Raw genomic sequence first — 57,671 nt, 5'->3', positions numbered from 1 at the left:
ATGCTGCCCATCGAGACCAGCAATGCGAGGGAAAATGTGGCGCCGACGGCTACTCCGAGAATGCTGCGCATGGCTTCATTTATCACTTTGACACCACGCATGGGCACGCCAAGCAATGCGGCGATCAAACAGGCAAAGATTGGCCCCAAAAGCCAAGGCAACGGCAGCTGCAACAGTTTAAAGGCCAGGACCCCAAGACCTGCACATAAAAAGGCATAGATATGCGCTCTCATCGGTCCAGCCCTTTGAGCCTGTGGCGCAAAGAGGTTTGCAAATGGGCCTCCGCCGCATCGCCGGCTGCGGTTTGATCGCCTGCGCGGATGGCCTCGATGATGTGAGCATGTTGCGCGCTCACCGTTTTTATCCGCGCTTCATCGTCCAGTGTCGTGGGCCCCAGCAACATGAGCGCATTGTTGAGACCCCGGGCCGAGGCCAATAAAAAGCGGTTCCGGCTGGCAAGATAAATACGGTGATGGAAATCTTGATTTAAGGCCGCGGCCTGTTGCGTCTCATCACCGAGCGCTGCGATTTGATCATTTATGTCGTTGAGCAGATCAATCTCAGCTGCATTGGCGTGTTTTGCAGCCATCTGTGCTGCCGTGCGCTCAAGAACAAGCCGCATTTCGTAAAGTTCAACAACTTCGGAAGGGGTCAATGTGCGGATTACGGCGCCCAATCGGGGCCGATGTTCAACGATGCCGTCATTTTCCAGCTTGCGCAGGGCCTCACGCACAGGCGTGCGAGATAGGGTCAACCGTTCTGCCACGTCAATTTCGCGCAACCTGTCGCCGGGTCGGAAATCGCCTGCGCGTATCGCCTCGTAGAGTCGATGATATGCCGCCTCGCCTTGGGACATGACTTGCAATTCTGTTTCGCTCATTTTAGAGAGACCAATTGTATCCGCTTGGATACAATACTTCAATAAAATGGGAAAGCCAATGTCAAAATCTGTCGTCATAGTCGGAACTGGAAATGCCGCCCTATGTGCAGCGCTCGCCGCTTTGGAAAACGGGGCCAAGGTTACGTTGCTCGAAAAGGCCGATAAATCTCTGTCGGGAGGCAATACAAAATACACCGCTGGGGCGATGCGTTTTGCCTATGATGGCGCTGATGATCTGATGCCCCTGCTGCGCAACCCGGATGATCCACGGGTGAAGAATGCTGATTTCGGCAGCTATACGACTGAAAAATTTACCCAAGACCTGTTGGGATTCAACGACGGGCGCCCTTTGTCTGAGGAGCAGGAGGCGCTGGTCCATCAGTCCGGGGCGACCATGCGCTGGCTGGCCTCGCATGGGGTCAAATTTGAACCCATCTATAGCCGCCAGAGTTTTGAAAAAGCGGGCCGGCATGTCTTTTGGGGCGGCTTGACATTGGCGGCAGAGAATGAGGGCGTTGGCCTGTTTGATATGGAATTGGCGGCTGTTGAGCGGCTCGGGGGAACGGTGCGTTACAACAGTGCGGTGACCGGTTTGATCACTGAGGCGGGCCACGTTCGGGGTGTGCAAATGGGCGAGGAGCATCTGCTGGCGGATGCCGTCATCCTGGCTTGCGGTGGCTTTGAGGCCAATGATGCGCTGCGCGTTAAGCATATGGGCGAAAATTGGGCCGCGGCGAAAGTGCGCGGGACCCCGCATAACACGGGTGATGGTCTGCTTATGGCGCTGGAACTTGGCGCTGCGGATTATGGGCTTTACGCGGGGTGCCACGCGACGCCGATGGATCTGCATATGGCCGATTTTGGGAATCTTGACTTGCCGCCGGGCGAGCGCAAGAATTATCGCAAGATCTCCTACTTTCTTGGAGTCATGCTCAATGCCGATGGGGCGCGTTTTGTGGACGAGGGCGCCAATTTCCGCAATTACACCTATGCGCAATATGGCGCGGCCATCCTAGAACAGCCCGGCCAATTTGCTTGGCAGGTTTTTGACAGCAAAACCTACGATCTGCTCTATGATGAGTACCGTTTTGAAGACGCGCATTTTGTCAAAGCCGATCGGCTGGATGATCTGATAGAGCAGATGAGCGGTGTGGATGCGGCGGCCGCAAGCGAAACCATTGCGCGCTATAACGCGGCCGTGGATCAAACGACGGTTTTTGATCCGACAGCTTTGGATGGCAAGGCCACGATTGGCCTTGATCTTCCGAAATCCAATTGGGCACAAACCTTGGATCAAGGACCTTTCTATGCGTATCCGGTCACAGGCGGCATCACCTTCACCTATGGCGGATTGAAGGTGGATTCGGAGGGCAGGGTGCTGACAGATGGCGGAGAGGACATTAAAGGATTGTTTGCCTGCGGTGAAATTGTTGGTGGTGTTTTCTATGCCGGCTATCCCGGCGGCTCAGGTTTGACGTCTGGTGCCGTATTTGGCCGCCGCGCTGGCCAGGGCGCCGCGAAATCATAGAGCGAGGTTCAGGCAACATAGCGCCTTTGTCTTGTACGCGTGGGGTGGAGCCTGGACTCTATCGCTCATAAGATTTGCATGCCGGGCTACAAAACTCACTTAAATGCAAGCTGCGCGCTTTTGCGCGTGAATGGCGCACTAAGACGCTGGACATTTTGGCCAATGCAATCGCATCCTTGCCGCCAAAGCGGTCCGCCCGCATATCACTCCAAGGGACAAAAAGGGTTCAACATGAAGACAGTTTCAAATTTCGATAGAATCGGTGAAGAAAATGCGTTTGCCGTTTTGGGCCGCGCTGGGGTTTTGGCGGCTGGTGGCATGGATGTGATCAACCTCGGGATCGGTCAGCCGGATTTCCCGACGCCTGAGAATATCGTTGAGGCGGCGGTCAAAGCTCTGCGCGATGGGCATCATGGCTACACCGACGCCACTGGAATTTTGCCGCTGCGCGAAGCGGTCAGTGCCGATCTTCATCGCCGATATCACACAGAAGTGAGCCCGGCCAATGTGCTTATCGTGCCGGGCGGTAAAGTGACGATGTTCACCGCGATCTTGATGTTCGGTGAAACAGGCGGAGAGATATTATATCCTGATCCGGGCTTCCCGATTTATCGTTCAATGATTGAATACACTGGCGCCACGCCTATTGCCATTCCGATCCGCGAGGAAAATGGGTTTGCGTTCTCTGCGGAGGAGACATTGAAGCTGATTGGCCCCAACACACGGTTGATTATCCTCAACTCCCCAGCCAACCCCTGCGGTGGCATTACGCCCAAGGCAGAAATCGACAAATTGGTGGCCGGTCTTTCAGACTATCCCGATGTTGCGATCCTGTCCGACGAAATTTATGACCAAATGCTCTATGATGGGGAGCAACATGTTAGCCTGTTGAGCTATCCCGAAATTCGCGACCGGTTGATTGTCCTCAATGGCTGGTCAAAAACATACGCGATGACGGGCTGGCGGCTGGGCTATTCGATTTGGCCGGATAGATTGTATAATATGGCCCGAAAATTGGCCGTCAACGCTTGGTCTTGCGTCAATGCGCCGGCGCAATATGCAGCATTGGAGGCTTTAATGGGTCCGCAGTCCGCAGTGGGCGAAATGGTGGCGCAGTTCGATGCAAGGCGCAAAATGGTGGTCACTCAGCTCAATGAAATCCCCGGGGTCTCTTGCATCACGCCGAAGGGTGCCTTTTACGCCTTTCCCAATGTGTCACAAACCGGATGGAAAGCGAAGGCCTTGGCCAGTGAACTGCTTGAGCAAACCGGTGTGGCGACGATTGGCGGGCCGGATTTTGGTACGCTTGGGGAGGGGTACATTCGTATCTCCTATGCCAACAGCCAAGAAAACATCTCCCGTGCCCTGAAGCGCATGAAAGACTTTTTGGCACAAAACCCAGGCTGATCTCTGCCGATAGGCGCATTGATTTTATCTCAGGTGTCGCGCGCGGCTCGTGGTGGCTTTGGTCTGGCCATGACCATGGATTGCAATGGACCGGAGGTTGTGGCCCCAGATCTGGCCCGAGGGCAGCTCAGAGCGCTTTTTCGATACGCATATTGGAGATGCGTGCCTCAATCTTTGTGTTGGTGTCATCACTGTCGGCAGAAACGGCAATGCCGATGAGGCGTGTTGGCTCTGTACCAAAGGCGCGTTGGAAATCGGTTGTTAGGTTGACCCGCTCGCGTGCCTGTCCGGTGCTGGCGGGTCGCAAAATCAGGCTTCTGCCGAGCTCATTTAAATATGGTGTCGGCAATATTTCTCCGCGCCTGTGATCGCCACCCCAAATATACATCAACACGCGCGCGCGGTCATTGCCCAATAAATCTGTGAGTTTTGCCTGTGGCTTTGGGAGAGAGGTTTCCGGCATGAACACAAAGTAAACTGATACATTGCGATCATCACCACCTTTAACTGTGAGGTCTGTGGGCGGCACGGAGGATATGACCTCCCAATCCCAAACGGCCTGATTGCTGTCCCATAGCGCTGGAGGCAGGCGGCTCCAGAACATGGAGACGGTCCCATCCGAACGGATATGCAAGGTTTCGCCGCTTGGCTCAAATTCATTACTGGAAAATAAAGAAAAGCGCTGTTCACTCCAACCCTTAGAAAAATCAATCTGATCGGCACAGACAGAGGTCCAGGCCGATAGGAGTATCAGCAGTGAGATCAGTTTCGTCTTAATCATTGGGCTAAAGTGATCTATCAATTTTCAAGATACAAGGGCGGTGTTCAATCACTGCGCAAACACTGGCTTGCTTTTACAAACAGTGCAAAAATTTTATGGCGCCACAGGATGCCATCTGATGTGAGTTCCTATTAGCCTGACAGACCTGCCGGTAAAAAGCCAAGGTAAAAACGTAATAAATAAACCATTTTCAAACGCTTACATTATTTCACTCTTCGAGCGACAATTCGGCCAGCAATGCCGCCCAAGAGGCGCCGTGCATGTCGGGATCACGGGTTGAACCTTGCACATGGGGGCGGGGCAGGCTGAATTTCACCACATGTAAGTCAGCAATGTCAAAACGCTTGATGTCTTGGGTATTCATACCAAAGGCTTTGGCGACAGCAGCGCTCGGCAGCTTTGTAACTACATGCGCATAGGCATGCGCTGTGCCGCAGAAGATATCGACTGTTAACCAAAATGGGCCTGCATTTTTGGATCGTATTTTTTGTACTATGTCACCAAGTTTAGCCAATTTCTATCTGCTCCAGTCGAAAGGTGCTCATTGGATCATCCAGCGTCAGCACGTGATTGAGGCAAAACTCATAGGTTTGGCCACGGGAAATTTCGGCCGGTGAAAATGGAAAGGCGAAGGTGGGCTGTTCCTCAGCCTGGGTCAGGGGATGGTGCAGCAAATAGGGGTTCAAGAATTGGCCGATTTCCATGGCCAATGCGTTGGAGTTTGCAGTAACAATCGCCAACACGCCTATTTCATGGGGTTGTGCCGCGTGGGTTTCCAGTGTGCCAAAGCTGGCGTTCTGGCCCATCAGGCGTAGCTCTATTTCAAATTCCTCTGGGGCCAAGCCAAGCCGCTTGATCACCTTGCTGCGGCATTTTCTGATGATGTCATCGGCCCAAATATGCGCATTTTTTACATAATGTGCATCGCGCAACAGGCACATCAACACGCATTGAAACCCCGCAGGTCGTGCGCCCTCTAGTTTGACGGTGTAACGATCTGACGGCACCCATTTTGAACCTGTGACGCGCACGCGCGTATCGTCAATCGCAGCATAGATCGCGTCTGTTACATCCAGATGCCCGCCCGGTTCATACAGGATAAACGGATCAGAATTTTCATAAAGCATATGTGCGGAAACCGTATGGGGCGTGGCATGCGCGCCATCGGCCAGCGGGATCACGGTAAAACCGTCATTGTCAAATTCTATCATAACGACGCCTGATTGCGGGTTGGAGGCGCAGAGCGCGCCGCATTCGCCGATTTTAGCCCCATGCCAAGCGGCCCCTGCATCATCACCTCGCATTATGGGCAAGGCGGCAATAATGGCAGTATCTGTGGTGCGACCAGCGATGATGATGTCGGCGCCAGTTTCGAGTGCTGCGGCGATTTGCTCAGCACCAGCTAATGCTACGATATTGGTGCAGCTGGTAAAATCGCGCGCGGCTACTTTTGGCGCGGCGGGCAGGGGGGTGATGTGACCATCGCAAAAGGCTGCGCTCATGACCGCCGAATCTTGGGAACAGCGCAGCACTGCGATTTTCAAACTTTGCTGCAGATCGGCGGCGATTTCGCGCGTAATATCCAGCATCCAATCGACCGCATCGTCGGCCCCACAAGTGCCAGATGTGCCTATAACCAATGGCACACCCGCCATTGCGCGTGCTTCCATCAAGCCGCGCCATTCGATCTTTGTGGATGCGCGTGAATATTTTGACACACCGCGTCCCAGATAGGCGGGGCCACTGTCGGTTGATCCCCCGTCGATCGCAATGATGTCAGGTTTCATCGCGATGCCACGGTCCAGCGCCACTTGGTCATAGTTCAGGCCAAGGGCACCAGAGGGGATCAAAACACGTGTTGTCATATTAATCCTTTACAGCTTGGGGTTTTGTCAGAATTTTACGCAAAAACATCGGTGCAACAAAGCCTGAAATTGCCGCGATCCAAAAACCAATCGCAATCGGCGAACTGAACAAATACATGACATCCCCATCGGACAATGTCATTGCACGACGTAGAGCGTTTTCCATATGACCACCAAGAAGAATGCCTAGGATCACTGGCACTGTCGGGATATCCAGCTTGCGCAAGATGTATCCCAGCATACCAAATCCCACCATCATCAGCAGATCGAAGTAACTGCCCGACAGTGAATAAATACCTACGAATGACACCATGGTTACGCCGGGTAACAGAACCCATGCGGGAACTGTCAGGATTTTGACGAAAATTTTGACCATGGGCACGTTCATCAACAGCAAGACAAAGTTAGCGATCAACAATGATGCAATTAGGCCCCAAACAACCTCGGGCCGTTCGGTAAACAACGTCGGTCCAGGCGTAATATTTAACGTCATCAATAGTGCCAACAAAACTGCGGTAGTGCCTGAACCTGGCACACCCAACGTCAGCATTGGCACTAAGGCACCACCAGCCGCGGCATTGTTTCCGGCCTCTGGTGCGGCGATGCCTTTGGGCACGCCAGTGCCAAAGCGACCTTTTTCACCGGCTATGGATTTTTCTGTCATATAGGCTAAGAACGATCCAAGTGAGGCACCCGCGCCGGGCAGGATGCCGGCAATGAAGCCAACGCCAGAAGCGCGCAGCATCGTCCATTTCGTGGAAAAAATATCAGCCCAAGGGATGCGCACTTTGTCCAGTATGATACCTATGGACGACCCTTTTCCGTGGCTTTCGATGAAAACGAACACCTCAGAAATTGCAAACAAGCCGACGATGGCGACAAGAAAATCAACACCGTCATAAAGGTGCAAATTGCCACCGGTAAGGCGCGGCAAACCGGATGAGGCATCGACACCGATCATCGCGATGCCTAGGCCCAAACAAGCAGCAATTGCTGATTTGGCCTGATTGTTTGAAGCCATGCCGCCAAGGGTGCAGAAGGCCAATAAGTAAAGCGCGAAATATTCAGCGGGGCCGAATAAAAAAGCGACACGCGCTAGAGACGGGGCCAAAAGCATCAGCCCGATTGTGGCCAGGAGCGCCCCTACAAATGAGGCAACGCCGGATAATACCAATGCGTCCCCTGCGCGACCCGCTTTGGCCATGGGATACCCATCAAGTGTTGTCATCAAGGCCGGTTCATCACCCGGGATGTTCAACAAAATCGATGAAATTCGCCCTCCATACATGGCGCCGTAATAAACAGAGGTCATCAAAACCAGGGCACTTGTAGCATCAAGGCCGAGGGTAAAGGTGATTGGAATAAGGATCGCCACGCCATTAGATGGGCCAAGGCCCGGCAATGCACCGATGACCGTACCAAGAAAACAGCCACAGACGGCCAACATCAGCGTGTAAGGTGACAATGCAACGCTAAAACCAAGCGCAAGATCAGCAAGAATATCCACGTTAGTGCCCCACAAATGGAATTAGAGTTGAAATTGCTTCCCGCAGTTTTGCGGCGGTTGGAATGCGGTATGCTACGATGTTGCCAAGGCCCAAGAGGAACTTGAATAAGACGAATAATCCTAGCGACAAGCCCACACCGGAACATAGGGCGGATAACTTGCGCGGGAAAATTTGATAGCTGATGATGCCTGCCGCAAATGCCGTTGGTAGAATGAAACCAAGCGGTTTCAGAAAAACGGAATAGAGCGCGAGGACGACAACAGCTATGGCCATATTTATCCAAGCGCTGGTTGCCGGCCATTCAGGTTCTGGGTCTGGTTTAAAAATCATCACCAGTGAGGCAATCGCCGCCACGGTGCCAATCATGATAGGAAAAAGTTTAGGCAAGTACTGGCCTGAGAAAAAGTTTGTTTGAATCTGAGTGGCGGCCGCTATGTAGGCGACCGCCGTGATCAGAGTGACCAAACCAAAAATTCGGTCAGAGGCCATTACTGGATAACTCCCAGTTCTTTTGACATGGCGTTGATATCGGCCACCAGGCCGTCAACATAACCTTGGAAGTTGCCACCAACTTTGGTGAATGGCGCTAAACCATTTGCGGCCATAGCTTCTTTCCACTCCGCGCTGTCTGCAACCATTTGCAATTTGTCAGCCCACGAATTGAATGTATCGTCTGAAACGCCCTTTGGCACGTAAAGACCACGCCAGTTCACAGCCACAACCGGGTAACCTTGTTCAGTTGCTGTTGGGATGTCTTCAAAACCTGGTACGCGCTTGTCTGTGAGGACCGCGATGACACGTATGTCACCATTGGCCAAGAACGATACAACTTCTGACATGTCGCCAGTCATCGCTTGGGTAAAGCCTCCAACTGTTTGTGTGATCGCATCTGCACCACCATCGACACCGATATATTTAACTTTGGTGATGTCGGTGAAACCGGCTTCTTTTAGAACCATCAATGGCTTCAAGTGATCAAATCCACCAACCGCAGAACCGCCAGCAAAGGCAACAGAGCTCGGATCAGCAAGGATTGCGTCCACCAGATCTGTCAACGAATTATAGGGGCTGTCAGCCGCAACTGCGATGATGCCGGGATCCGCACCGATGGCACCCACAAAGCGAACCTCGCCAGCCGTGCGACCAGCATAAGCATTTTGTGCCAGACGTGTTGTTGTCGCGGAGGATGCCGCGATTATGAGATCGGCGTCGTCGCCGCGTTCGTTTACAACTGTGTTGAAGGCCAAGCCGCCGCCTGCACCTGGCATATTGGTAACTTGAATTGGTTTATCAACAGCCCCAATATCATACATGATTTTGCCGATTTGACGGCATGTGAAATCCCAACCACCACCTGGGTTTGCTGGGGCGATACATTCAGCCGCGGATGCAGCAGAGGCCACACCAACAGTAATTGCAGCGCCGGTTGCTAGTGCCTTGAAAAAGCGATTTGTCATTAGTTTCTCCCATTTGACATAGGCGGGGTTCCCCGCACATTGTGCTAGCAGAACCAGTAAAGCTGACAGCAACCTGTCATGAAGAACGAAAGTGGAAGTTGATGCGATTTCTGTTGGTAGAAGATAGTGCCCAACTGGCTCGTGCCGTCTGCGAGCGTTTTGCATTGGATGGTCACGCGGTGGATCACGCCACTGGACTGAATGATGCGAGTGCCTTTGTCGATACAACAAATTACGATTTGATTTTGCTTGATATTATGTTGCCAGATGGCGATGGTCGCGATTTTTTGGCGCGGCATAGGCAGGCCAAAAACAAAACGCCCGTAATCGTTTTGACAGCCCGCTCGCAAGTTTCGGATCGAATAACATTGTTGGATTTGGGCGCCGATGATTACGTCACGAAACCTTTCGATTTCGCCGAATTAGAAGCACGATGTCGCGCTGTTTTGCGTCGGCAAGGCGGGGCGGCGCAGAATCGGTTAGAGTTCGCAGGTGTGATTTTAGATCCGCAAGAGGCCACTTTGACGGCCAATGACACCAGTCAAAATCTTCGAAACCGCGAATTACGGCTGGTTGAGATATTTTTTGCCGCACCAGCCCAAATTTTTTCCAAGAACCATCTTATGGACCGTCTGTTTTCGCTGTCTGAGGATGTCTCTGAAAATGCGATCGAGGTCTATGTCGGGCGGCTTCGCAAAAAGCTGGCGGGCACGGGCGCGGAAATAGAAACAGTGCGCAGTTTGGGTTACCGTTTGGTCGCAAGGCCATGACGAGTCTGCTGCCAAAAGGGTCTATGCAAAGGCGTTTGGTAATCCAATTGTCGCTCATTGCCTTGCTATTGTCGCTGGTATTGTTCGTGATCGTACGTGGCGTGGCCGAACGCGCAGCGGCTGATACGCAGGACAATATTTTGGCGGCTTCAGCGACGTCGATTGCCGATGCACTTTTTGCCGAGGGCGGACAGGTGCGGCTTGAATTGCCTTATTCGGCGTTGTCCATGTTGGGCACAATCAGCGAAGATCGCGTGTTTTATCGTGTGTTGGTGGATGGTGAAACCTTAACTGGCTATGATGATCTGGTGGCTAAAGCGGCGTTGGGCGTGCCCAAACAGCCGGAATTTTCCACCTTTGAGTATCGAGGTGAACAGGTCCGCGCCGTGGTTGTAACACGCCTTGTTAGCAGCCAAAGCCACCAGGCATTGGTGCGCATCGTCGTGGCGCAGACACGCCTTGGGCTAGTGCAAATATCGTCGCGGATCACGCTTCTGGCGGTGGCCATTGGTATCGCCTTTTTCTTTGTCGCTACTGGGCTTAGCCTATGGGCCGCCCACAGCGCGCTTGCCCCCCTTAATCGTGTGGCCGGTGCTGTGACCCGCCGCGGACCCAGCGATCTACGCGCTGTTCAAACACAGGCACCGGCGGAATTGGTGCCGTTGATCACCGCGCTAAATTCGTTGATCGAGCGGCTAAAATCCAGCCTTACCCGATCTGAGGATTTCATCGTTGAAGCCGCGCATCGCGTGCGCACGCCTTTGGCGACGGTGCGCACACAAGCCGAGGTGATCCACCGCGGATTGGAAAAATCCAAAAACAAAACTGCCTTGCGGGAGATGATACGCGCTATTGACGAAAGCTCGCGGTCAGCGGGGCAACTGCTGGATCATGCGATGGTGAATTTTCGCGCCGATCAGTTTCAAACTGAGGCGATAGATTTACGCAAATTGATGGCAGAAACCGTTGAGCGCCTATCGCCCACGGCGGAACTTAAGGATATTTCAATAATAACGCAGGATCAGGGCGGCGATTTCGACTTTGATGGTGATCCGATTTTGCTGCAAAACGCATTGCGAAATATCTTAGACAATGCGATAAAATATTCACCCGCCGACAGTAACATAACAGTGACCCTCGCCCGGGATGCCCATAACCACATCCTCAGTTTTGCCGATCAAGGCCGCGGATTTGCCGGGGCCAATCTGAGCGACCATTTACAGCGCTTTAAACGCGGCACAAACGTCAATGACATTGTTGGTTCTGGCCTCGGTTTGACCATTGTGGACGAGGTTGCCCGTGCCCATGGGGGGCTTGTCGAAATTACCAACCATACAGACCCCAAAGGAGGCGGCGCATGCGTATCATTTTATTTGCCATTGGTCTAATTTTAGTATGTTTTAACGCAAGTTTCGCTTTTGAGATCGAAGATCACCAGATTTACACGGTCCCTATGCCCACGCAAACCATAAGGGTGATCTCGACCGCCGACATCGCCGCCTTTGATCCATTGATCCGTAGGTTTCAATCAATCAACCGAAGGATCACGGTTGATTATACTGTGGCCAGTAGCACCGAGTTAATGGCTGCAATTTATGACGAGGGTGCGCCTTTTGATCTGGTGATTTCATCAGCTATGGATCTGCAAACCAAATTGGCCAATGACGGTTTTGCACAACAGTATGTTTCGCCCCAAACTGCGCGACTTCCTGCTTGGGCTCAATGGCAGGACCAGCTGTTTTCTTTCACCCAAGAGCCTGCGGCTTTGGTAATTTCGGACGCGCATTTTGCAGGATTGGAAATACCGAAAAATCGCGAACAGCTGATCGATTTGTTGCGCGCGCATCCAGAGATTTTCGATCAACGCATCGGAACTTATGATGTGCGCAGCTCGGGTCTTGGATATTTATTTGCGACACAAGACAGCCGCAATACAGACAGTTTTTGGCGTTTGACTGAGGTGATGGGCCGTCTTAACACCCGGCTTTATTGTTGTTCCGGGGCTATGATCGACGACGTTTACCAAGGTCGTTTGGCGCTGGCTTATAATGTGCTGGGCTCTTATGCGGAAAATCGGCTGGCGCATGAACCTGGCATCACGATTGTGCCAATGCAAGATTATGTGACGGTGATGATGCGCACCGCATTTATTCCGCGAAACGCGCAAAATCCGGATGTTGCTGGGCGTATGATAGATTTTCTATTATCCAAGCCCACGCAAGAAAGCTTGGCCAAAACAACTGGCTTACCGCCAGTTTTTGAGGGCGCATCTGACAAACAAAAGGCGCTGCGCCCCATTCGGTTGGGCCCGGGATTGTTGGTGTTCTTGGATCGTTTGAAGCGAAAAGCCTTCTTACGCAATTGGGAGAATTCGATACGCCAAGAATAGGAACGTATAGATTGTCAGAGTAAACTAGGATGAGGGCAGGGCGGATTTGTGGCGGGTGAGTTCCGGGCTCTTTCGAGCAATGTTTGTTATGAAAGAGATAGAGAATGGCAAAGAGATACCCAGAGGCGTTTCGTCGTGATGTGGTTCGCATGGCGACTATCACTGGATTAACGCGGCCGCAAATTTCAAGCTGAATCGCGCCGCTGCTCTTGTTGAGAGGCATCAAGTTTGGACCGCAGGGGTGAAATTTGTGCTGGCAATCGGACGCTAGTAATCGTTCGTTTGATCGCATAGCAATGGATTGCTAGGATGAAAAAATATCTGGACGGAGAACACACCTTTGACAGTGCCCACAAGATACAATCCCATTTTACTGGCTGAAGCGTACCTCAATCAGGCTGAACAGAATGACTGATGCGATAAACAGACTGAAGGCCGAGGTTATAAAGAATTTTGGTACGCCCTGTCTGATTATTGATCTTGATGTCGTTGAGCGTAATGTTCAACGCGCTCAAAAGTTATGTGATGAGGCCGGGGTGGCAAACCGTCCGCACATCAAAACCCATAAATCACCGCTTTTGGCAAAGATGCAGATCGAGGCTGGCGCGTGTGGGATTACCTGCCAAAAGCTAGGTGAGGCCGAAGTGATGGCGGATGCAGGCATCACCGATATCATTGTCGCAACCAATCTGTTGGGAGCGGCGCGTTCGGGTCGGTTGGCAGCTTTACAACGGCGTTTTGCTCTCAAGGTCTGCGCTGATAATCCGGTTGTACTTGATGCCTATTCTAATGCAGCGCGTGAGTCTGGCAGACCTTTGGATGTGATGATTGAATGTGACACGGGGCAAAAACGTGCGGGGGTTGAAACGCCAGGTGAAGCACTCGCATTGGCCCAAATCATCCACAATGATCCAATGCTCAACTTTGCTGGCCTACTATTTTATCCGGCGCTGGATACTTGGCCTCAGACACAGATATTTCTGGACAAAATGACCCAGGGACTGGCGGCGTTCGGTATGAGCCACGGAATTATTTCTACTGGAGGAACCCCGAATTTTTCCAATCTTGGCAATTTGTTAGGCGCAACTGAACATCGGGCAGGCACCTGCATTTTCAATGATCGCATGATGATCGAAGCTGGGTTTGCGCAGCAAAGCGATTGCGCACTCCACGTATTTACCAGTGTGGTTAGCCGCGGAGGCGAGGACCGCGGTATTCTGGATGCAGGCTCCAAAACACTGACATCTGACACTGGTGGTCTAGACGGGTATGGGTTGATCCTTGAGCATCCGAAAGCGCGCATCCATAAATTTGCTGAAGAGCACGGTTTCCTTGATCTGTCGCGTTGTCATACCAAGCCAGCGGTTGGCGATATCTTGCGTGTGATCCCGAACCACGTCTGCGTCACTGTGAATATGGTTGATCAACTCGTGGCGGTTCGGGGTGATACCATTATAGAGGCAATTCCAGTGTCTGCACGAGGCAGGTTGGTTTGATCGATAAAGTCAAAATAATCGCAACGCGGCTGCCAGTGGCGCTTAGTGGCGCGAATTATTGAGCGATTAGAGCCGGGCGAGACCAACACTCTGGTGCGGCTTCATGTGTTTGGCAGCGTCATTAGAGATTATTCGCTGCTGAGATGTTTATAAATTGTGGTCCGTGATACACCCAATCTGCGTGACACAAGGCTAACATTACCCCCCGTTTCAAGCCATGTTTTTTTGATTAAAACGCAGCTTTCTTTGCGCACCGGTGAATTGGAACATGCCATGCATGGTGTTAACTCTTCTGATTTAAGTTGAGTGCCACCTGAGATAGCCTCAGCGCGGATGATTGGTCCGTCAGCATTAGCAAGTAACATTTGAATTGTTCTCTTAAGTTGTTTGACCTGGCCCGGCCAGTCGCGCTTCTGTAAAGCATCTAAAGCCGATTTGGAAAACTTATGAGAGGGCGAAACCTGGTATAATAGCTCTGTTGCTAACAGCCGAAAGTCTAACCTTTGTGAAAGATGTGGCAGAACAACTTGCGATCCCTGTAGCGCTTCAAGAAAGACTGGGTCTAAATCTTCACTGGCTTTTAGCTCTGTAAAAGATAACCGGCTTGAAGAGAATACAGCAGAAATTTCAGTTTTGCCCTGGTCAATTTGCGCTTCTTGTCGTTCTTCCAGGACTTGTATGAGGGCTTTTTGTGCCACGATCGGCAGCGCTTCGATACCGTTTAAAAACAGGCTCCCATTACGCGCCCTATCTAGAAGGCTTGCAGAAAAAATTGAGGATGAAGGTTGAAAATAGGCCAGCCTTCCCGCCTCTCCAAACAACATTTCTTCGTAATTCTCTGCCGTTAATAAATTACATTTTATTTCGACCAAAGGCTGTTCGCAGAAAAGAAGTTTGTGCAATTCGGTTGCTGTAGCTTTCTTACCAGAACCACGGGCACCTTCAATAAACACTGGAAGTTCGTATTTCAGAGCATTTTTAGCCATCAATAAGTGTCGTTTTAAACCGGCATCTTCCGCTATGTAACTCCGCTTGATTTTTACATTTTCGGGATCTTTTTTGTCTGTGTGAGAAACCTGCGGTAGCAATTTTATGCTGGGCGCCTTTGAGCGACTTTGTAAATCTATGTCAACAATGCGTTTCGTCGTACTTTCTTTCATCGCCATGAAAACGGCAGATCCCATGACATCGTGGATGCGTATAATCTCATTGGAAGAGAGCCTGTTAATTATGTTAGAAAACGGAATAGAAAAAATATCGCCAAAATGGCGTTTATGAGACAAGTTTAAGCCATTTAACATCATTTTTGCATTGGTGTTTGCACCATCAATAAACCCATGCTCGTCTATGGCTAATAATGCAGCGCTTGTAGTCCCAAGATATTCGTGGCGAGCGTGAAAACTAATAATCATTGAGTGTTCAAACGCATCGGTAAACAAGCGATTTTCAACGTTTTTGCAAGCCAGCTTAACTAATGCAAGAGTGTGGTGTTGCCGTGATGATGCATCAGATGTTGCATCGATCATTCCCACAATTTCGTTACTAGGGTTGTAAATTGGTGCTGCAAAGCAAGACAAATTGCCAAGTTTGTGAAAAAAATGTTCGCGTCCAGCTACGATCTGTGAAGAGCCCGTATGTAAGCACAAGCCCAAGGCATTTGTACCACGATATTCTTCAGTCCAGATAGACCCTGGAATAACTGCTTTGCCGGCATCACTGTTTTTGAAGTCTTCGTCTCGCAGAGCATTTATGACAACGCCTTCACTATCCGCATAGGCTACCATAAAATTTGTGCCGGCGATTTGATTATATAAAAGCTCCAGTTCAGGCATTACGAACTGTGTAATGTATTCGTTTTTTTGGTTCGATTGATAAAGTTCAGTTTCAGATATCACGGCGTCTACTGGTTTGCCATTTGGATCTAAACCAAAAGACGAGCTACGCTTCCAACTATCTGCTAGCGAAGCCTGTGAGATTTCAATTTCTGTACCAAGTGCGGTTTGAGCTAATTGATCACCTTGATCGCCGCCCAAGTTGCCATTGAATAAGATCATTTTTTTCTCCTAGCGTAAAACTTAGGACTTTTCTCGCTAAACTGCAAATTAGCTTAGTGTTCATAAAGTGAACAGTTTTCAGGCTATCATGACCAGAAGTGAACACTTTTTAATCTTGCTGGAAAGCGCCAGCTTGTCGAAGCTTTACGAAGAAGTAGGCAGAGAGATTGGAAGGCTAATTATGCGCGCGCAAGTTCTAAAACAATATGACGATCACCTGACAGCACCGTCTTGGGTTGACTTGGAAAACGTCCCGGATCCTAAAATTGAGAAAGCCAGCGATGTTATTGTCCGCATCGGCGGTGCCGGCGTTTGCCGGACTGATTTGCACATCATTGAAGGTGTTTGGCGCGAGGCGACTGATGCGGATCGCACACTCCTGCCACTCATAATGGGCCACGAAAACGCTGGCTGGATTGAAGACGTCGGGAGTGAAGTTGAGGGTCTCAAAAAAGGTGACCCTGTGATTGTGCACCCGAAAATAACTGGTGGTACGTGTTTGGCATGCCGGCGGGGGCACGACATGCACGGTGAAAATGGCATGTTTCCTGGAGTCGATTGCAACGGCGGTTATGCCGAGGCTCTTAAAACCTCTGTGCGAAATATTGTAAAATTGCCACAAACTTTGGTTCCTAAGGAAGTTGCAGCCTATTCAGACGCAGGGCTTACCGCCTACCGCGCTGCTAAAAAAGCATCGCGGCATCTCCTACCCGGTGAAAAATGTGTTGTGATTGGATCTGGCGGATTAGGACATATTGGCATTCAAGTTTTGCGCGCAATGTGTGCGGCGGAAATTATTGTTGTTGATCCTTCCGACATGGCTTTAGCGCTTGCTGAAACTTGTGGCGCAGATGCGTTAGTCAAAGCTGACGGAAACGAGGTGCAAAAAGTTTTGGAATTGACAAAAGGCAAGGGTGCCGAAGCCGTATTAGATTTTGTAGCTGAGCGCGGAACAACTGCTAAAGGCTTGGCTATGACCCGCGATATGGGAAGTTATTATGTCGTTGGCTATGGCGAAGATATCAACGTGAGTGCCTTTGAGATGATCACCACAGAAAAAAATATAATTGGGAATTTAGTGGGAACATGGGCTGAACTTACGGAGTTAATGTCTCTAGCCGACAAGGGCCACGTGAATTTGGCTACGCAAGAATATAGACTGTCTGATGCCAACCTGGCTTTGCAGGATTTGAATAACGGTAAGGTGAAGGGACGCGGTGTCCTGATACCTTAATAACTAACCTACTAAATCAACATAAATGGGAGGAAGAATAATGAAAAATTCAATAAGAGTGGGCGTTTTAGTGGGGTCTACTGCCTTGCTGGGCAGCCTTGCGCATGCAGATCAATGGAGCGATCAGTTTCCACACATAAAAAATACGGGTGATATAGCGGGTGAATGCTCCTATGACGCCATGTCGAAAAAAGATTACAGTGGCCAAAAATTGACCATAAACACGCATGCTGTACCAGTTATGGGTGAGCCAACAGCGCTTCACGCGGAACAGTTTAGTGCGTTGACGGGTGCTGAAGTTAACGTGATCCATACGCCAGCAGGCGATTTGTATTCAAAGGCCATGGTTCCGTTTCAGGCGGGCCAAGCTCCTTATGACATCGTTTTTGGTTTTTCCAACTTTATCCGCGATTGGAAGCAATATCTGCAGCCCGTGCCAGCAAAATATGTAAATATGGCGCAAATGCAGGATGTCACTCAAAGCCATATCGACGTGAATTCTTGGGATGGTGAGATGATCCAGTTTCCAATCGATGGGGATCGTCACTACTTGAAGTATCGTAGAGATGTGATTGATAACCCTGAATATCAAGCAAAATACAAAGCCGAAACGGGCAATGAATTACGCATTCCACAGACTTGGAAAGAATATGCTGAAATGGCTGCGTTCTTCAACGGTTGGGACTGGGATAACGACGGTGAGCTCGAATATGGATCTGCCGAAGTTATGAAGAAAGACGACCTGATGTTTGCGGCGTTTTTCAGCCGTTCGGTGGCCTATTCAAAGAACCCACGGGTCAAGGGTGGTTTCTTCTTTGACCTTGAAACTATGGAGCCATTGATCAATGGGCCAGGTTTTGTTGAAGCTTTGACCGATTGGGTCGAAGCGACGAAATACGTGCCGCCAGGTGGTATCAACTTCGGCCTTGGCGATGAAATCAACTCGTTTGGCGGTGGACAAACTCTGTTTAGCTTCTCATGGGATGATGCTTTCGTTAAGGCTATGGAAGATGACAGCCCAATCAAAAACAAAGTCGGCGCAGCGCCACTACCAGGCGCAACTCGAGTTTGGAACCGTGATAGTGGAGCTTGGGAACAAGAGTTTAACCAGGCACCCTACATAGTTTGGGGCTGGACAGCTGCGGTTGCCAAGAAAAGCAAGAACCATGATATGGCCTTTGACTATCTTTGCTTCTTTGCCAATGACGCCAATCACCAAGCTGACATAGGTATTGGTCGCTTTGGTGTGAACCCGTTCAAGAAATCAGACTTTGTTCCTGAGATCTATGTTGAGCGTCAGGGTTGGGATCCTGAGATTGCCAAGCAATATGCGGATACTCTTATGGAAATGGAAGAAGGCAGCACCAACCGTGTGTTCCCATTGCGGGTGCCAGGTGTTTTCCAATTCAATAGCGCAGTTGCAACGGGCACCTCTAAGGCGTTGGCTGGCCAGTTATCACCACAAGAAGCTCTAGATGAGGTGGCCGCTGAGTGGACAAAAATTGTAAAGCGTATTGGCGCTGATACAATCCGAGAAGCTTATGCTATTGGTGTAGCTCTGGAAGACGCAGAGTAAGTCGCATCATAGCTAAAGATTACTAGAGCGCCCCTTTCTGGGGCGCTCTATGCAAAATAGGGTGATCACCAATGAACTTCAGACATAAATACATGTTCTTGCTTCCTGGGCTTTTGGTCCTGCTGGGCATTTTGATATTTCCGATTGGGTTTACGGTCCGCTTAAGTCTTTCAAGTTGGGACAGCTTCTACCCAGGTTTGGATTTTATTGGCATCGAGAATTATATCCGACTGTTTACAGATGACCTGCGGTTTTGGGAAGCGTTTGGCCGTTTGAGCATGCTTTCACTCACCACGGTTTTTCTACAATATGTCATCGGTTTTTCTCTCGCACTTATGGTGTGGAAGGATATTGTTTTCCAGAGATTTTTCCGAGTGCTTTTTTTGATCCCTATGATGACGACACCTGTTATTATGACCGTCATCTGGCGCACATTTTTCCATGAATCGCTTGGTCCGGTGAATGATTTTTTTAATCTCTTTGGAATGAATCCACTTTGGCTTAGCAGCGAAATATTAGCCAAATTTACGGTTATTCTTGTCGAGGTATGGCAATGGACCCCATTTATGTTTCTGTTGCTGTTAGCAGGCCTTTTGTCACTGCCCAAAGAACCTTATTTGGCTGCCTCTATCGACGGTGCTGGGCCTATTCGGACGTTTGTTTATGTGACCTTTCCATTGATGGCGCCGATATCGATTGGTGCAATCATCATACGGCTGATCGAAGCGTCAAAGATCATGGATACCGTTTATGTGCTAACTTCTGGAGGGCCGGGAACTTCAACCGAAACATCAAGTTTTTATATTTTTATCAAAGGTTTGCGAGAGTTCCAATTTGGATATTCTGCGGCGCTGTCTTTGACATATCTGATCATCATGATCATCAGCTTCACGATTATTGCAAAGATTTTGGTGAAACTGATGGTGCGGGGTAATTAATCATGGGCTACTTTTACACCACTCTTAAATACTTAGCTGTCACTCTGTGGTCCGTCTTTGTGATTGCACCCTTTCTATGGGCAATTTCGACCTCGTTTAAAGACTTCCAATCGGTTACCAATGGAGCGACTTACATCCCTTGGGTAGATTTTGAGCCAACATTGGAAGGATGGCGAGCGCTCTGGAAATCGCCGGCACAAGGCGGTGTGGCCATTGTTGAGCCATTCTTTAACAGTGTGTTTGTAACAGCTGCTGGTAGTGCGATTAGCATCCTTTTGGGTACGTTGGCTGCCTATGCATTATCACGGTTTACCTTCAAAGCGGGCCCTATTCGCAACGGTGATATAACTTTCTTCTTCATCTCGCAGCGTATTATGCCGCCTGTTGTTTTGGCGATTCCGTTTTTTATCATGCTCGGCAAATTCTCGTTGCTGGACACTCTCGTGGGGCTCATTTTGGTATATATTGTTTTGTTGATGCCAATTGCTGTTTGGATCATGGTTGATTTCTTCAACAAAGTGCCGCGCGAAATTGACGAAACTGCACTGATTGATGGCTGTAATCCCTATCAGGCGTTTTACAAAGTAGTGCTTCCAAATTCGATCCCTGGGATCGTTGTTGCAGGTATGTTTTGCATGATCTTCGGTTGGACCGACTTTTTCTTTTCATTCATTCTGACATTTACTGAAGTACAACTCCTGCCGGTCGCGATTGTGGCTCTAAATTCATCAATCACACCATGGTGGAGCCTATCAGCGGCAGCGCTGGTCAGTGTTGCACCTCTGGTTGTCGTTGCGTTCATCGTCGAACGATTTTTGTCAAAAGGTAACCTGTCTGGAGCGTTGAAATAAAATGTCACTCATTGCCTCGAACCTGTGTCTCAAGCCAGATACGGAATATCACTTGAATGATGTTTGTTTTGAAATGTCTAAAGGTGAAATTTATACAATTATCGGACGGACTTTAGCTGGTAAAACCACCCTGCTCAAAACTATTGCAGGACTAATCGCGCCTGAGAGCGGTAGCTTAACTTTGGACGGTCGCGATTTTGGCCGCATCCCGGTTTGGAAGCGTGAAGTGGCAATGGTGTATCAACAATTCATCAACTATCCACATCTGAGCGTATATGAAAATGTGGCTTTTCCACTGAAGCAGCGCCGTATGCCGAAGACCGAAATTCGTAATCGGGTTATGAGGGCCTTGTCACAAGTGGGGCTGGATGGGTTCGAAAACCGCAAAATACAAGCTTTGTCGGGTGGGCAGCAACAGCGGGTGGCGCTTGCACGCTCCTTAGTAAAAGAGGCTAATATCGTGCTGCTGGATGAGCCCTTGGTGAATTTGGATTATAAATTGCGCGAACAATTGCGCGAAGAGTTCAGAAACATCTTTAGCGCAAAAGCCTCCGAAAATTCTATTTTGATTTATTCTTCGACGGACCCGGTCGAGGCGATGCAACTTGGTGGGCAGATATTGGTAATGGATGAAGGGCGCATCTTGCAGCAGGCCAGTGCCAAAGAAGTGTATGAGAACCCCAACTCGACCAAAGTGTCGCAAATTACCAATGACCCAGCGATGAACCTGTTTGAAGGAACAGTGGCCGATGGAAAAGTTATTTTAAGCTCGGAAATTCACTTTGACCTGCCTGAGCATTGTCAGGCGCTGCCGCAGGGCTCCTATATTTTTGGTCTGAGGGCAGCGGCGATCAGCCTGGCAGATGGGGGCTTTCCTTTTACCGTTGAGCTTTCTGAGATCAGTGGCTCAGAAACCTTCCTACATCTCAAGCATGAGAATGTGCAGGTGGTGGGCCTGTTGGATTCAGTTCAGAATTTCAATATCGGTGAGACCGTGTCAGCGCAATTTGATACCACCCATCTTTATGCATTTGCAACGGATGGAAGATTGAAATCTTCACCCTATGGCGGACTGAAATAATGGCTGAAATTGAACTGAAAAATATTGCGCATTCGTACAATCCGCAGGCGGCGGATATGAACTATGCGTTGGACCCGTTTAATATGACCTGGGTTGATGGCGGCCGTTATGCGATTTTAGGACCCTCGGGCTGTGGTAAAACGACCATGCTCAACATCATGTCTGGTATCGTGCAACCCTCAGAGGGGAAACTGCTTTTTGATGGTGTGGATGTGACTACACTGTCTACGTCTGAGCGTAATATTGCGCAAGTATTTCAGTTCCCGGTAATTTACGGCACAATGACCGTTAAGCAAAATTTGGCCTTTCCCTTGGTATGCCGGAATTATGAAAAATCGGTGATTGATGCTAAAGTCCAGGAAGTGGCCGAGGCGTTAAGTCTGCAGGGGTTGCTGAAAAAATCGGCTAGCCGATTGACCGCGGATCAAAAACAGCTGATCTCACTGGGGCGTGGATTGGTGCGCGATGATGTAGCAGCAGTTTTGATGGATGAACCGCTTACGGTTATTGATCCAGATTTGAAATTTCGCCTGCGTCGTCAACTGAAAGAAATCAATCAAAAATATCGCTCTACGTTGATTTATGTGACCCATGATCAGAATGAGGCCATGACTTTTGCCGAAAATATCATTGTCATGGATGCTGGGAAAATTGTGCAAGTGGGCTCCCCCGCTGAGCTGTTTGATCGACCCAAAACGACCTTTGTTGGTTATTTTATTGGCGCGCCCGCGATGAACTTTTTTGATTGTCAGGCCTCTGGGGGATATATGCTGTCAATTGGCAGTGCAGAGATCATGACCGGCACAGATTTGTCCAAAGTTGGATCAGCGCCATTAAAGTTGGGTATCCGATCTGAGTACATCCGAATTGTCGAAGCAAAAGGCGCAAATACGTTTACCGCTCACGTGCAACGGGTGGAAGATATGGGCAATTACAAACTCGTGACTGCAGTGTTTGAAGGGCATGTCACTAAAGTTAAGGTCGAGCGAGATATAGCCGTACCGGTGGACCGTGTGGAACTACAGTTACCGGCTGAAAATTGCTGTGTTTATGCTGCTGATATCTTGGTCTCATAAAGTGATGCTGCCGGAATAATTTTGCATCACGCCAACTCCACCTCTACGCGCGTCTCAATATTCAAAATAGACTGCGTCGCTGATCTAGCGGAGTAACTCCTGGTTTTTTGCTCATAGACTAGGGTGTTCCCTCTATTCGATACGAAGGTTGATATATCTGACAGCACAAAATCAGTTGGTGCTTGCATGCAATGCGGCGTTAGAGGCCCTTATTCAAGGGTCACAAGGTATTAGGCTCGTTAGAGCCACATTTTTTGAATACTTATATAAATCACGAGCTAATTTAGCTGTACGCATAAAAAAACACCCGCGAAATTCTCTAAGGTGTTGTTTTAAATGGCTCCAGCGGTAGGGAGCGTTTATTGTATATTTATTGTTTAAATACAATATTTAAAAACGGGTCGCTTGTATTTTTGTGTACCGAAAGTGTACCTGATTTGTGTACCGCATGAAGCGAAAGCCCAGCGCCTCAAGTCTAATACCCTTGCTTACTTGGGATCACACCTCTGACGCCACCTCTAGGATCAACGACATCACCCTCTCTCCGTGGGATCAAGTGTATGTGCGCATGGAAGATCGTCTGGCCAGCAAAAAGCCCAGAGTTCACACCGACATTAAACCCATCATGCAAATGAATATCAATCTCGCGCAATGTCTTTAGCGCATCCTCATCCGAATACCGTTTCAGTGCCATTCTGCGTAACTCCCTTGCGCAACAAATAATGGCACAGTTTTAGGGGGCCAAGACAATGGTGTGATTGTTGTTCTGTCGAGGAAATATAGCCTGTGATATTACCTGTTAGCTTAAGAAGCATTATCGGGGGTTTAGCGTATGTGCGTTGCCGTGGGTAAGTTAATCTAGGCGTGTCCATTTTTGCCCTCGACACAAAATCATTGCCACGCATCCGTTAACAGTAAGTATGTCTTCATCAAGTGTCATATGTGATCTGTAGGTTTTATCGGTATCTGGTGCCCAAATAGTACCACCATTATATTTACCATTACCTTTAATCTTCATATTATTGATTATATTACGGCCGATTATCGAACGATTGTCGTTACCGACGACTTCTGTGATTACTCCGCATAAATTATTTTCACATGGTATGATTTCTACGTGGATGTAACCACCCGTTTCTCCAGGTTCCGACTTCCAAACACCAAGAGCTGGTTCTGCCGCTGTCGACGTAGCCCAAATTAGACTAATCGCAGTCAAAATTGTTGAAAGATGTCGCATTATTATACCCCCGTAAAATTTGGTTACATGAATACGGTAGCTAAACTGACATGAAATACAACTACCACATTAAAATGCGTCTCACGGCAGGGTTCCCATTCGTCTGACAGTGCCCCACTAGAGATTACCTTGGTCAATTGAGTTAATACGTGGCACGACCACCACTGAGATCAAAAACACTACCGGTAGTGAAACTGTTTTCGGAGGATAGTAGCCAGCATACCATTGCTGATGTTTCTTCGAGTTCGACGAAACGACCGCGGGGGATTTTAGACAACATATAATCGATATGGTCTTGGCTCATTTGATCAAAAATTCGGGTGCGCGCAGCTGCTGGTGTGACGCAGTTGACTGCGATGTCGAACTCGGCCAGTTCTTTACCTAAAGATTTTGTAATTGCTATTACCGAAGCCTTTGATGCCGAATATGCTGACGCATTTGGATTGCCCTCTTTGCCGGCGACAGAAGATATGTTGACTATACGACCATAGCCCTGAGCCTGTAACAGAGGAACTACAGCACGGTTGGTTAGAAAGGTTCCATCTACGTTAATTTGCATAATCTGACGCCATGCATCGATAGGATAGTCAGCTAACGGTGTATTCGGCCCCGCTATTCCTGCAGAATTGACTAAACCATGTACAACACCGGACCAATCAATCGTATTTGCCATAGCCATTTCGACTGAGGTTTCGTTTGAAATATCTACTTCGAAGATTTCGACATTGTTACCTAGCTGTTCTTTCATTTGCGCACTTGCGTCTGCATCTATATCCCAGATGGCAATTGTTGCATTTGATGCGGCCAGTCTTCGAGTGATTGCTCCGCCGAGACCTTGCGCACCTCCCGTGACTATAAAGCATTGTTGATTAAAGTTATGTAGAGTTTCAGTCTTTTCGATCATTTGTGATCTCCAACGCCTTGCCCAAGTTTAATTCAAATAAAGTAATGATTATAATAGTAGCGCCGTAAAGAATAATTTTAAAGCTAAGCAATTTTTGCAGATGGGATGTCGCAACATTCGCTTTTACATCAATATAGATAACACCTCCGTCACACGGCCGCGCGTCGCTGCAAACTAGGTTAGTTTTTTCTAGTGCTTTTTTCTTTTTCTATCTGTTAATAAATGTCAGCGTCACAAGAAAAAAATTGATGAAAACAGACTTAAAAACCTCTAAGCTAAGTCTTTTTTCATTTGATTAATAAGAGAGACTGAATAGATGATCAAAGCTAGCCAAATCATTGGGAAAGCAATCATACGCTCCCGTCCAAAAGGCTCATCAAAAACAAATACCGCACATAAAAAGATCATAGTTGGTGCGATGTACTGTAATATGGCGATGGTGGTTAAGCGCAATCGTTTAGCACCATTTGCATAGAGCATTAGAGGAACTGCTGTTACTAAGCCGCAGCCTAGCAAGAGAAAGCCATCACGGAAACTTAAAGTGAACAAATGGCTCTCGTTGCGAACGGCATACCAGGTCGCTACTAAAAGAGCGAATGGTAATAATATCAATATTTCCAGTAAAAAACCTTGGTTTGGTCCGATTGGCAATTTTTTCTTACAAAGAGCATAAAATCCCCAGCTCATAAATAGTCCGATGGCAACCCATGGCAGCTTTCCCGCAGACCATGTTAAAACAATAACCGCGGAAGTCGCCAAAGCAATGGCAACTATTTGCCATTTATTCGGTCGCTCACCCATAAACACAGTTCCAAGAGCAATGCTGAATAGTGGATTAATATAGTAACCTAAAGCGGCGTCTAAGGCATGACCAGAGCTGATCGCCCACACATAAATGCCCCAGTTCACCGCTATGAGAGCCGCTGTAACAGCGCCCATTGAAATTGCTTGGGCGCTAGACAATGCTGCTCGCAAATTAGACGTACGTCCCATAACTAGCAAGGCCAAACCAGCAATAGGGACAGACCAAATAACTCTATGAGCTACAATTTCCAATGCGGGAATATGATCCAACAGCTTCATATACAGCGGTAGAAATCCCCAAAGGATATAAGCTGAGACTGCAAAGGCGAGGCCCGCAGGGCTATCATTATCTTTTTGCAAATGCATGAAAATACCAGCGCAACAAAACGGATTGAAGGTCAAGTCGAAATTATTAGTTATTGAAAAATATAAGCAAGTGGACAAGAAAAGGAATGATGACAGATAGGCCGAGTGCAACCGTTTTAATATTAATACTCTGGCAAAATTCATAGCTTTTGAATTGCATCTAAAGATATGTATTTGAAGGTTGGCTAAACCCCAAAATTTACTCGCGGCACCGTAAATCTACTGCCTTTGGGCGGAGGGTTTTCAGGCTGTCCGGCAAAGCATTGGGCTATTTTCATCCAGTTTTTCGCAATTGCGCCCTCGGATTTTAGCTTCGTGTCTTGAACATTACGAACTTGTGTGACGACTTCGGCAAACTCCGATGCGTTACCGTTGATCGATGACGATGATCCGCTGTCACCCCATTCCCATATCTTCCCGGAGGGACTGATTAACCTAACATACGGGGTGTGGTCTGGAACTTTCAGGCCTCTATTCGTGAAACTCCAACCAAACGTAGCGACTCCAAGATGGCAAATATTTTTAATTCTATCATGTGCGGTACGCTTTACTCCCAAAACATCAAATATTTCTTGACCATGCGCCCATGTTTCCATTTGACGAGCGGTTATACTAGATTTGGCGCTCATTTCTGGTCCAAACCACTTCAGACGCACACTGGGGTCCGCACCAGCAAAAGCTGCCCCCAATTTTCTGCTGTTACCATACCACCGCTCAAACAAATTTTTCCCACTAAGCTCAGTCAAAAAAGGATATTGGCTCTCTAAAAGTGACATCCCTTGATCTAGATGAGATGAAACGTTGGAGTAGATCTTTGCAAACTCATTTTCGTTTTGCAGTGACTTTAAAGCTGCAAAATCGAACATGTATAAATGTCCAATCACGTCATTCACGGTCCACGATTTAAAAAGAGTTTTTTTTAAAAAGATACTTTCGAGCTGATCGCGCAACAAATTTGACAATTCGTCAACCTCGGCCAAATAATCGTGAGCTTGTTGCATTGTTATCCCTAAACCGTTTCTTTTCATTTATATATTACCAACAATAAAGATGATTTGTTCAAAAAATTAAGAGGGCATTTTTGCATAAAAGTTCGCTAGTTGGCTTAATTATCGGCAATACTCAGTAAGATAACCAACAATAAACAACCAAGCGAGCCAGTCAATCCAAGCGCCGGCACTACCCCTAGGTAATCAGTGAATCCACCTAAAAAAACTGCGCCTAATGCCGTACCACCAATTGCAGCCATGGTCCAAAGGCTCATTACACGCCCCCGCAAACTGTCTTCCAGTTCCATTTGGATAGCACTTTGGAGCGATATCCCGGACAGAGTCCCAGCAAATCCCAAGTAAGAAATAAAACCTAGCGTCAGAGACCACGAACCGCACAGACCAATGAGTGGAATAAATGCAAAACCAAAAAAAATACTTATAGGCACATACTTGGGCAATATCCCAGGAGGCTGACTAGAAGAAAACGCTTTAACTACACCCGCTAATAGTGCGCCAAATCCAGCGGATGACGTCAGCAGCCCCAGCCCTGTTGCTCCACGTCCAAAGAAGCCATCCGCGATCACAGGCAAAATTTCGAGAACACTGCGCAGTAAAAAAGAAGACAACGCAGTTATTAAAAGTGCCTTTAAAATTAATGGGTTTTTAAATGAATATAAAATTCCTGAAGTTAGTGCTTTCATGAATGCTTCTTTTCGCGCATTTAAAGCCAATTCACGCCGTGGTCTTAGAAAGCTTAAAGCTAAGAGAAATGGTGGGTAGCAAAGTATTTGAACGAAAAGTGAAGCCTGAATTCCATAAAACGCAATAATCCATCCTGCAATTGCTGGTCCAGTTAATCTTGCTAAATTAAAATTGATAGCACCTAGAGTCACAACTGAGGCGACTGAAGTACTGGCAACCAGGCGTGGTCCCAGCGACATTCGAACGGGGGAATGTGCTGAGACCACCATTCCAGTACAAAGCGTTAAAAATAATAAATTAAGTTCGTTCAAAATCCCAAGAACGAAAAATGCATAAAAACTTATAGCGATCATAAACGATAGGAATTGTGTAAAGATGGCAGCCTGCTTAACTCTTACTCGATCCACAAGTACGCCAAAAAATGGGCCGGCCAGTAACGACGGTATAAAGTTTACAAATGCAACCATGCCAACAAAAGATGCTGATGAGGTCAAATCCCACGCGATCCAACCTATAGTGACCCTTTGCATCCAAACAGCGTTAGATGCAAAAATATTACCACAAATATAAATACGGAAATCTTTAAAGGTTAAGGCTGATAGGTTCATAATCGAGAGCTAATGGATCGATTGAATCGTTACAATATGATAAAATTCCAGCCTGTATAAACGCTACGGGCGTTTAACCCTCTTGCCTATGTCAGCAACATAATCTTCTAAAGGTAGCAAACCTCATAGCTCACAACATCTAACCCATCATGCAAATGAACATCAATCTCGCGCAATATCTTCAATCCTCATCCGAATACCGTTTCAGTACCATTTTGTGTAACCTCCTTGCGCAACAAATAGTGGCACAGTTTTAGGGGGGCCAAGACACCCAAGAGGGGGGGCTCTGGCTGTACCGACAATCCGATGCTAATTCTCCCAAACTTAGTGGCAACTTAAATCTGTTTTCTGAAATGCCATTTTATGCGGTTACAGCATTTTTAATTTTACCTAATTTAGCCGATATTAACTGTTACTGCTTGACAGCTGACTGCATACGATTGTCCAAGAGTGGCAGCATGCTGCATGAAATGGTAAATTATTAAAGGTAAGGAGAGCTGCTATGGCTTGTCGAATTTTGATCCTTGGTGGAGGATTTTCCGGGTTATACGCAGCGCGTAATATTCAGAAACTAATGGGTCGAAAGGGCGAAATAGAAATTGTGAGCCGCGACAATTATTTTGTATTTCAACCTCTTTTGCCTGAAATTGCTGGAGGGGCTATTTCCGCAATCAATGCAGTATCGCCACTGCGGTTTTTGACTAAAGGTGTTTCAATGCGAAAGGCAGAGATTGACAGCATAGACCCTATATTACAGCAGGTAACGGTCTTTCAGGGCGTGCAGCGTCGCCCAACGATATTAGAGTATGATCATCTTGTGATTGCACTCGGATCGGGGAATGATTTGTCTAAGACGCCGGGATTGAGTGAACATGCTTTTACAATGAAAACTCTTAGCGATGCACAGCGTTTGCGCGCACATATTATTGAACGCCTCGAACACGCAGACATCACGCGGCTGCCGGAAGTTAAAAAAGGAGCTTTGACGTTTAGCGTGATTGGTGGTGGTTTCTCGGGTGTTGAAACAGTTGGTGAAATCAAGGAATTGATTGATCGATCTTTGGTTGAATATCCTAACATTCAGCCATCAGAGATACGGGTCGTTTTACTAGAGTTTTCCAAGAGAATTTTAAATGAGATGCCTGAAAGTTTGGCTAATTATGCATATGCCAACTTAGAAAAACGTGGAATTGAAATTCAGCTGGGCGTTGGTGTGGCCAAAGCGACAGGCACTCAGCTTGTAACGAGTGAAAATGAGGTGATCGATACCCGCACCATAGTCGCAACTATAGGCAACACCCCCTCTGCTATTGTCGCAAATATGCCGCTTAGTTTGCAGGATGGTCGTGTTTTGGTTGGACGTGACTTTAAAGCTGAAGGGCAGGATAATATTTGGGCTATTGGTGATTGCGCACTTATACCGCTTAATGAAAATGCATCCAAAAGAGAAGATTTCGCTCCACCCACCGCACAGTTTGCAGTTCGCGAAGCGGCCCATCTTTCTTTAAATATCAAAAATGTCATCGAGAAAAAAAATACGAAGCCTTTTAAATATAAATCAAAAGGTGCATTGGCCTCTCTAGGCGCTGGCCGTGGGGTTGCAGAGGTTTTAGGATTGAGACTTACTGGTAGGGCGGCCTGGTTACTTTGGCGGATTTATTATATTTCCCTTCTCCCAGGGACGCAGGCTCGTATTTCTGTTTTGTGGAATTGGCTGATGGATGGTTTATCCCGACGGTCTGTTGCACAAATTATTTCACAAAACGAGCCTGGAACGCGATACGTATACTATCGTGCGGGTGATCGGATTTATGAAAACGGTTCCCGCGCCGATGGACTTTATACAATAGTTTCAGGAACAATTCGCATTACAAGCACTAACGGCGAGACTGGATCAGAAGAGAGCCGTATTTTGAGCAAAGGTGAGCATTTTGGCGAGCTTATACTTTTAGGTGCAAGTCGTCGTATCGCTACAGCGGTTGCAGTTGAGGATGCGAAGGTTTTGGTTGTCACACGGCAAGAGTTTTTGAAATTAGCCGAGGGCCTACCATTTTTTAATAACTATTTCTCGGAGCATCTAAAGGCCTCAGGTCTTGGAGATAAAATAGTGTTAACTAAATGAGACTTACAGTCTTTGACACACCTACTCGCTAAATGTCTGAACGAAAGGTTTAGTAATGAATGATTTGGTCACACAAACAAAAGATACGAGTCTGAGTGGCTTATTCTATGCTATCAGCTTTCAGATTGTAGGGATTATAATTGCATTTATGGCAAGCAGCGTGAACTACGCATTTCTTTTATTTGCGGACACCGCCGGCCATGAGTTTGCCTTGAGTGTCCCAATCCTAGCTACCGCGCTTTTTACAATTGTCTGGGGTGATGCAACGCTCAGATCGCAAATTGCCAACATAAAAGATGCTTCCGCCGCAACAAAAAAGACGAATGCTTACAAGGATGTTTCTGCCCAGCCATATGTCGTATTAAGACTTATGAACTTGGGCCTAGCAATTGCCTTGGCTACCTCGCAGTTTACGATTCTCCTCAATTGATTGAAGCTATTTTTAGCATTTAAGGGCGTATTGCTTAGTCCGTTAGAAAAAGCAATTTCGCCACGCGCCCGCACGCCTGCGCATCGCCGCAAACTTGTTTAATTCGCAACGCAGTTACGTGGCGACTCTGGTTGTGCTGATGGCGCAACAAGGGCTAAGTGTGGTGTTAGCTGCTGCCCTAACATCACCTTTACTCACGCCTGAATTTTAAGCTGAACCGTGCCGCTGCTCTCGCTCAGTGGCGTCAATTATTGAACGCATAGATTCAGGCTACACCAGAAATTCGATGTGAGTTTTTATTCGTTTGACAGAACCCTTCGATTTGTTTGGCAACTCTGTACAGTGCCTTTTAAGTGAATTGCGATTAATGCCACGACATCGACCCGAGCAGCGAGTTTAGCTGCTAGGAGAAACATCCCACCAAATTTCCGCTGTATTAGGAGAACGTCTACTGGTAATGGTGGTGGTGTAAAGCCATCCTTGGCCAGAGAAATTGCTAAATCCTGAAGATGCGTTGCTAGTTTTGTGTTTGCAAAATCTAGATATAGATTTTCTTGTAATGTTTCGAATACAAATTTGGCCATATGGACTATTTGTATGATTTGGTCGTTCTTTGTATTCTCATCGATAAAGCCAATGTCCTTCATAGCCGCTTCTAGGGCTACATCATCGCCAGCAAAACCAGCGAGCATGAGCCGGTGGTAAAATTGCACTACCGGCGGCGAAATTTTGTGGGTTGCACCAAAGTCCAATAAAGCTATCCTCTGCCTGTCTGGTTGATAGAGATAATTGGCAAAGTTTGGATCTGTTTGCATCACTCCATAGGAGAATAACTCGTGTATAGTGAGGTCAATTAAGTCTTTGGCAATTTGATCACGAATTTCTTGGGGTTCTTCCGTAACACGTTCAATTGGCACACCTGCTACGTAAGTCATTGCCAGAATATTTGGTGTACTCCAGTCACTGTGAAGCTCGGGAACAACAAATTGCGTCTTATTTGCCAGCAAATTACCAAACTGTATAAGTTGAGTAGCTTCTCGCTTATAATCGGTTTCTTCGTGTAGTTGTTTGCGGCCTTCCTCCAGATACGGGGCCAGTTCAAAACCTTTGGGCAACAGGCCAGACACACGCATCAAAATACCAACATTTGCAATATCGCTATCGATACTTTTGGCAACACCAGGATATTGCACTTTAATAGCGAGATCGCGTCCATCCTTAAGTTGGCCTCGATGCACCTGCCCTATGGAAGCTGCAGCGATTGGTCGTACATCGAATTTATCAAAAGACAGTAACCATTGCGCTGGCCATTCAGCGCTTAAAGTCCTCTTTAATTGGGCAGGAGGCATGGGGTGTGCATCGTCACGTAAACGCACCAGGATTTGCGACAGTTCTGGTGGAAGTACATCTCCAGCGTCCATAGACATGAGTTGACCAATTTTCATTGCCGCACCGCGCATTTGCGCCAATTGGTCTGACACACGTTGGACGTTGGATGGCGTCAACAACAGTTTGCGTAAAGAGGGGCGTTTGCCTTGTCCCATTTGTTTAACACTATTTAGCGCCATGCTGCTGGCTACACCTGCAGTCAAGGAACCAAGCTTACCCAATCGTTCAATGCGTCTGGCTGGAACTGAAATGGGAAGAACATCATCTTTACTATGTCTATTTTTCATCGGAGTCAGGTAGCTGGATTGCCCGCAGTTGCAACACAGCACCCATAAAATCTGATATATTGTCAAAAATTATTAGAAATGTTAGAATTAGAAGGATAAACTAGATTGGATAATCATCGAGTGTTTTACGATTAAATTGCAAGCTGAACCGTGTCACAGCTTTCGCTGAGTAGCACCACTTGTTGAGCGCATAGGTTCAAGCTACACTGTGCGCCCGCAAAGACTTCCTGTTTGACTGACAGCAACCTCAAACTTCCTAGTCTGGAGTTGCGACGATGAATATTCGCAAAACCCAACACACCTTTCAATCTTTTGCCTGACAGCTAGTTTATTGACTAAGTTCCTAATTACTGGAGGATCAACCGACCACATGCTTCTATCCGTAAGCGATCTGCACAAGTCTTACGCCGGACCTGATGGCCATTTGTCTGTTCTGCGGGGTGTTAAAATGCGTCTAGCGCGGGGCGAAACACTTGCTCTCACAGGCGAATCGGGCAGTGGTAAAAGTACATTGCTCCATATTATTGGAGGCCTCGATCAACCTGACAGCGGTATTGTGGCAGTTGATGGTGTGGATATCGGGGCGATGGATGATGCTGGGCGCGCAGGTATACGCCGTGACAAGGTTGGCGTAGTGTTTCAACAGTTCAACCTGATTCCATCCCTGACCGTGGCGTCCAATATTGGGTTCCATGCCCGCCTTTCAGGCCGTTTAGACCAGAACTGGATCAAGGAATTGGCAGACCGTCTGGGGTTGTTTGCACAATTGGGGAAATATCCTGAACAACTTTCAGGCGGTCAGCAACAGCGTGTCGCGATCGCGCGCACCTTGGCGTCGAAGCCCGCACTCATTCTTGCTGATGAGCCTACTGGTAATCTGGATGAAGAAACAGCCGACAAGGTCATGGAGCTTATGATGACCCTTGCGATAGAAACTGATTGTGCCCTGTTGTTGGTCACCCATTCACATCGGCTAGCGGGACGTATGGGCCGCCGCTTACACTTGCGCGCAGGCCAAATCGAATGTGCTGAGAAATGACGAATGTGGGTCTTTTAGTGTTGCTGTCCCATTGGCGCCGCAATCCGATGCAGTTATTCACGTTGGTGGTGGGGCTGTCTTTGGCGACAGCGCTTTGGTCGGGAGTTCAGGCGGTTAACACCGAAGCCCGCGCCTCATATGATGCCGCCGCTGAAACTTTGGGTGAGGGGATGTTCGCCCAGATAATTGCTCGCACAGGCACAATACCGCAGGAAGATTTCATTGCCTTGCGACGTGCGGGCTGGCTTGTCAGCCCTGTTGTTGAAGGGCGATTGGACGGCATCCGTTTGATTGGAACAGATGTCCTGACATCTCCGGGTGGTCTGACGCATGTTGGTCCGAGTGACGGTAAGTTGACGGTCGATATGATCACAAGCGGTATCTTGTTTGCGACCCAAGAAACACTTGAGCGGTTGGGTGAGGTAGATGTACGCAAATTCCCGTTATCCGATCTACCCCCTGCTGTTATTCTAACAGATGTTGGCACTGCACAAATATTGTTGGGATTAGATGGGCAGATTTCACGCCTAATCGTTGCGCCACAACAACCGATCACACAGCCCCCACTTGAAGTGATCGCCCCAAATTTCGAACTGATCCCGCCGCAAAGTGGATCGGACGTGGGGCGTTTGACAGATAGTTTCCATTTAAATCTAACGGCCTTTGGCCTCCTCTCATTTGTAGTGGGAATTTTCATTGTGCATGGCACCATCGGCCTCGCACTTGAACAACGTCGACCGGTCATGCGCACTTTGCGCGCACTGGGCTTTCCCCTAGTGAACCTGATCGCCCTTATCGCATTTGAACTGGTCGGTATCTCAGTCTTGGCTGGCATGATCGGCGTCGGGCTTGGCTATTTCATAGCTGCCGCACTGTTGCCTGACGTTGCCGCCACTATATCGGGTCTTTATGGGCAATCAATTTCAGGCACCTTGCAGTTTCGGCCGGAATGGTGGGTCTCTGGTCTTCTCATTGCTGTGGGTGGTACGGCTTTGGCGGCAGCCGCGTCGCTTTGGAACTTGGCACGTATGCCCCTGCTTGCGTCGGCGCGGCCACATGCTTGGGCGATGCAGGCCAGGCGTAGTCGCCTGATACAAACGGTGTTCGCTATGTTCCTTCTTGTTGCAGCCTGTCTGCTAGGCTGGTTGGGCAGTGGGCTGGCGGCCGGTTTTGCCATGCTTGCCGCTCTTCTGATTGGGGCGGCCCTTGCCCTACCCGTTATATTAGACGGTCTACTTGCCGCTGCCGTGCGCCATGCCAAATCGATTATAGAGGAATGGTTCTGGGCGGATACGCGCCAACAACTTCCGGGCCTGTCGCTGGCGCTGATGGCGCTTTTGATCGCGATGGCTGCTAACGTTGGTGTCTCTACGATGGTGAGCAGTTTCCGTTTGACCTTCACAGGGTTCCTTGACCAACGGCTTGCTTCGGAATTTTACGTTTATGCGGATGACGCGCAACAGGCCGCCAGCCTGCGCGCCTATCTTGAACTCCGTGTTGACAAGGTTCTGCCAATTCAGTCTGCTAATCAAGACATCCGCGGCCTTCCATCTGAAATCTACGGTCCTATAGCTCATGCAACATACCGCGATAATTGGCTGTTTTTGGATGCTGTACCCGACGCTTGGCCGCTGATTGAAGCCGGACAGGCTGCTGCGATTAATGAGCAACTCGCCCGTCGCGCGGGCATCGCAATTGGTGATGAAATTACGATTGCAGGGCAACCCTTTAAAGTTTTCGGTATTTATGGCGATTATGGCAATCCAATCGGGCAGGTCATCATTACTGAAGCCAAGTTCGCAGCCCTATTTCCCGATATCTTCCCCCTTAGGTTCGGCGTGCGCATGGATCCGTCGCGTGTGACGGCCCTATCTCTCGATCTTCGCAAAGACTTCGGCCTCAATGAGGTAAATATGATCAATCAAGCAGGTATCAAGGCGTTTTCATTAGCGGTGTTTGATCGGACCTTCACGGTGACAGGTGCGCTCAATATACTGACACTCGCCGTGGCGGGCTTTGCCATTTTGATGAGTTTGTTGACCCTCACTACCATGCGTATCCCACAACTTGCTCCTGTCTGGGCACAGGGCATTACTCGTGCGCGGCTGGGCCGTTTGGAAATCGTCCGTGCCGTCCTTTTGGCGCTACTCACCACGGCTCTTGCATTGCCGCTCGGGATCTCGCTGGGATGGACGTTGTTGGCAGTTGTAAATGTTGAGGCCTTCGGATGGCGTTTGCCGCTGTTCTTATTTCCACTGGACTACGCGCGCCTAGCTGCCTTTGCGGTGGCCGCTGCTGTTATCGCCGCGCTCTGGCCTGCAACAAAGCTTGCTCGGACGCAGCCAGCGGACTTGCTGAAAGTGTTTGCAAATGAACGCTAGAGTCTTTCTCCTTTTGCTCTCGCCCATCACCGCAAGTGCACAGGGCTTCGCGGGCCTCGGCACTGATGCCGACGGTTTTTCGTCTCCGCAGCGCCCAGCACAATTTGATTTTCCAATCGATCATGGTTCCCACGATGATTATCGGATTGAATGGTGGTATCTGACTGCTAACCTCGAAGGTCTTGATGGGACGCCGTACGGTCTTCAATGGACGCTGTTTCGCTCTGCCCTTACGTCGGATGGTGGGCAAGGGTGGTCTTCGCCCCAGCTGTGGATGGGTCATGCGGCGGTCACCACTCCTGACGCACATTTCGTGACCGAGCGTCTTGCCCGTGGTGGTATTGGACAGGCGGGGGTACAGGCCGACCCGTTTGAGGCTTGGATTGACGATTGGCAGCTAGTAGGCCCTGATTTTGCCACGCTGACCATGACTGCGAGTGGGCCTGACTTTGCTTATGATATGGTCCTGAATTCAGACGGTCCTTTAGTATTTCACGGCGATGAGGGATACTCGGTAAAATCGGCAGAGGGTCATGCTTCATTTTACTACTCGCAACCGTTCTACGCAATTGAAGGAACCCTGATTCTTCCAACGGGCAACATAGAAGTCGCTGGGGATGCTTGGCTAGATCGCGAATGGTCATCTCAGCCGCTCTCTGACAATCAAACTGGATGGGACTGGTTCTCGTTGTCGTTGGAGGATGGCAAATTAATGGGGTTTCGCCTGCGCCAAACCGATGGTAGCGTCTATACTTCTGCAACGTGGATTGACCCTGATGGCACCACAACTTCCTATTCCAACAGCGCGTTTAAAGCTGACCCGGTTGCGATCTCTGATATTGGCGGACGTGATGTGCCGACCACATGGAATGTGCGGTTGCCTGATCGTGGGGTGGCTGTCGAGGTGACTGCGATCAACCCGCAGTCATGGATGAATACTTCAGTCCCTTACTGGGAGGGTCCGATTACCGTTCAAGGCAGCCACACGGGGCGTGGTTACCTTGAAATGACGGGCTACGAATAGCCTAAAAAAAATGAGGCAATGTCAGATCAAACTCGGTTCAAGTGGACACGGTGTATTTGTAGCGTCCGTGAATGACAGAACATTCTCCATTCCGCTATTCCAAAACAAGCCTAGAGATTATCTGACTGTTACGCTGTATGTTCGGCTCCCACTTTAACTTCATAATTTATAAGACCTTCACCATGAGCATGGTGCTGGATGCTGGCCATAAAGTTTTCAGATGGTTATCAATCTCCCATAGCTTTTTGTACCTCCAACAGATCACAGACGACATCCGACATCCCTATAGGGGTGTGTCGTGTCCTGTCGCCTCATGTGAATGATGTTATTTGATGACATTGGCGACGTCGCCTTTATAATGTGAACCATTATCTTACGAAGCATTATCAGGGGTTAAGCATATGTGCTTTGCCGTGGGGTTTAATTTCCACTGTGGGCTAAGTTCATAAACTCTGATTTTGCTAAAATACATCTGTAGCTGCTCGAAAAATGGAGAGGTGTCGCCGTGCAATGTCGGTATCACATGGGCTATAGCCACCTCCGATTACTGTGGCTATTGGTGTGTTGCGGTTCTTAAAGTACTCTAAAACGGCACAATCTCGCTTCAAAATGCCTTCTAGCGTTAAATCCAAATTCCCCAGTTGGTCACCGAAAAATACGTCTACACCAGCATCGTACAAAACAATGTCCGGCGTAAAATCTTTAGAGATGGATTTAAAAGTACTGCACAACTTATCTAGATAGTCGGTGTCCTCCAGATGGCTATTGAGTGCTATGTCAAGGGTACCTTGACGCTTTTGGAATGGAAAGTTTTGCTCACAGTGCAAAGAACAAGTATATATGCCGGGCTTACCATTGCATATGTCAATGGTTCCATCACCTTGATGTACGTCTAAGTCTAGGATCAAGACCTTTTCGGCTAAACCATGTTCTATCAAGTTCAGAGCAGTAAAAGCCAAGTCGTTAAAAACACAAAATCCTAATCCATTAGAATAATGCGCATGATGCGTTCCTCCTGCGGCATGACAGGCAACGCCTTCTTCTAAAGCCTTTAGTGCTGTGGTAAAAGTACCGTTCAAAGCCAAAAAGCTGCGTTTGACCAGTTGGTTGTCTATCGGCAGGTTGATTTGCCGTACTTCCTCCTTAGATAAAGTTCCTTGCACAACGCGTTGAACGTAATCAATGGCATGGGTTCGTAAAACATCTTGATAGCGAACTGGTGAAGAATGGTGGAAATGTAACCTTCGGTAAAAATCACTCTGTTTTAGTTGGCTCACTAACTTAGAGAACTTTGTCCCATTAAAACGATGACTTTCTGGCACATTTATGTCGTAAGTATCGTTATAGACGACTGGAATCTGTATCACTGTAAAACCTGCTGTTAGCTATTAGTATCCGGTAAACTTTAACAGTGTTAAATGTCACTGTCGTAAATTTTGGCAATTACCTTGCGTGGCTCAATGCCTGGAGATCACCGAGAGGAGTTTTCGATGAGAATTCGTATCATCATCTTGAGCAGCTTCATCTGACTGGGCCAATTTAATTATTAGTGCATGATTGGCCTCTGATCTAGTTGTATGATGGTTTCAAGAGCTGGTGGGCGATAGCCCAATGCACTGTGTGGTCTCTTTGTGGTGTAATGTTTCCTCCATTTGTCGATGATGATTTGTGCTTCTCGTAGGCTGTAGAATATCTCACCATTGAGCAGTTCATCTCTGAACCTGCCATTAAAGCTTTCACAGTATCCGTTCTCCCAAGGGCTGCCTGGCTCTATATAAGCTGTCTTTGCTCCCACAGCTGCTATCCAGTCTCTTACCGCTTAAGCGATGAACTCAGGTCCGTTGTCAGACCGTATAAATGCTGGAGAGCCACGCATTATAAATAGATCGGTTAGGGCATCTATCACATTCGTTGAGTTCAGCTTCCGATCGATCTTGATGGCTAAACACTCCCGGCTAAACTCGTCTAGAATGTTCAATGTTCGAAAGACTTTACCATCATCAGTTCGGCAATGAACGAAGTCATAACTCCAGACATGATTGCGATACTCAGGCCGCAGTCGAACGCATGATCCGTCATTCAACCATAGTCTTCCCTTCTTCGGTTGTTTCTGTGGAACCTTTAGCCCCTCTCGTCGCCACAGGCTTTCAATACGGCCATCGCTGACGCACCAACCTGCTTCTCTGAGCAATGCTGCAATCCTGCGATAACCGTATCTACCAAACTGTCTGGACAGCTCGATCATGTCCGCAACAAGTCTGTCTTCATCAGCGTGCCCGTTGGGGGCATGTCTCTGTGTAGAGCGATGTTGCCCCAGTACTCGACACGCTCGCCGTTCCGAGACTTTGAAATGGATGCGCACATGATTAATGCAAGCACGACGACGAGCGGGGCTTAGAAGTTTCCCTTTGCGGCTTCTTTCAAGATCAATTTGTCGAGTGTCAAATCAGACACGGCTCTTCTCAGCTGTTCATTCTCCTTCTGAAGATGCTTCAGTTCCTTCAATTGATTTAAGCCCATTCCGCCGTACTGCTTACGCCAACGGTAATAGGTTTGTTCAACAACCCCTATCCGTCTGATTGCATCCAGACGGGACATACCTTGCCCCATCAACACCTCAACTTGCCGCAACTTCGTGATAATATCTTCCGGCTTTAGTCACCTGTTCGCCATTCTCAGTCCTCCGTTTCCTAAACATAGCCCTGGACCAGTAAAAATGAGGAGGCTCAAGTCGATAGAACACTCAATTACGCTGCCTGTTGCACCGAACTCCCTAGCGCACACTGCCTCATAAACCTAAGCTATCGTGCTTTTGAAAGCCTCTGTGTGGGCCTCAATGCCCCCCTAGATTCATAACATAACGAATTGGTTTGGCCCTTTTTGCAGGTGTGTATCAAAGGTAAAGATTTACTTGTTACAGCGTGCGGAGTTAGGCTTACAGAAACATTTATTAAGCTAAAAGATCGGAAATATGATATGCCTGATGCAGATAAACCTGAGTTCGCTAAACAATCCTTCAAAGGCTTCGTGATGAGAATTATGATGATGATAGATATGTTCAAGAAGAAGAGCGACTAATAGGATTACATTACGGAACGGCTCACAAGTAAATCTTAATTCACGGGCAACTCACAATATGTCGTCAATACGAGCAAAAGGAGAAAGCTATGAAGACGATTACAGCATCTCTGTTTACTCTGTTACTGCTCCTCACAAATGGTGGCTCAATGGCTAATAACCTCATCAAAACAGGACAATGGATTTATTTGGCAGATACAGTTATGGGTGGTATTTCCGAGGGAACTGCACAGTTTGAAGATCAAGGAACATTCCAAGTCATTCGGCTGAGCGGTGAAGTTTCTACAGCTAATAATGGTGGTTTTATTCAGGTTCGGTCACCAGTGGCATGGGAGGCGGCGAAGGACAAAACAGGTATCAAACTGACTGTTAAAGGCAACGGTGATCTTTATTATTTACATATCAGGAGTACCAACACTCGATTACCTTGGCACTATTATCAGCAAAGTTTTCAAACAAATGGTTCATGGAATGAGGTAGGGCTTCCGTTTGAGGCTTTTGTAAAGTCATCATCCCTTATGAGAACTACACTCAACCAAAGCAAGATCAAAACTATAGGTATTGTCGCATACGGTAAGGATTACACTGCTGATGTATCGGTGAAGAGCTTGGAGTTTTACTGATTGGATAACCTCTTAAACCCAGCCAATGCACACTAGCAGTGTTGCCCCAGACGTCAGTCACCTCTGAACACCGTTGTTGTGCATGGGCAGGAGCAGTGCGTCATCTGTAAGTCTAACATCTTTAAGTGCAGCTAAATAATTAAACTGTACCGCCCGGATCTAAATGCAATGATCGTAATCGATCCGTTAATTCTTTTGAATATTGGGACTGTGGGCGGTTCATATCCGATGGCAGTTCGATTGTCTCCTTAGAAGGCGAGGTATGTGTCAGCACCCAAGCTGAGATGTCTAATAAAATTGGTACAAGATCTATTGCAGCTGGGCTTAAACAATAGATCTTTCGTTGTGAATGCGCAGGATCATCCTTGAAGTATAATAATCCAATGTCAGTCAATCGTTTCAAACGGCCAGCTAACACACCACTAGAAATCCTTTAATTATTATTTGCTAAAATTGATCGAAAGGTTCTTTGATTGCATATGGGAATATCTCGCAGCACGATTATCGACCAATGGTCAGCAATCATCTCGGCGCATAATGAAATTGGACAATAGTTTTGCGCTTTTGAAGTAATATTGGATCTATAATATTGGATCTAATAGTTTAGTTCATTTTTTGCCTTCCAAATAATTACCAAGTGTCAAAATTGATGTAAAATCCCCTTAGACCATACATAATGCAAGAGTAGTTTAAGATGCGTAGTGGTAATTTTTTTTGATATGTTTGTTACTATTCTAGCCGGATGAATGCCTGGCTAAACAGTCTAAATTAAGGAAAAATTTCATGAAAAACATCGTTTTGGCAGCAGCCACTTCACTACTTCCAGTTACAGCTTTTGCTGATGGACATAACGGACATGGCCAAGGCTTCTCTAGTACGGTTTCCTCCACAACTATAGAAGGAAAATCGGGTTCAATTACTCATATGATTTCAGAAGATATTTGGCATTACCAAAAGGCCCCTGAAGGCTGGCCCACAGCAGCCATGGCGACTTGTCATTACACGATACTGATGGAAGCAGGACAGCAAGCCCCTTCATCAATTAATGGCGTTTGTGAATCCGTTGACCCTGATGGGGATGCCTCAGTTTGGCTTGCTGCCATTGATACTAGCACAGGCATGGGAACAGGAAGCTTGACCAGTGGTACTGGAAAATATAGCAATATTAGTCTGAAGCCAAGTTTTCAAACCACATATCAAATTGATGCAACCCACAGCATTTACGATTTCAAGTGGTAAGACACGAAACAATCAAACAAAAACTTGTGGACTGTATTATATCCCCAAAAAATAAAGGAAATCCATCATGATGGTAAAACTTACGCAAGACCTGGCTCGTGGCTTTAAACCTTGGAAAGACATGTTTCTCGAAAATGAGGTAACTTTAAATGCGCTTGGAGCGAAGCTAGTTTTCGCAGGGACCGAAAAAGATAATGATAACAAGTTAACAGTTATTATCGATTTTGAATCACCTGAAGCCATGAAGGCTTTCGCTGGCCATGAGGAACTCAAAGTGAAAAGAGCCGCCGCAGGCGCTATCTTGGAAACTACCGTGATAACACCAATGAGTGGGGAGTCCTTCACTCGGTGACGCACAGCTAATTGGGGTGAACATAATAGTACTGGTTGGCTTTGGTTCATGCCAAGTTATTTAGTTTACGATAAATAAGGAAGACAAATATGCCAATTGAAGTTAAAAGTTTTGCATCGCAAGCAGATGAAGCCAAGGATATGCCAAACGCACGTATGGAAGCGGTAAACGTTCTAGGTCAGCGGGTGATGAAGCTGACGCTTGCGCCAGATTGGAAATGGTCGACAGACATTAAACCAATTGTCGGCACGCCAAGCTGTCAAGCTACGCATACCGGGATCATTATAGAGGGGACTATTCATTGCGTCTGTGATGATGGGTCAGAAGCCACCTATTCAGCTGGTGATGCATATGCGATTTCGCCAAACCATGATGCATGGTGCGTTGGTGGAAAACGAGCGGTCGTATACGAGTTTGCCGGGGCATGGGGGGAATAAAAATGTCGTTGTACCAGAAACTATCAAAAGTCATGGATGATCGGGATGTCGAGGGTTATGTCGCACTTATTCATGAAGATGCAGAAATTGTATTTCATAAATCAGGTAATAAGTTCACAAAAAGTGAATGGGCCTCTATGGTTGTCGGAATGATGGCTAACCCAAAGTTCGTGAACGATGCATCTCGTTGTGTTTATGAAAATGATGAGATTTTGGTTTCACATGATTTCATGTCTTACCCCGACGATACCAAAGAAGCCGTGATGCTGGTTTGCATGCTAAAAGATGGACAAATTATTCGCATGGAAACAGGGGCAACACCACTTGCCTAATTAGTGATCGTCGAAACGCTTAGAGCAAGATCTATAAACGTGTAATTCAAAATCAAAGGTGGGGCCTGCTTATTTTGGCCTCACTTTATCCTTACAGACTTGTGGCCTCAACGGTAGAAATTCAGCATCACCTGTGGCCTCTGTAAGCACCATACGATGCTAGCGGTAGCAAACCTGATTGCTGTCGTTTGAGGCGATACGACAGCCCTTTAGGTAGGTCAGAGAGCCAGATGTCATAACTGTGGCGTGGAAGGGCAACAACACGTTCCAGATCGTTTACACGGGTAACTCTAGCGATACGGTAGATGGCGCATCCATACTATAAAATCAACGTGCCTTCATATGGAGATAAAAGATGTATCTAGAAACTGAACGTCTAGTCATCAACAATCTGAACCTCAACGATCTTCAGTTTTTAACAGACTTGGATTCCGATCCAGCGGTTAGGAAGTTTATTGATGGAAAAGTAAAAACTATTGACGAAACTCGCCAATATATTTCTGAAAATATTGATAGTTATTTGCAGCGTGGATTTGGACGATACGCCGTTAGGATTAGGGAGGATTTGAACCCAATTGGGATTTGTGGGTTTTTAATGGAAAATTATGGGGTTGATTTTGGGTATAGATTTAGCCAGTCGGTGTGGGGACGAGGGATTGCAAAAGAGGCAGCAAATAGCGTCATCAAATATGGTGTTGATCAACTTAAATTAAAGAAGATCATTGGTATTGTGCTAACTGATAATATTGCGTCAGAAAAAATTTTAATTTCATCTGGTTTTATTTTTGTTGGTATGGATGAGGTGTGGGGCAAAACAATTAAGAGATACGAAATAAAGAATTAAGTGTTCATCTCTCTTTTATACTCAACCAACCACTGCCATTTACGAACCTTATCGCTGTTGTAGGAGGCGACACCACAGCCCATTAGGTACGTCAGAGAGCCAGATGCAACAACTGCGGCGTGAATTGATGATCGTGTATATTTGGGCTGTGCCAAAAATGTTGTGGGTGTTCTCATTTGTCTGACAGCGCCTCAAGCTAGTTTTGTCTTACGTATCCCAAGAGTCCATCAAGGTATGGTTAGAGCAGTGTAGCCATCTCCGCCATCACCAAGCCCTAAACATAAGGGCGCCAGTTCCAGAATTTCTATTGAAAAATGGTACACACTTTAGTGGCTGAACGGTTTGACTGGTTCGTCCTCCGTGCCCTCAGTTTCTATATTAGTGACCTTACCCAGCGGGTATGCAACTGTGTACTAAAAATAATTAATATACAAGGTCTTAATAACAAATAAAAATCGAATACGTAATAAAATTACTAAAATATTTATCTTGACGACATAAAATTACCTTTACATATAGCTAAGGAAGTGGACAAGCAATTTTGGTTTGGACTGTCCAATACTGAGGTATGATCGGCTTAAGATAAGGAGGGGTTGGTCATGATAAATTCGATACTGGTTCCGGTACGCGGAGATGGTATGGTTGCCACAGTCCTCGCGCACGCGGCGGAGTTGGCCAAAAAGCACAACGCAAAGGTTGACGTGGTGCATTGTCGAGCGCAGGCGCATGATTTGATGCCACCTGGGCTATCTCTTAACGAGTTTGCTCGCAAAGTTATGATGGAGCAAGCCGCTGAGCTGGCGAACCGCCAGGAAGACCACTTGCGTGGTATTTTGCGTCGGCTGTCGCGGGAATTTGGGCTGACGGACAAGCCAACCTCTGATGGTTTTGCGACCTGTACTTTTTCCGAAAAAGAAGGGCGCATGGCCGACGTTGTTAAACAGGCAGGTCGTTTGGCTGATTTGATTGTTTTGCCAAAACCACAGCGGGAGCGCAATCTTGGTCAAAGCTCCTTAAAATCAGCCCTGTATGGCGCTGGACGTCCCGTCTTAGTTTGCCCAGGGCAACTGCTGCCTGACGAAACTTTCGCAGAGCATGTGGCAATTGGATGGAATGGCTCCTTGCCAGCATCGCGCGCCGTGGCGTCGTCTTTAGATATTGTACGATACGCAAAACGGGTCAGCATAGTTACGGATGGACAACTCCAACCGCACGGCCCGACCGTCGAAGAACTGATGAACTATTACGCAACGCGCGGCATAAATGCCGAAGTCGTCAAATTTAGCGGGCAGGAGCCCTCAAAAGCTCTTCTTGTGACCAGCAAGGATATCAAAGCCAGCTTGTTGGTGATCGGAGCATACAGTCACAGTCACGAAACTGAAATGCTGTTTGGCGGCAACACAGGGCGCATCGTGGATAATACTGAAATGCCTATTTTGATGGCGCACTGAACACCAAAACAAACTCATACTAACGGGAGGAAAAAGGTATGAAACTATCAAAGAGAAATTTTCTTGGATTAACATTAGCAACTGCGTTAACAGCGCTGCCGTTGATCGCACTGGCCGATGGCTGGCAGCCCAAGCGGCCAATCGATTTTACGATTATGGCTGGAGCTGGTGGTGGTGCCGACCAGATTGCACGCTTCGTTCAATCTGTTGTTGATGCAAATGACATGACAAACCGTCCTTTAGTCCCAACAAACCGTGGCGGTGGCTCTGGCGCGGAAGCACTCTTGCATTTGAAGGATGCGCGCGACCCAGATCATACGATCATGGTCACGCTTAACTCATTCTACACGACACCGATCCGTCAAGAAGCCTTGAACGTTAATATTGAATCCTTCACGCCGTTGACGATGATGGGGGTAGATCCGTTTGTTCTTTGGGTTCACAAAAATTCAGGCATTACCACGTTTGAGCAATATGTCGAAAAAGTTAAATCCATGAACGGCGAATATGTAATGGGCGGCACCGGTGCGGGTCAGGAAGATTCAATCGTCATTGCCTACATGTCTGGCGCATACGGTCTTGATATAAAATATATTCCTTATGACGGCGGTGGTGCAGTTGCGAAGGATTTGGCCGGTCAACAAATCATGGCAACCGTTAATAACCCTGCAGAAGCAAAGGGTTTCTACGAAGCGGGCGAGTTTGTTCCACTGCTGGCCTTCTCTGATGAGCGTATGGGTGCCTATCCTAACGTTCCGACGATGAAGGAAAAAGGTCATGATTTTTCTTATTACAACCAGCGGGCAATCGTTGGCGCGCCGGGCATGTCGGACCAAGCGGCAGCATACTATCGTGACATCTTTGGCAAAGTCTATGAGGGTGATGAGTGGCAGGGTTATTTGAAATCTGAAAGCCTCTCGCCATTGCCGATGGATGAGGCTACGACCCGCAAATACTGGGCGACGCAGGTCGAGAACCACCGTCAGCTTCTTTCTGAAATTGAGAATTAAGCGGGACCTGTGGAAGGAGAGCAAAAATGCGAAAAGGTGAAATTTCACTTGTAGGGGTTCTTGCTCTCTTTTCTATCTATCTAATGTGGAAGAGCGCAGAACTGCCTATTGGATACATTCGTGGGCAAGGGCCGGGTGGTGGTTTTTGGCCTTTCTGGCTGTCTCTTGGAATGCTGCTAAGTTGCGTTATAATAGCATGGAATTGGAGCCGTGATAAAAGCCCAGCTTCCGCTTCTGACGAACCTCTTATGGATGCGTTTGGTTGGCGTACAGTCATGCTTGTAGGGGGTGGTGTAGTCGGTTTCGTCGCTCTGATTCCATTTGTGTCGATGTATGGCGCCGTTTGTCTCTTTATGCTCTATTATGTACGCTTCCTCGGTAGGCATTCGTGGCCACTAACACTTGGATTGGCGCTGATGCTGCCTTTCGCTCTTTTTTTCTTTTTTGAAGGGGCAATGCAGATATCAATGCCACAAGGCCTACCCTTCACACAGCCATTCTTCGACTTGATGTACGACATCATCTACTGACGCAGCCCTGCTAAAAGGACTATTATGGAAGTATTCTCATTTCTTGCCGACGGCATATTTCTTGCGCTACAGCCGGTCAATCTAGCTTTAATCCTGATTGGTGTGACCGTTGGCTTGTTTATAGGTGCAATGCCGGGATTGGGGTCCGTAAATGGCGTGGCGATTTTGCTACCTATTACGTTTTTGGTACCACCTGCCTCGGCCATTATTTTCCTCGCGGCGATCTATTATGGAGCCATGTATGGCGGCGCGATATCGTCAGTAACACTTGGTATCCCGGGAGCTTCAACGGCGGTGGCGACAACGTTTGATGGCCGGCCATTGGCGTTGCAGGGCAGAGCTAGTCTGGCCTTGGTTACCGCAGCCCTAGCGTCTTTTGTTGGTGGCACAGTCGCAACGGTTTTTTTCACTCTGTTTGCGCCGCTTCTTGCATCTGTTGCTCTAAATTTTGGGCCACCCGAAATCTTTGCACTTATGTTGTTGGCTTTTGCAACGTTCGTTGGTCTCGGAGGGGATGATATCCCTAAAACCATCTTTTCTATATGTTTTGGTCTCGTACTTGCGACTGTTGGATTTGACACCATCTCAGGTGCACCGCGACTTGTATTATTTGATATCCAAGGATTTGTCCGCGGAATTGGCTTTATCGTTTTGGCCATCGGTGTCTATGGCATCGGTGAAATGCTTTGGACGCTTGAGCAAACACGTGGTGAGATCACGACAACAAACCCTAAGATGACAGCAAAAGGCCTTGCCTCTGATGCGAAAGAGGCAGTTCAGCGAGGCTGGAAGGGAACTTGGATTGGGTCCATTCTTGGTTTTTTTGTTGGTGTATTGCCAGCTGCTGGCGCGACGCCCGGATCGCTAATGTCTTATGGCGTGGCAAAGATCATCTCGAAGACCCCGCATGAATATGGGAACGGATCGCCAGATGGCGTTGCGGCACCAGAGGCGGCGAATAACTCCGCATCTACCGGCGCGATGTTGCCAATGTTGACGCTTGGTATTCCAGGATCCCCAACAACCGCGATCCTTTTGGGCGGTATGGTGATTTGGGGGCTTACACCGGGACCACGACTGTTTCTGGATGAAAGTGAATTTGTCTGGGGTTTGATTGGGTCTTTTTATGTCTCAAACGTTGCAGCAGTTTTGATCAACCTCGCATTCATCCCGCTGTTTGTATGGATGCTGCGCATGCCATTCACAATTCTGGCACCTTTGATCGTCGTTCTGTCTATCATCGGTGGTTTCGCCGCTTCTCGGAGCATGCATGACCTATGGATGATTGTGATCTTCGGTCTTGGAGCTTTCTTCTTGCGCAAATTTGACTATCCGCTTGCACCTGCAGTCTTAGCGATTGTCCTTGGCCCGATTGCTGAACCGACATTGCGACAGTCATTGCTTCTATCATCTGGTGATCCTAGCATTTTCTTTACTAGACCAATCGCAGGTCCAATAACTGTTATCGCAATCATTTTGATCCTCTTGCCTGCATTGAAGCTGTTGCGCCGCAATGGTCGGGTTTCCTAAAAGTCTAAAACGCCTTAAGTTCAATAGCAGATTAGTAGCCGCAACTAATGAAATAATGAAAGATAAACTATGGAAAGACTTGCAGAACTGTTTCAGGACCATCCCGATACGGATAACGCAATTGGCGCACCGGGCCGGGATTGGATGACCTATGGTGATCTAAAAATCCTAACTTTAACTGTTCGCCAGGCTCTGCGCGCGGCTGGTATCGGAGCTCAAGATCGTGTTGCGATAGTGCTACCCAATGGCCCAGAAATGGCAGCAGCTTTTGTAACCGTAGCGCAATCAGCCACAACGGCTCCACTAAACCTGGCCTACAAGGAAGATGAGTTTGCTTTCTATCTTGAGGATTTGAAGGCAAAAGCTATTATCGTTGAAACGGATTACGATGGTCCTGCACGTAGGGTTGCGAAGCGTTTCGACATGATTGTGATCGAACTTACTGGAAATAATCCAGCGGGTAGTTTCACCCTGTCTACCACTGCAACAGGCAGCGCAGCCGATACTGTTCCAAAATCCGATGATGTTGCCCTTATTTTGCACACGTCTGGCACCACTTCGCGACCAAAAATCGTCCCCCTTTTACAGTCAAACGTCGCAGCGTCTGCCGTCAACGTAAGGGATTCGCTTGCTTTAACAAAAGATGATTGTTGCATGAACGTTATGCCACTTTTTCACATTCATGGCTTGATCGCAGCCGTTAGCGGATCGCTAGCAGCAGGGGCATCTATCAGCTGTGCTCCAGGTTTTGACGCGCTGAAGTTCTATAGCTGGTTAGAAGAGGTCGACCCAAGTTGGTATACAGCGGTTCCAACGATGCATCAGGCCATTTTAGCGCGTGCGCCGCGGAATGCTGCGATTATCGAGAACGCGCGCTTGCGCTTCTTGCGTTCGTCTTCATCCTCATTACCGGGTCCAGTTATGACCCAGCTGGCAGAAACCTTTGGAGCACCAGTGGTTGAAGCTTATGGGATGACAGAGGCCGCTCATCAGATGTGCTGTAATCCTATTGAACCGGGCTGTCAGAAACCCGGTGCAGTTGGTCTTCCGGCGGGTCCCGAAGTGCGCATCGCTCATGAGATTGAAAACCGCTTGATTAATGGTGTTGGGGAAATCTCCATATCTGGCCCGAACGTCACCCCTGGCTATGAAGCTAATCCTGAAGCAACCGAAAAGAATTTTTTCGAAGCAGAAGGTAAGCGTTGGTTCAGAACCGGCGATCAAGGCGAGTTTGATGAAGACGGCTTTTTGTCTCTTACAGGTCGTCTAAAAGAGATTATTAACCGAGGTGGCGAAAAGATTAGCCCATTAGAGGTTGATGGTATTCTCTCGGACCATCCAGCAGTCGGCCAATGTGTCACCTTTGCTGTACCGCATGCAAAACTTGGCGAAGACGTAGGTGCTGCTGTTGTCTTGAAAGAGGGTCAAAGCACAACGGACCGCGAAATTCGCGATTTTGCAAGTCAACGACTTGCTGCATTCAAAGTTCCGCGTAAAATTCTTATACTCGATGAAATCCCGAAAGGCGCTACTGGCAAACTGCAGCGGATCGGTCTTGCTGAGAAACTTGGTTTAAGCTGAGGAGGTTCCAATGAGAATATGTGTTTTTGGTGCAGGAGCGATCGGCGGATATATGGGCGTCAAGTTAGCAGAAGCCGGGGCCGATGTGAGCCTTGTCGCCCGCGGCCCGCATTTGGCTGCGATGAAATCCAATGGGTTGCGCTTGGTCGAAGAAACTGGCGAGACGACTGTTACCCCGACTGCATCTAATGATCCCGAAGACCTTGGGGTGCAGGACTACATCATCGTGACGCTCAAGTCGCATTCTGTTCCTGCTGTGGTGCCCAAAATGGCGCCTCTTATTGGACCAAACACCACCATTGTTTCTGGAGTTAACGGTGTGCCTTGGTGGTATTTCTATGGTGTCGGTGGCGTGCTTGAAGGCACACGGCTTGCCTCTGTTGATCCCGGTGATGCGCAGTGGAATGGCTTTGGGCCTGACAAGGTGCTGGGCTGTGTAGTCTATCCTGCTGCAGAAGTGATTGAGCCAGGTGTAATTAAACACATCGAGGGCAATCGTTTTTCGCTTGGCGAGCCGGATGGGTCTAAATCCGATAGAGCTGTCGCTTTGTCTAAAGCATTGATGGCGGCAGGGCTGAAAGCGCCTGTGCGTTCCAAATTGCGTGACGAAATCTGGGTAAAGCTATGGGGGAATTTGTCGTTCAACCCAATTTCCGCCCTCACGCACGCTACGCTTGATGTTCTTTGCACCGATCCCGGCACACGAGCGGTGGCGCGTGGGATGATGGTTGAAGCGCAGGAAATTGCGGAAAAGCTTGGTGTGAAATTTCCGATTGATGTTGAGAGACGCATTGATGGCGGCGCGGCCGTTGGCGCGCATCGCACGTCTATGTGGCAGGATTTGGATCAGGGTCGTCCAATGGAAATAGATGCGCTAGTTAAGTCCGTGCAGGAGCTCGGAGCGCTAACGAAGACCGCGACACCCACAATAGACACAGTTTTGGCTTTGACGCAGCTAAGGGCAAAAAACGCGGGTTTGTACCACCCTTAACAAAGCACTTCATAGGCAATGTTAGACCAAAACTTGACTCGAGCTGGCAGGGTGAGTTGGTCGGGCACTGTCAGACAAAACGAACTTGAGCCGTGCAGGGTGGTTTCGTAGGCTTGCTGAATGATAAAAGTCTCACCATTCAGGTACTTTAAAACGAACCCAGAGATCATCCGTCTGGCTGTGATGCTTTATGTTCGTTTTCTGGTCTCACTCCGTAATGTGGAAGATCTTTTGCACGAACGAGGTATCGATCGCAGCCATGAAACAGTTCGATTTTGATGAAATAGATTTGGTCCGATGTTTGCAGACGTTCGCGGCCGTTCACTCTTCAGTCCACAACCATTTCAATCAGGAACGCCAGCTCTACTCACGCCTCAATTTTAAGCTGAACCGCGCCGCTGCTCTCGCTGAGTCGTGACAATGTCTTAGCCCCCTAGAACTGTGCCAGTATATTTTGGCATAGGGAGTAAGGAAACATGGCTCGGAAGCGTTATTCTGATGAAGATGTGTTGAAGTTATTGCGCGAGATTGATGTTCATTTGCACGATGGTTTGGACGTTGTGAGTGCGTGTCGCAAAGCTGGGATTTCAGATAAGAGTTATTATTACTGGCGTAAGAAGTTTGGAGGCCTTTCTCGTTCACAGGTTTCAGAGATGAAATCGCTCAAGAAAGAAAACGAGCGCTTGAAGAAGATCGTCGCTGACTTGCAGTTAGACAAGGTGATCCTGAAGGAGAGCCTTGATCATCTAAAGCCGCGGGCCTGACGCGGGCTCAGCTTCGTCAGGCTGTTATTCATACGCGTCAAAAGCTGGATATTTCTGAGCGGCGTGCTTGCGCTGTTCTGGATGTAGCCCGCTCAAGTCTGCGCTATCAAGCCAAACAAGTAGATGATACCAAACTACGCTTGGCGATGATCCGGCTGGCCAAGCAGTATGGGTGGTATGGTTATAGGAAAGTCACAGCCCTGCTGCGCATGGAAGGCTGGCGTGTTAACCACAAGAGGATCGAGCGCCTCTGGGGTGAGGAGGGTTTGCAGCTGCCGCGTCGGCACAAGAAGCGCAAACGGCTTTATCACAAAGACAGCTCCATCATCAGGTTGCGGCCCACACATCCCAACCATATTTGGGCGATCGACTTTGTGCACGATAAGCTTAGCAATGGGCGTAGCTATAAAATGCTGACGGTTCTAGATGAATATACCCGTCAAGCGCTCTGCGTGGCAGTGCGACCCAAAATGAATGCGAACGATGTTTTGGACGCATTGCACCCACTGTTTATGAAACACGGCAAGCCAGAGTTTATTCGCTCTGACAACGGACCCGAGTTCATTGCCACGCATCTACAGGACTGGCTGAAGAGGATCGGTATCAAACCAATGCAAATCTATCCGGGCAGCCCTTGGGAAAATGGATACAACGAACGCTTTAACGGCACCTTGCGAAAAGAAGTGCTAAACGCTGAATGGTTCCACACCACACGGCAAGCCCAGGTCGCTATCAATGTTTGGCTCAGGCAATACAACCAGATCAGACCTCATCACGCATTAAACATGCGCCCACCCGTCCCAGAAACCTTATTAGAGAAACCAAAAATCAATGGGCGAGTATAGGGGGCTAGACAGGCTGCAAATTGGTCATGTCAGAGGTTCATATGTCCAGCAAAGAAAAGCTCAGCTTGATTTTAGCGCCACGGGGGGAGGGCAGGATGCTCAACTGCCCGCCATGATTTTTCATCACACGGGCCGCAATGGCGAGGCCAAGCCCGCTGCCAGGGCCGCCGCCGGCCTGTGAAAAACGGCTCAGCGCCTCGATGTGGCGATCCTCGGGTATTCCAATGCCATCGTCTTGGATGAGCATTTCCGCCCCGGCGCCGTTCTTGCGGAGTGTGACCCAAATTCGCGTCAGCTTTGGCCCGCCATGCACCAAACAATTGCTGAAGATATTTAAAACAGCCTCTTGGAGCATGGTTTGATCGGCCTGAATCAAGAGGCTTTCGCGCGGCAGATCTTGGGTGACTGTTAAGCTGGCCTTTGGGTGGTTTTGCTCAAAGGTGCTGACGGCATGGGCGATAAGCTGGTTCAGATCCATTGGGCGGCCGGTTTGCGAGACATCGGTGCCACTTGCGCGTTCAAAGGACAACAGCTTATTGGTCAAATCGCTGGCCTCGCGCGCGGCTTGCAAGAGCTCAGCGCTGCGCTTCTGCGCGGTTTGCGGGTTTGGTGCTGTGGTGACCGCTTCGGCCAGCGCAAGGACACCCGCCATAGGGTTGCGCAGCTGATGGGCCGCGTTAGAGATGAATTCGTCTTTCGAGCTGATGCGCCGGGACACCCTATTTAATAGACCATTTAAAGTGGTCACCAGCCCCTGAGCCTCGGTTGGGACAGCCCTGCGGATCGGCTCCAATTCGCTTGGCGTGCGCTTTGCAATGGCGCGCTCAAGCTCTAAAAGCGGGCGCAGCCCCAACCGCACCCCGAACCACACAACAATGGCAACGCTCATCACCAGTGCGGCAATCACTGCAAAGGAGCGCGACAAGACATTGCGCACAAAGCTGCTGCGCACGCTCGCGTTTTGCCACACGGTGATGTTGAAAATTCCGGCAATGCCGCTGACCAAGGTCACATCTTGGAAGCGCAGAACCCGCACATTTTCGCCCTGATAGACACTGTTGTAGTAAAAAGGATCTGTGGCCCCTTTGGGGGCCATACTCGGTAAGACCGGTGGGGTGGAATAGCCTGTGACAAACACACCGTCGGGAGCAAACACATGATAAAATATCGTGCCGCCAGAGGTATCGGCCAGCAGGCGACGGGTCGAGGGGCTAATGGCGTCCCCATCCGACAGCGCAACGTCGCGCGATATCGCAATTGCGGCGGAGAGCAAGCCTTTGTCAAAGATGCTTTCGGCCCGCAGGGTCGTATTGTGGAACTGCCAAGCACCGGCAATCAGCGAAATGATGAGCAGAGGGGGCAGGATGATCAATGTCAGTCGGGCCCTCAAAGAGCTGGGTTTCATGCGCTCTCCTGCACCGTGATGTGATATCCCAATCCACGTCGCGCTTGGATCAAAACACCGTGATCTTTCAGTCTTTGGCGGAGCCGTGAGATATAAACTTCGACGACTTTTTCCTCAATATCAGCCCCGACGCCGTAGACGTGATCGAGCATTGCGCTTTTGGATACAAGCCGTCCGTCCGCACTCAGCAGGCATTCAAAGACCGACATTTCTCGGCGCGGAATCTCCAAAGCGGTTTCGCCATCAAACAATTGCCGCGCATTTGGATCGTAATGCAAAGAACCAATTTTGCGCAGTTTTTGCTGTGGAATAGCCCGGCGGCGCAGGAGGGCGCGAACCCGTGCCTCCAACTCCGCCATCTCGAAGGGCTTGATCAAATAATCATCCGCCCCGGCATCCAATCCTTTGACCCGGTCTTGCGTTTCCGCACGGGCGGTTAGCAAGATCACGGGCCGCGCATCGCCGCGTTTGCGCATTTGTGACAGCAAATCCAGCCCATTCACGCCCGGCAGGTTGATGTCGAGGATCACAAGATCAGCTCCATCTGCAACAAGATAGTCTTGCGCCTCATCGCCATTGGCAATCGCATCCACAGAATGGCCTGCATCTTCCAAACGATAGGTTATGCCTTTTGACAGGCTGATATTGTCTTCAACAAGCGTAATTCGCATTGCTGTTTTTCCGATCCGTGAAAGTTTCATGAAAGCTTCGCAGATTACACAGCAAGCATCAACCTGGGGTTTATGCCTCAATATGATTCCAATTACGCGGCTTCTGACGCGTTAAAAAAATCTGGGAGGATTTAATGTCTACACTTAAAACAACACGCCGCATGGCTATGGGCCTTGTGGCTGCAGCGACGGCCACCTTTGGCCTTCAAGCCAATGCAGGCGGCCATGGGATTGACCTGACAGGCAAGACTGTTGAGTGGATCATTCCGTTTTCGGAAACCGGTGGCTCTGCCAAATGGGCAAATTTTTATGCGCCTTTGCTGTCGGAAGCTTTGCCAGGCCAGCCGACTGTTGTCGTAAAATTCATGCCAGGTGCGGGCTCAACCAAAGGTGCCAACTATTTCCATGAGCAAGAATATGATGACGGCACGCTCATTTTCGGCTCCTCCGGTTCAACACAATTTCCATTCTTGCTGGGCGACCCGCGGGTGAAATTCGACTATGCCGATTGGAATGTGGTTTTGGCCTCTGGAACAGGCGGCGTGGCTTATCTTCCACCTGAGCTTGCGGCCAAAATGGACGGCTTGGATGCCTCTGGTCTGAAAGACACAGACTTCATCTATGGCAACCAAGGTGCCACGCGTCTTGACTTGGTCCCGACATTGGCTTGGGAAATGCTGGGTCTGAACGTTGAAAGCGTCATGGGCATCAAAGGCCGCGGTGACGGGCGTTTGATGTTTGAACGGGGCGAGGCGAATATCGATTATCAAACCTCCTCTTCCTATTTGTCCGGCGTGACACCATTGGTTGAGGCTGGTACAGCCGTGCCAATGATGACTTGGGGTGCTTTGAGCGATGCGGGCGATATCGTTCGCGACCCCACATTCCCGGAGATTCCAACCTTCAAAGAAGTTTGCGAAGCAACCGATGGTTGTGAAACCTCTGGCGAAAAATGGGATGCTTGGAAAGCCTTCTTCATTGCAGGCTTCCCGGCTCAAAAAATGGTGTTCTTGCCAAGAGGCGCAACGGCGGATGCCATGGTGACCTATACGGCGGCATTTGAAGCTGTAAAAGCGCGTGCTGATTTTGCAGAAATTTCGGGCAAGCGTTTGGGCAAATACCCGCAGATGACCGGGGCCGCGGCCGAAGCTGCCAAAGCAAGTGGCACAAATGTGAGCCCTGATGCCAAAGCCTTCATTGTGAATTGGCTACAAGAAAAATACGGTGTTTCTCTAAACTAAGCTTTTCTTCTAGAACGCCCCACTCAAGATAGGTGGGGCGTTTTTATAAGGAAAGTGGGAGGATATTGTCTTGGAAGTTATCATGGAGGCCTTGCCCGCCTTCGGCGAGGCTTGGGCACTTATCCTGCAGCCGGTTGTTCTGGGATATTTGGTTCTTGGTGTGCTCATGGGGCTGTGCATCGGCGTCTTTCCCGGTCTCGGCGGCATCGCGGGCCTGTCGCTCTTGCTGCCCTTCATGTTTGGCATGGATCCGATCTTAGGCCTTGCTTTGATGATTGGTATGGTGGCGGTTGTGCCAACCTCTGATACTTTCGCCTCTGTTTTGATGGGTATTCCAGGCTCTTCCGCGTCACAAGCCACTGTCTTGGACGGCTTCCCGATGGCGCAAAAGGGCAAGGCGGCGCGGGCGCTCTCGGCGGCCTTTGCATCATCGCTTTTTGGCGGATTGGTTGGCGCAAGTTTTTTGACGGTCTTTATTTTGGTCGCCCGGCCCATCGTTTTGGAATTTCGCACGCCAGAGCTGTTGATGATTACGATTTTTGGCCTTTCAATGGTTGGTATTTTGGCTGGGCGTGTGGCCATCAAGGGCATTGTTGCGGCGGGTCTGGGCATGTTGATTGGCACCATTGGAGAAGGGGCTTCTTCTGGTGATTTGCGCATGTCCTCTTACGATTTTCCCTATCTTGTCGACGGTCTGAAATTGGTAATTGTAGGCCTTGGCATTTTCGCAATTCCTGAAATTATCACCCTGCTGCGTAATGACCGCGCCATCAGCCAGGAGGCGCAGATCGGTGGCGGTTGGATCGCAGGGATCAAAGATTGGTTTGCCAATATTTGGCTTTCCGTGCGCTGTTCCATCATCGGTGTGATTGTGGGTGTGATCCCGGGTCTTGGCGGCTCGGTTGTGGATTGGATTGCCTATGGGCACACGGTGCAAACCAGCAAAGACAAGTCCAATTTCGGCAAAGGTGATGTGCGCGGCGTGATCGGGCCTGAAAGCTCAAACAATGCCAAAGAGGGGGGTGGCCTTGTGCCGACCTTACTGTTCGGCATTCCTGGGTCTGGCTCGATGGCAATCTTTATTGGCGCAATTGCCCTGCTGGGATCAGGTCAGATTGAGGTCGGACCGGCCATGCTGAAAAACAATCTCGACATTACCTATGCCATCGTTTGGCTGCTTGCACTGGCGAATGTCGTGGGCACAGTGCTTTGCATTGCAGCCTCAGGCGGGATCGCCAAGCTCACAACCATCCGCTTTGTTTTATTGGCGCCTTTCTTGTTCATGATCATTAGCTTCGCGGCCTTTCAATCTGGACAAAACCTGATGGACCTTGTGGCGCTTTTTGCCATTGGCTTTCTTGGAATTTTGATGCGCCGCTTTGACTGGTCGCGCCCTGCTTTTTTGATTGGTTTTGTTCTGTCCAATCCAGCAGAAACCTATGCAAACCAAGCCATTCAAATCGCCCAATCCCGCTTCCGCAAAGGATTTTTTGAGGGGATTGATTATATTTTCTCGCCCATCGTGCTTGTGCTTTTGGCCATTACATTGGTCTCTGTCGTTTTGGGCCTGC

At 48.5% G+C, this 57,671-nt stretch carries 50 protein-coding genes and 3 pseudogenes (1 of these 53 running past the window's edge); 33 read left to right on the top strand and 20 right to left on the bottom strand.

Going from position 1 to position 57,671, the window contains the following annotated elements:
- Together ABLW18_RS02395 and ABLW18_RS02390 are read right to left on the bottom strand one after the other, a co-directional pair.
- On the bottom strand, positions 1–233 hold the start of the coding sequence (locus tag ABLW18_RS02395) for an AbrB family transcriptional regulator (RefSeq protein WP_347823285.1). Its footprint begins 805 nt before the window's first position; only the first 233 of its 1,038 coding nucleotides appear in the window; its start codon is at positions 231–233; its stop codon lies beyond the left edge, outside the window.
- Positions 230–880 carry a GntR family transcriptional regulator gene (locus ABLW18_RS02390; protein WP_347823284.1) on the bottom strand — a complete coding sequence of 217 codons (651 nt, stop codon included), beginning with the start codon at positions 878–880 and terminating at the stop codon, positions 230–232. The genes ABLW18_RS02395 and ABLW18_RS02390 overlap by 4 nt, the downstream gene beginning before the upstream one ends.
- A gap of 58 nt (positions 881–938) precedes the next feature.
- On the opposite strand from ABLW18_RS02390, the gene tcuA reads away from it, so the two are divergent.
- Together tcuA and ABLW18_RS02380 are read left to right on the top strand one after the other, a co-directional pair.
- Positions 939–2,408 (top strand): FAD-dependent tricarballylate dehydrogenase TcuA, encoded by a 1,470-nt coding sequence (gene tcuA / locus ABLW18_RS02385; RefSeq protein WP_347823283.1) that lies wholly within the window; start codon positions 939–941, stop codon positions 2,406–2,408.
- Between the two features lie 231 nt (positions 2,409–2,639).
- The gene (locus ABLW18_RS02380) at positions 2,640–3,815 is read left to right on the top strand and encodes a pyridoxal phosphate-dependent aminotransferase (protein ID WP_347823282.1); all 1,176 of its coding nucleotides are present in this window, start codon (positions 2,640–2,642) and stop codon (positions 3,813–3,815) included.
- Between the two features lie 127 nt (positions 3,816–3,942).
- Here the strand turns inward: ABLW18_RS02380 and ABLW18_RS02375 are convergent, their stop codons facing one another.
- From ABLW18_RS02375 to ABLW18_RS02350, 6 genes are all read right to left on the bottom strand, one after another.
- On the bottom strand, positions 3,943–4,596 hold the full coding sequence (locus tag ABLW18_RS02375; RefSeq protein ID WP_347823281.1) for a DUF3047 domain-containing protein: 654 nt from the start codon (positions 4,594–4,596) through the stop codon (positions 3,943–3,945).
- 208 nt (positions 4,597–4,804) lie between these two features.
- Complete coding sequence (locus tag ABLW18_RS02370) at positions 4,805–5,110, bottom strand: DUF4387 family protein (RefSeq protein ID WP_347823280.1); 306 nt, start codon at positions 5,108–5,110, stop codon at positions 4,805–4,807.
- Positions 5,103–6,461: an acyclic terpene utilization AtuA family protein gene (locus tag ABLW18_RS02365; RefSeq protein ID WP_347823279.1), complete on the bottom strand. Its 1,359-nt coding sequence runs from the start codon at positions 6,459–6,461 to the stop codon at positions 5,103–5,105. The genes ABLW18_RS02370 and ABLW18_RS02365 overlap by 8 nt, the downstream gene beginning before the upstream one ends.
- A 1-nt stretch (position 6,462) precedes the next feature.
- Positions 6,463–7,968 (bottom strand): tripartite tricarboxylate transporter permease, encoded by a 1,506-nt coding sequence (locus tag ABLW18_RS02360; protein WP_347823278.1) that lies wholly within the window; start codon positions 7,966–7,968, stop codon positions 6,463–6,465.
- Between the two features lies 1 nt (position 7,969).
- On the bottom strand, positions 7,970–8,434 hold the full coding sequence (locus ABLW18_RS02355) for a tripartite tricarboxylate transporter TctB family protein (RefSeq protein WP_347823277.1): 465 nt from the start codon (positions 8,432–8,434) through the stop codon (positions 7,970–7,972).
- 23 nt (positions 8,435–8,457) lie between these two features.
- Positions 8,458–9,426 carry a tripartite tricarboxylate transporter substrate-binding protein gene (locus tag ABLW18_RS02350; RefSeq protein ID WP_347823276.1) on the bottom strand — a complete coding sequence of 323 codons (969 nt, stop codon included), beginning with the start codon at positions 9,424–9,426 and terminating at the stop codon, positions 8,458–8,460.
- A gap of 101 nt (positions 9,427–9,527) precedes the next feature.
- Between ABLW18_RS02350 and ABLW18_RS02345 the strand changes: the two genes are divergently transcribed.
- From ABLW18_RS02345 to ABLW18_RS02330, 4 genes are all read left to right on the top strand, one after another.
- The gene (locus ABLW18_RS02345) at positions 9,528–10,196 is read left to right on the top strand and encodes a response regulator transcription factor (RefSeq protein ID WP_347823275.1); all 669 of its coding nucleotides are present in this window, start codon (positions 9,528–9,530) and stop codon (positions 10,194–10,196) included.
- Entirely contained in the window at positions 10,193–11,584 is a 1,392-nt protein-coding gene (locus ABLW18_RS02340) for a sensor histidine kinase N-terminal domain-containing protein (protein WP_347823274.1), read from the top strand. Before ABLW18_RS02345 ends, ABLW18_RS02340 begins: the two co-directional genes overlap by 4 nt.
- Positions 11,554–12,585, top strand: coding sequence for an extracellular solute-binding protein (locus ABLW18_RS02335; protein ID WP_347823273.1), 1,032 nt, complete (start codon positions 11,554–11,556; stop codon positions 12,583–12,585). Before ABLW18_RS02340 ends, ABLW18_RS02335 begins: the two co-directional genes overlap by 31 nt.
- A 407-nt stretch (positions 12,586–12,992) precedes the next feature.
- The gene (locus ABLW18_RS02330; protein WP_347823272.1) at positions 12,993–14,081 is read left to right on the top strand and encodes a D-TA family PLP-dependent enzyme; all 1,089 of its coding nucleotides are present in this window, start codon (positions 12,993–12,995) and stop codon (positions 14,079–14,081) included.
- A gap of 128 nt (positions 14,082–14,209) precedes the next feature.
- Here ABLW18_RS02330 and ABLW18_RS02325 read toward each other — a convergent pair whose 3' ends face one another.
- Positions 14,210–16,135, bottom strand: a complete 1,926-nt coding sequence (locus tag ABLW18_RS02325; protein ID WP_347823271.1) for a sigma 54-interacting transcriptional regulator — start codon at positions 16,133–16,135, stop codon at positions 14,210–14,212.
- Between the two features lie 88 nt (positions 16,136–16,223).
- Here ABLW18_RS02325 and ABLW18_RS02320 point away from each other — a divergent pair, with 88 nt between their 5' ends.
- The 6 genes from ABLW18_RS02320 to ABLW18_RS02295 all read left to right on the top strand — a co-directional run bounded on the left by ABLW18_RS02320 (position 16,224) and on the right by ABLW18_RS02295 (position 22,891).
- Positions 16,224–17,369, top strand: a complete 1,146-nt coding sequence (locus tag ABLW18_RS02320; protein WP_347823270.1) for an NAD(P)-dependent alcohol dehydrogenase — start codon at positions 16,224–16,226, stop codon at positions 17,367–17,369.
- A 40-nt stretch (positions 17,370–17,409) separates the two neighbouring features.
- Complete coding sequence (locus ABLW18_RS02315; RefSeq protein WP_347823269.1) at positions 17,410–18,945, top strand: extracellular solute-binding protein; 1,536 nt, start codon at positions 17,410–17,412, stop codon at positions 18,943–18,945.
- Between the two features lie 71 nt (positions 18,946–19,016).
- Positions 19,017–19,883: a sugar ABC transporter permease gene (locus ABLW18_RS02310; RefSeq protein ID WP_271488780.1), complete on the top strand. Its 867-nt coding sequence runs from the start codon at positions 19,017–19,019 to the stop codon at positions 19,881–19,883.
- Between the two features lie 2 nt (positions 19,884–19,885).
- Entirely contained in the window at positions 19,886–20,734 is an 849-nt protein-coding gene (locus ABLW18_RS02305) for a carbohydrate ABC transporter permease (protein WP_271488782.1), read from the top strand.
- A gap of 1 nt (position 20,735) precedes the next feature.
- On the top strand, positions 20,736–21,815 hold the full coding sequence (locus ABLW18_RS02300) for an ABC transporter ATP-binding protein (protein ID WP_347823268.1): 1,080 nt from the start codon (positions 20,736–20,738) through the stop codon (positions 21,813–21,815).
- Positions 21,815–22,891, top strand: a complete 1,077-nt coding sequence (locus ABLW18_RS02295) for an ABC transporter ATP-binding protein (RefSeq protein WP_347823267.1) — start codon at positions 21,815–21,817, stop codon at positions 22,889–22,891. Before ABLW18_RS02300 ends, ABLW18_RS02295 begins: the two co-directional genes overlap by 1 nt.
- Positions 22,892–23,366: 475 nt before the next feature.
- On the opposite strand, the gene ABLW18_RS02290 is transcribed toward ABLW18_RS02295, so the two are convergent.
- The 6 genes from ABLW18_RS02290 to ABLW18_RS02265 form a co-directional block, all read right to left on the bottom strand.
- Positions 23,367–23,585: an HIT family protein gene (locus ABLW18_RS02290; protein WP_347823266.1), complete on the bottom strand. Its 219-nt coding sequence runs from the start codon at positions 23,583–23,585 to the stop codon at positions 23,367–23,369.
- A gap of 159 nt (positions 23,586–23,744) precedes the next feature.
- Positions 23,745–24,128 carry a DUF2147 domain-containing protein gene (locus ABLW18_RS02285; RefSeq protein ID WP_347823265.1) on the bottom strand — a complete coding sequence of 128 codons (384 nt, stop codon included), beginning with the start codon at positions 24,126–24,128 and terminating at the stop codon, positions 23,745–23,747.
- Between the two features lie 142 nt (positions 24,129–24,270).
- Positions 24,271–25,032, bottom strand: a complete 762-nt coding sequence (locus tag ABLW18_RS02280) for an SDR family NAD(P)-dependent oxidoreductase (protein WP_347823264.1) — start codon at positions 25,030–25,032, stop codon at positions 24,271–24,273.
- A gap of 270 nt (positions 25,033–25,302) precedes the next feature.
- On the bottom strand, positions 25,303–26,202 hold the full coding sequence (rarD, locus tag ABLW18_RS02275; RefSeq protein ID WP_347823312.1) for an EamA family transporter RarD: 900 nt from the start codon (positions 26,200–26,202) through the stop codon (positions 25,303–25,305).
- A gap of 185 nt (positions 26,203–26,387) precedes the next feature.
- Entirely contained in the window at positions 26,388–27,203 is an 816-nt protein-coding gene (locus ABLW18_RS02270; protein ID WP_347823263.1) for a TIGR03084 family metal-binding protein, read from the bottom strand.
- 104 nt (positions 27,204–27,307) lie between these two features.
- Positions 27,308–28,504, bottom strand: a complete 1,197-nt coding sequence (locus tag ABLW18_RS02265) for an MFS transporter (RefSeq protein ID WP_347823262.1) — start codon at positions 28,502–28,504, stop codon at positions 27,308–27,310.
- Positions 28,505–29,006: 502 nt separating this feature from the next.
- Between ABLW18_RS02265 and ABLW18_RS02260 the strand changes: the two genes are divergently transcribed.
- Positions 29,007–30,626, top strand: a complete 1,620-nt coding sequence (locus ABLW18_RS02260) for an FAD-dependent oxidoreductase (RefSeq protein ID WP_347823261.1) — start codon at positions 29,007–29,009, stop codon at positions 30,624–30,626.
- A 55-nt stretch (positions 30,627–30,681) separates the two neighbouring features.
- Entirely contained in the window at positions 30,682–31,056 is a 375-nt protein-coding gene (locus tag ABLW18_RS02255; protein WP_347823260.1) for a hypothetical protein, read from the top strand.
- Between the two features lie 296 nt (positions 31,057–31,352).
- Here ABLW18_RS02255 and ABLW18_RS02250 read toward each other — a convergent pair whose 3' ends face one another.
- Positions 31,353–32,648: an AarF/ABC1/UbiB kinase family protein gene (locus ABLW18_RS02250; RefSeq protein WP_347823259.1), complete on the bottom strand. Its 1,296-nt coding sequence runs from the start codon at positions 32,646–32,648 to the stop codon at positions 31,353–31,355.
- Between the two features lie 454 nt (positions 32,649–33,102).
- On the opposite strand from ABLW18_RS02250, the gene ABLW18_RS02245 reads away from it, so the two are divergent.
- Genes ABLW18_RS02245 through ABLW18_RS02235 form a run of 3 tightly spaced genes read left to right on the top strand, consistent with a single transcriptional unit; the run spans position 33,103 to position 37,176 of the window.
- The gene (locus ABLW18_RS02245; protein WP_347823311.1) at positions 33,103–33,771 is read left to right on the top strand and encodes an ABC transporter ATP-binding protein; all 669 of its coding nucleotides are present in this window, start codon (positions 33,103–33,105) and stop codon (positions 33,769–33,771) included.
- Entirely contained in the window at positions 33,768–36,152 is a 2,385-nt protein-coding gene (locus tag ABLW18_RS02240; RefSeq protein ID WP_347823258.1) for an ABC transporter permease, read from the top strand. The genes ABLW18_RS02245 and ABLW18_RS02240 overlap by 4 nt, the downstream gene beginning before the upstream one ends.
- Complete coding sequence (locus ABLW18_RS02235; protein WP_347823257.1) at positions 36,142–37,176, top strand: lipocalin-like domain-containing protein; 1,035 nt, start codon at positions 36,142–36,144, stop codon at positions 37,174–37,176. Before ABLW18_RS02240 ends, ABLW18_RS02235 begins: the two co-directional genes overlap by 11 nt.
- 461 nt (positions 37,177–37,637) lie before the next feature.
- Here ABLW18_RS02235 and ABLW18_RS02230 read toward each other — a convergent pair whose 3' ends face one another.
- Together ABLW18_RS02230 and ABLW18_RS02225 are read right to left on the bottom strand one after the other, a co-directional pair.
- The gene (locus ABLW18_RS02230; RefSeq protein ID WP_347823256.1) at positions 37,638–38,543 is read right to left on the bottom strand and encodes a histone deacetylase; all 906 of its coding nucleotides are present in this window, start codon (positions 38,541–38,543) and stop codon (positions 37,638–37,640) included.
- A gap of 179 nt (positions 38,544–38,722) precedes the next feature.
- Positions 38,723–39,819: pseudogene (locus ABLW18_RS02225) on the bottom strand (IS3 family transposase).
- Between the two features lie 524 nt (positions 39,820–40,343).
- On the opposite strand from ABLW18_RS02225, the gene ABLW18_RS02220 reads away from it, so the two are divergent.
- From ABLW18_RS02220 to ABLW18_RS02155, 14 genes and pseudogenes are all read left to right on the top strand, one after another.
- Positions 40,344–40,877: a CIA30 family protein gene (locus ABLW18_RS02220; protein ID WP_347823255.1), complete on the top strand. Its 534-nt coding sequence runs from the start codon at positions 40,344–40,346 to the stop codon at positions 40,875–40,877.
- Between the two features lie 783 nt (positions 40,878–41,660).
- On the top strand, positions 41,661–42,116 hold the full coding sequence (locus tag ABLW18_RS02215; RefSeq protein ID WP_347823254.1) for a hypothetical protein: 456 nt from the start codon (positions 41,661–41,663) through the stop codon (positions 42,114–42,116).
- A 67-nt stretch (positions 42,117–42,183) separates the two neighbouring features.
- The gene (locus ABLW18_RS02210; RefSeq protein ID WP_347823253.1) at positions 42,184–42,468 is read left to right on the top strand and encodes a DUF3764 family protein; all 285 of its coding nucleotides are present in this window, start codon (positions 42,184–42,186) and stop codon (positions 42,466–42,468) included.
- Between the two features lie 89 nt (positions 42,469–42,557).
- Complete coding sequence (locus tag ABLW18_RS02205) at positions 42,558–42,905, top strand: cupin domain-containing protein (protein ID WP_347823252.1); 348 nt, start codon at positions 42,558–42,560, stop codon at positions 42,903–42,905.
- A gap of 32 nt (positions 42,906–42,937) precedes the next feature.
- The gene (locus ABLW18_RS02200) at positions 42,938–43,237 is read left to right on the top strand and encodes a hypothetical protein (protein WP_347823251.1); all 300 of its coding nucleotides are present in this window, start codon (positions 42,938–42,940) and stop codon (positions 43,235–43,237) included.
- A gap of 355 nt (positions 43,238–43,592) precedes the next feature.
- Entirely contained in the window at positions 43,593–44,081 is a 489-nt protein-coding gene (locus tag ABLW18_RS02195) for a GNAT family N-acetyltransferase (RefSeq protein WP_347823250.1), read from the top strand.
- Between the two features lie 599 nt (positions 44,082–44,680).
- Positions 44,681–45,532 carry a universal stress protein gene (locus tag ABLW18_RS02190; RefSeq protein WP_347823249.1) on the top strand — a complete coding sequence of 284 codons (852 nt, stop codon included), beginning with the start codon at positions 44,681–44,683 and terminating at the stop codon, positions 45,530–45,532.
- Positions 45,533–45,570: 38 nt separating this feature from the next.
- A complete protein-coding gene (locus ABLW18_RS02185) occupies positions 45,571–46,542 on the top strand; it encodes a tripartite tricarboxylate transporter substrate binding protein (RefSeq protein ID WP_347823248.1) in 972 nt (323 codons plus the stop codon).
- A gap of 26 nt (positions 46,543–46,568) precedes the next feature.
- The gene (locus ABLW18_RS02180; protein WP_347823247.1) at positions 46,569–47,072 is read left to right on the top strand and encodes a tripartite tricarboxylate transporter TctB family protein; all 504 of its coding nucleotides are present in this window, start codon (positions 46,569–46,571) and stop codon (positions 47,070–47,072) included.
- 24 nt (positions 47,073–47,096) lie between these two features.
- Positions 47,097–48,602, top strand: coding sequence for a tripartite tricarboxylate transporter permease (locus ABLW18_RS02175; RefSeq protein WP_347823246.1), 1,506 nt, complete (start codon positions 47,097–47,099; stop codon positions 48,600–48,602).
- A 69-nt stretch (positions 48,603–48,671) separates the two neighbouring features.
- Complete coding sequence (locus ABLW18_RS02170; RefSeq protein ID WP_347823245.1) at positions 48,672–50,183, top strand: acyl--CoA ligase; 1,512 nt, start codon at positions 48,672–48,674, stop codon at positions 50,181–50,183.
- 10 nt (positions 50,184–50,193) lie between these two features.
- A complete protein-coding gene (locus ABLW18_RS02165; RefSeq protein ID WP_347823244.1) occupies positions 50,194–51,174 on the top strand; it encodes a 2-dehydropantoate 2-reductase in 981 nt (326 codons plus the stop codon).
- A gap of 120 nt (positions 51,175–51,294) precedes the next feature.
- Positions 51,295–51,450 (top strand): annotated as a pseudogene (locus tag ABLW18_RS02160) (IS6 family transposase); the annotation flags it as partial.
- A 200-nt stretch (positions 51,451–51,650) separates the two neighbouring features.
- Positions 51,651–52,783, top strand: a pseudogene (locus ABLW18_RS02155) (IS3 family transposase).
- A gap of 37 nt (positions 52,784–52,820) precedes the next feature.
- Here the strand turns inward: ABLW18_RS02155 and ABLW18_RS02150 are convergent.
- Both ABLW18_RS02150 and ABLW18_RS02145 read right to left on the bottom strand, forming a co-directional pair.
- Positions 52,821–54,188 carry a sensor histidine kinase gene (locus ABLW18_RS02150; protein WP_347819405.1) on the bottom strand — a complete coding sequence of 456 codons (1,368 nt, stop codon included), beginning with the start codon at positions 54,186–54,188 and terminating at the stop codon, positions 52,821–52,823.
- Positions 54,185–54,859, bottom strand: a complete 675-nt coding sequence (locus ABLW18_RS02145) for a response regulator transcription factor (protein WP_271488057.1) — start codon at positions 54,857–54,859, stop codon at positions 54,185–54,187. Before ABLW18_RS02145 ends, ABLW18_RS02150 begins: the two co-directional genes overlap by 4 nt.
- 134 nt (positions 54,860–54,993) lie before the next feature.
- Between ABLW18_RS02145 and ABLW18_RS02140 the strand changes: the two genes are divergently transcribed.
- Together ABLW18_RS02140 and ABLW18_RS02135 are read left to right on the top strand one after the other, a co-directional pair.
- Positions 54,994–56,100 (top strand): tricarboxylate transporter, encoded by a 1,107-nt coding sequence (locus tag ABLW18_RS02140; protein WP_271488027.1) that lies wholly within the window; start codon positions 54,994–54,996, stop codon positions 56,098–56,100.
- Between the two features lie 70 nt (positions 56,101–56,170).
- Positions 56,171–57,671 (top strand): tripartite tricarboxylate transporter permease (locus tag ABLW18_RS02135; protein WP_347823243.1); only part of this gene is annotated, 1,501 nt, incomplete at its 3' end.

This window comes from uncultured Planktomarina sp. (genome assembly GCA_943788425.1).
GTDB lineage: Bacteria > Pseudomonadota > Alphaproteobacteria > Rhodobacterales > Rhodobacteraceae > Planktomarina.
The sequence above is the reverse complement of the archived record's forward strand: the minus strand, read 5'-3'. Positions and strand labels throughout refer to the sequence as shown.

What these genes read in the sequence shown, in the direction of transcription:
- ABLW18_RS02390 (WP_347823284.1), bottom strand. Translation starts at nt 880, where the DNA reads ATGAGCGAAACAGAATTGCAAGTCATGTCCCAAGGCGAGGCGGCATAT.
- tcuA (WP_347823283.1), top strand. Translation starts at nt 939, where the DNA reads ATGTCAAAATCTGTCGTCATAGTCGGAACTGGAAATGCCGCCCTATGT.
- ABLW18_RS02380 (WP_347823282.1), top strand. Translation starts at nt 2,640, where the DNA reads ATGAAGACAGTTTCAAATTTCGATAGAATCGGTGAAGAAAATGCGTTT.
- ABLW18_RS02375 (WP_347823281.1), bottom strand. Translation starts at nt 4,596, where the DNA reads ATGATTAAGACGAAACTGATCTCACTGCTGATACTCCTATCGGCCTGG.
- ABLW18_RS02365 (WP_347823279.1), bottom strand. Translation starts at nt 6,461, where the DNA reads ATGACAACACGTGTTTTGATCCCCTCTGGTGCCCTTGGCCTGAACTAT.
- ABLW18_RS02350 (WP_347823276.1), bottom strand. Translation starts at nt 9,426, where the DNA reads ATGACAAATCGCTTTTTCAAGGCACTAGCAACCGGCGCTGCAATTACT.
- ABLW18_RS02345 (WP_347823275.1), top strand. Translation starts at nt 9,528, where the DNA reads ATGCGATTTCTGTTGGTAGAAGATAGTGCCCAACTGGCTCGTGCCGTC.
- ABLW18_RS02340 (WP_347823274.1), top strand. Translation starts at nt 10,193, where the DNA reads ATGACGAGTCTGCTGCCAAAAGGGTCTATGCAAAGGCGTTTGGTAATC.
- ABLW18_RS02335 (WP_347823273.1), top strand. Translation starts at nt 11,554, where the DNA reads ATGCGTATCATTTTATTTGCCATTGGTCTAATTTTAGTATGTTTTAAC.
- ABLW18_RS02330 (WP_347823272.1), top strand. Translation starts at nt 12,993, where the DNA reads ATGACTGATGCGATAAACAGACTGAAGGCCGAGGTTATAAAGAATTTT.
- ABLW18_RS02325 (WP_347823271.1), bottom strand. Translation starts at nt 16,135, where the DNA reads ATGATCTTATTCAATGGCAACTTGGGCGGCGATCAAGGTGATCAATTA.
- ABLW18_RS02320 (WP_347823270.1), top strand. Translation starts at nt 16,224, where the DNA reads ATGACCAGAAGTGAACACTTTTTAATCTTGCTGGAAAGCGCCAGCTTG.
- ABLW18_RS02315 (WP_347823269.1), top strand. Translation starts at nt 17,410, where the DNA reads ATGAAAAATTCAATAAGAGTGGGCGTTTTAGTGGGGTCTACTGCCTTG.
- ABLW18_RS02310 (WP_271488780.1), top strand. Translation starts at nt 19,017, where the DNA reads ATGAACTTCAGACATAAATACATGTTCTTGCTTCCTGGGCTTTTGGTC.
- ABLW18_RS02305 (WP_271488782.1), top strand. Translation starts at nt 19,886, where the DNA reads ATGGGCTACTTTTACACCACTCTTAAATACTTAGCTGTCACTCTGTGG.
- ABLW18_RS02300 (WP_347823268.1), top strand. Translation starts at nt 20,736, where the DNA reads ATGTCACTCATTGCCTCGAACCTGTGTCTCAAGCCAGATACGGAATAT.
- ABLW18_RS02295 (WP_347823267.1), top strand. Translation starts at nt 21,815, where the DNA reads ATGGCTGAAATTGAACTGAAAAATATTGCGCATTCGTACAATCCGCAG.
- ABLW18_RS02290 (WP_347823266.1), bottom strand. Translation starts at nt 23,585, where the DNA reads ATGGCACTGAAACGGTATTCGGATGAGGATGCGCTAAAGACATTGCGC.
- ABLW18_RS02285 (WP_347823265.1), bottom strand. Translation starts at nt 24,128, where the DNA reads ATGCGACATCTTTCAACAATTTTGACTGCGATTAGTCTAATTTGGGCT.
- ABLW18_RS02280 (WP_347823264.1), bottom strand. Translation starts at nt 25,032, where the DNA reads ATGATCGAAAAGACTGAAACTCTACATAACTTTAATCAACAATGCTTT.
- rarD (WP_347823312.1), bottom strand. Translation starts at nt 26,202, where the DNA reads ATGCATTTGCAAAAAGATAATGATAGCCCTGCGGGCCTCGCCTTTGCA.
- ABLW18_RS02270 (WP_347823263.1), bottom strand. Translation starts at nt 27,203, where the DNA reads ATGCAACAAGCTCACGATTATTTGGCCGAGGTTGACGAATTGTCAAAT.
- ABLW18_RS02265 (WP_347823262.1), bottom strand. Translation starts at nt 28,504, where the DNA reads ATGAACCTATCAGCCTTAACCTTTAAAGATTTCCGTATTTATATTTGT.
- ABLW18_RS02260 (WP_347823261.1), top strand. Translation starts at nt 29,007, where the DNA reads ATGGCTTGTCGAATTTTGATCCTTGGTGGAGGATTTTCCGGGTTATAC.
- ABLW18_RS02255 (WP_347823260.1), top strand. Translation starts at nt 30,682, where the DNA reads ATGAATGATTTGGTCACACAAACAAAAGATACGAGTCTGAGTGGCTTA.
- ABLW18_RS02245 (WP_347823311.1), top strand. Translation starts at nt 33,103, where the DNA reads ATGCTTCTATCCGTAAGCGATCTGCACAAGTCTTACGCCGGACCTGAT.
- ABLW18_RS02240 (WP_347823258.1), top strand. Translation starts at nt 33,768, where the DNA reads ATGACGAATGTGGGTCTTTTAGTGTTGCTGTCCCATTGGCGCCGCAAT.
- ABLW18_RS02235 (WP_347823257.1), top strand. Translation starts at nt 36,142, where the DNA reads ATGAACGCTAGAGTCTTTCTCCTTTTGCTCTCGCCCATCACCGCAAGT.
- ABLW18_RS02220 (WP_347823255.1), top strand. Translation starts at nt 40,344, where the DNA reads ATGAAGACGATTACAGCATCTCTGTTTACTCTGTTACTGCTCCTCACA.
- ABLW18_RS02215 (WP_347823254.1), top strand. Translation starts at nt 41,661, where the DNA reads ATGAAAAACATCGTTTTGGCAGCAGCCACTTCACTACTTCCAGTTACA.
- ABLW18_RS02210 (WP_347823253.1), top strand. Translation starts at nt 42,184, where the DNA reads ATGATGGTAAAACTTACGCAAGACCTGGCTCGTGGCTTTAAACCTTGG.
- ABLW18_RS02205 (WP_347823252.1), top strand. Translation starts at nt 42,558, where the DNA reads ATGCCAATTGAAGTTAAAAGTTTTGCATCGCAAGCAGATGAAGCCAAG.
- ABLW18_RS02200 (WP_347823251.1), top strand. Translation starts at nt 42,938, where the DNA reads ATGGATGATCGGGATGTCGAGGGTTATGTCGCACTTATTCATGAAGAT.
- ABLW18_RS02195 (WP_347823250.1), top strand. Translation starts at nt 43,593, where the DNA reads ATGTATCTAGAAACTGAACGTCTAGTCATCAACAATCTGAACCTCAAC.
- ABLW18_RS02190 (WP_347823249.1), top strand. Translation starts at nt 44,681, where the DNA reads ATGATAAATTCGATACTGGTTCCGGTACGCGGAGATGGTATGGTTGCC.
- ABLW18_RS02185 (WP_347823248.1), top strand. Translation starts at nt 45,571, where the DNA reads ATGAAACTATCAAAGAGAAATTTTCTTGGATTAACATTAGCAACTGCG.
- ABLW18_RS02180 (WP_347823247.1), top strand. Translation starts at nt 46,569, where the DNA reads ATGCGAAAAGGTGAAATTTCACTTGTAGGGGTTCTTGCTCTCTTTTCT.
- ABLW18_RS02175 (WP_347823246.1), top strand. Translation starts at nt 47,097, where the DNA reads ATGGAAGTATTCTCATTTCTTGCCGACGGCATATTTCTTGCGCTACAG.
- ABLW18_RS02170 (WP_347823245.1), top strand. Translation starts at nt 48,672, where the DNA reads ATGGAAAGACTTGCAGAACTGTTTCAGGACCATCCCGATACGGATAAC.
- ABLW18_RS02165 (WP_347823244.1), top strand. Translation starts at nt 50,194, where the DNA reads ATGAGAATATGTGTTTTTGGTGCAGGAGCGATCGGCGGATATATGGGC.
- ABLW18_RS02150 (WP_347819405.1), bottom strand. Translation starts at nt 54,188, where the DNA reads ATGAAACCCAGCTCTTTGAGGGCCCGACTGACATTGATCATCCTGCCC.
- ABLW18_RS02145 (WP_271488057.1), bottom strand. Translation starts at nt 54,859, where the DNA reads ATGCGAATTACGCTTGTTGAAGACAATATCAGCCTGTCAAAAGGCATA.
- ABLW18_RS02140 (WP_271488027.1), top strand. Translation starts at nt 54,994, where the DNA reads ATGTCTACACTTAAAACAACACGCCGCATGGCTATGGGCCTTGTGGCT.